At 70.6% G+C, this 55,739-nt stretch carries 57 protein-coding genes (1 of these 57 running past the window's edge); 32 read left to right on the top strand and 25 right to left on the bottom strand.

Annotated features, from left to right (window positions below; all coding sequences use genetic code 11):
• The 6 genes from LJ657_RS36450 to LJ657_RS36425 form a co-directional block, all read left to right on the top strand.
• Positions 1-333: the 3' end of an alpha/beta hydrolase family protein gene (locus LJ657_RS36450; protein WP_232653211.1), read on the top strand. The gene continues 786 nt to the left of window position 1, outside the view; only the last 333 of its 1,119 coding nucleotides appear in the window; its start codon lies off the left edge, out of view; the stop codon is at positions 331-333.
• A 179-nt stretch (positions 334-512) separates the two neighbouring features.
• Positions 513-1,913 (top strand): hypothetical protein, encoded by a 1,401-nt coding sequence (locus LJ657_RS36445; RefSeq protein WP_232653210.1) that lies wholly within the window; start codon positions 513-515, stop codon positions 1,911-1,913.
• Between the two features lie 341 nt (positions 1,914-2,254).
• Complete coding sequence (locus tag LJ657_RS36440; protein WP_232653209.1) at positions 2,255-2,920, top strand: hypothetical protein; 666 nt, start codon at positions 2,255-2,257, stop codon at positions 2,918-2,920.
• A 90-nt stretch (positions 2,921-3,010) separates the two neighbouring features.
• Positions 3,011-4,609 (top strand): ABC-F family ATP-binding cassette domain-containing protein, encoded by a 1,599-nt coding sequence (locus tag LJ657_RS36435; RefSeq protein ID WP_232653208.1) that lies wholly within the window; start codon positions 3,011-3,013, stop codon positions 4,607-4,609.
• 394 nt (positions 4,610-5,003) lie between these two features.
• The gene (locus LJ657_RS36430) at positions 5,004-5,225 is read left to right on the top strand and encodes a helix-turn-helix domain-containing protein (RefSeq protein ID WP_004002281.1); all 222 of its coding nucleotides are present in this window, start codon (positions 5,004-5,006) and stop codon (positions 5,223-5,225) included.
• 129 nt (positions 5,226-5,354) lie between these two features.
• Complete coding sequence (locus LJ657_RS36425; protein ID WP_232653207.1) at positions 5,355-6,158, top strand: enoyl-CoA hydratase/isomerase family protein; 804 nt, start codon at positions 5,355-5,357, stop codon at positions 6,156-6,158.
• A 102-nt stretch (positions 6,159-6,260) separates the two neighbouring features.
• Here the strand turns inward: LJ657_RS36425 and LJ657_RS36420 are convergent, their stop codons facing one another.
• A complete protein-coding gene (locus LJ657_RS36420) occupies positions 6,261-6,974 on the bottom strand; it encodes a nucleopolyhedrovirus P10 family protein (protein ID WP_232653206.1) in 714 nt (237 codons plus the stop codon).
• A gap of 86 nt (positions 6,975-7,060) precedes the next feature.
• On the opposite strand from LJ657_RS36420, the gene LJ657_RS36415 reads away from it, so the two are divergent.
• The 5 genes from LJ657_RS36415 (at position 7,061) to amaP (ending at position 9,429) form a co-directional block, all read left to right on the top strand.
• Positions 7,061-7,558: an Asp23/Gls24 family envelope stress response protein gene (locus LJ657_RS36415; protein WP_232653205.1), complete on the top strand. Its 498-nt coding sequence runs from the start codon at positions 7,061-7,063 to the stop codon at positions 7,556-7,558.
• Between the two features lie 65 nt (positions 7,559-7,623).
• Positions 7,624-7,809, top strand: a complete 186-nt coding sequence (locus LJ657_RS36410; protein ID WP_232653204.1) for a hypothetical protein — start codon at positions 7,624-7,626, stop codon at positions 7,807-7,809.
• Between the two features lie 5 nt (positions 7,810-7,814).
• Complete coding sequence (locus tag LJ657_RS36405) at positions 7,815-8,198, top strand: Asp23/Gls24 family envelope stress response protein (RefSeq protein WP_232653203.1); 384 nt, start codon at positions 7,815-7,817, stop codon at positions 8,196-8,198.
• On the top strand, positions 8,195-8,845 hold the full coding sequence (locus tag LJ657_RS36400) for a DUF6286 domain-containing protein (RefSeq protein WP_232653202.1): 651 nt from the start codon (positions 8,195-8,197) through the stop codon (positions 8,843-8,845). Before LJ657_RS36405 ends, LJ657_RS36400 begins: the two co-directional genes overlap by 4 nt.
• Positions 8,846-8,850: 5 nt before the next feature.
• Positions 8,851-9,429: an alkaline shock response membrane anchor protein AmaP gene (gene amaP / locus LJ657_RS36395; RefSeq protein WP_232653201.1), complete on the top strand. Its 579-nt coding sequence runs from the start codon at positions 8,851-8,853 to the stop codon at positions 9,427-9,429.
• Between the two features lie 19 nt (positions 9,430-9,448).
• On the opposite strand, the gene LJ657_RS36390 is transcribed toward amaP, so the two are convergent.
• The 5 genes from LJ657_RS36390 to LJ657_RS36370 all read right to left on the bottom strand — a co-directional run bounded on the left by LJ657_RS36390 (position 9,449) and on the right by LJ657_RS36370 (position 14,220).
• Positions 9,449-10,204, bottom strand: coding sequence for an SDR family oxidoreductase (locus LJ657_RS36390; protein WP_232653200.1), 756 nt, complete (start codon positions 10,202-10,204; stop codon positions 9,449-9,451).
• Between the two features lie 5 nt (positions 10,205-10,209).
• On the bottom strand, positions 10,210-11,997 hold the full coding sequence (locus LJ657_RS36385) for a glycoside hydrolase family 15 protein (RefSeq protein WP_232653280.1): 1,788 nt from the start codon (positions 11,995-11,997) through the stop codon (positions 10,210-10,212).
• Between the two features lie 69 nt (positions 11,998-12,066).
• Positions 12,067-12,858: an SURF1 family cytochrome oxidase biogenesis protein gene (locus LJ657_RS36380; protein WP_308117108.1), complete on the bottom strand. Its 792-nt coding sequence runs from the start codon at positions 12,856-12,858 to the stop codon at positions 12,067-12,069.
• A gap of 49 nt (positions 12,859-12,907) precedes the next feature.
• Positions 12,908-13,141, bottom strand: a complete 234-nt coding sequence (locus tag LJ657_RS36375) for a metallothionein (RefSeq protein ID WP_099934050.1) — start codon at positions 13,139-13,141, stop codon at positions 12,908-12,910.
• Positions 13,142-13,221: 80 nt separating this feature from the next.
• Positions 13,222-14,220 (bottom strand): DEDDh family exonuclease, encoded by a 999-nt coding sequence (locus tag LJ657_RS36370; protein WP_232653198.1) that lies wholly within the window; start codon positions 14,218-14,220, stop codon positions 13,222-13,224.
• A gap of 390 nt (positions 14,221-14,610) precedes the next feature.
• Between LJ657_RS36370 and LJ657_RS36365 the strand changes: the two genes are divergently transcribed.
• A complete protein-coding gene (locus LJ657_RS36365; protein WP_232653197.1) occupies positions 14,611-15,324 on the top strand; it encodes a VIT1/CCC1 transporter family protein in 714 nt (237 codons plus the stop codon).
• Between the two features lie 120 nt (positions 15,325-15,444).
• Complete coding sequence (locus LJ657_RS36360) at positions 15,445-16,491, top strand: zinc-dependent alcohol dehydrogenase family protein (protein WP_232653196.1); 1,047 nt, start codon at positions 15,445-15,447, stop codon at positions 16,489-16,491.
• A gap of 3 nt (positions 16,492-16,494) precedes the next feature.
• On the opposite strand, the gene LJ657_RS36355 is transcribed toward LJ657_RS36360, so the two are convergent.
• The 4 genes from LJ657_RS36355 to LJ657_RS36340 form a co-directional block, all read right to left on the bottom strand.
• Positions 16,495-17,505, bottom strand: a complete 1,011-nt coding sequence (locus tag LJ657_RS36355) for a CopD family protein (RefSeq protein WP_232653195.1) — start codon at positions 17,503-17,505, stop codon at positions 16,495-16,497.
• 100 nt (positions 17,506-17,605) lie between these two features.
• On the bottom strand, positions 17,606-18,970 hold the full coding sequence (locus LJ657_RS36350; RefSeq protein WP_232653194.1) for a CoA transferase: 1,365 nt from the start codon (positions 18,968-18,970) through the stop codon (positions 17,606-17,608).
• Positions 18,971-19,038: 68 nt separating this feature from the next.
• Entirely contained in the window at positions 19,039-20,562 is a 1,524-nt protein-coding gene (locus LJ657_RS36345) for a S8 family peptidase (RefSeq protein ID WP_232653193.1), read from the bottom strand.
• Between the two features lie 108 nt (positions 20,563-20,670).
• Positions 20,671-22,197 (bottom strand): S8 family serine peptidase, encoded by a 1,527-nt coding sequence (locus LJ657_RS36340; protein ID WP_232653192.1) that lies wholly within the window; start codon positions 22,195-22,197, stop codon positions 20,671-20,673.
• 253 nt (positions 22,198-22,450) lie between these two features.
• On the opposite strand from LJ657_RS36340, the gene LJ657_RS36335 reads away from it, so the two are divergent.
• The 3 genes from LJ657_RS36335 (at position 22,451) to moaA (ending at position 25,607) form a co-directional block, all read left to right on the top strand.
• The gene (locus LJ657_RS36335) at positions 22,451-22,807 is read left to right on the top strand and encodes a DUF485 domain-containing protein (RefSeq protein WP_232653191.1); all 357 of its coding nucleotides are present in this window, start codon (positions 22,451-22,453) and stop codon (positions 22,805-22,807) included.
• Positions 22,804-24,429 (top strand): monocarboxylic acid transporter, encoded by a 1,626-nt coding sequence (locus LJ657_RS36330; RefSeq protein ID WP_232653190.1) that lies wholly within the window; start codon positions 22,804-22,806, stop codon positions 24,427-24,429. The genes LJ657_RS36335 and LJ657_RS36330 overlap by 4 nt, the downstream gene beginning before the upstream one ends.
• Positions 24,430-24,617: 188 nt before the next feature.
• Entirely contained in the window at positions 24,618-25,607 is a 990-nt protein-coding gene (moaA, locus tag LJ657_RS36325; protein WP_232653189.1) for a GTP 3',8-cyclase MoaA, read from the top strand.
• Between the two features lie 16 nt (positions 25,608-25,623).
• Here the strand turns inward: moaA and LJ657_RS36320 are convergent, their stop codons facing one another.
• The gene (locus LJ657_RS36320; protein WP_232653188.1) at positions 25,624-25,842 is read right to left on the bottom strand and encodes a hypothetical protein; all 219 of its coding nucleotides are present in this window, start codon (positions 25,840-25,842) and stop codon (positions 25,624-25,626) included.
• A gap of 238 nt (positions 25,843-26,080) precedes the next feature.
• The gene (locus LJ657_RS36315; protein WP_232653187.1) at positions 26,081-26,479 is read right to left on the bottom strand and encodes a DUF3099 domain-containing protein; all 399 of its coding nucleotides are present in this window, start codon (positions 26,477-26,479) and stop codon (positions 26,081-26,083) included.
• 246 nt (positions 26,480-26,725) lie between these two features.
• On the opposite strand from LJ657_RS36315, the gene LJ657_RS36310 reads away from it, so the two are divergent.
• Positions 26,726-27,004 (top strand): GlsB/YeaQ/YmgE family stress response membrane protein, encoded by a 279-nt coding sequence (locus tag LJ657_RS36310; protein WP_232653186.1) that lies wholly within the window; start codon positions 26,726-26,728, stop codon positions 27,002-27,004.
• Positions 27,005-27,118: 114 nt separating this feature from the next.
• Here the strand turns inward: LJ657_RS36310 and tyrS are convergent, their stop codons facing one another.
• From tyrS to LJ657_RS36295, 3 genes are read right to left on the bottom strand one after another with little or no spacing between them, the layout of a single operon-like run.
• Entirely contained in the window at positions 27,119-28,387 is a 1,269-nt protein-coding gene (gene tyrS / locus LJ657_RS36305; protein ID WP_232653185.1) for a tyrosine--tRNA ligase, read from the bottom strand.
• A gap of 56 nt (positions 28,388-28,443) precedes the next feature.
• Positions 28,444-29,838 (bottom strand): metallopeptidase TldD-related protein, encoded by a 1,395-nt coding sequence (locus LJ657_RS36300; protein ID WP_232653184.1) that lies wholly within the window; start codon positions 29,836-29,838, stop codon positions 28,444-28,446.
• Positions 29,835-31,391, bottom strand: a complete 1,557-nt coding sequence (locus LJ657_RS36295) for a TldD/PmbA family protein (RefSeq protein ID WP_232653183.1) — start codon at positions 31,389-31,391, stop codon at positions 29,835-29,837. Before LJ657_RS36295 ends, LJ657_RS36300 begins: the two co-directional genes overlap by 4 nt.
• A gap of 256 nt (positions 31,392-31,647) precedes the next feature.
• Between LJ657_RS36295 and fabG the strand changes: the two genes are divergently transcribed.
• The 3 genes from fabG to LJ657_RS36280 all read left to right on the top strand — a co-directional run bounded on the left by fabG (position 31,648) and on the right by LJ657_RS36280 (position 33,660).
• The gene (gene fabG, locus LJ657_RS36290) at positions 31,648-32,367 is read left to right on the top strand and encodes a 3-oxoacyl-[acyl-carrier-protein] reductase (RefSeq protein WP_232653182.1); all 720 of its coding nucleotides are present in this window, start codon (positions 31,648-31,650) and stop codon (positions 32,365-32,367) included.
• A gap of 5 nt (positions 32,368-32,372) precedes the next feature.
• Positions 32,373-33,140: an enoyl-ACP reductase FabI gene (fabI, locus tag LJ657_RS36285; RefSeq protein ID WP_232653181.1), complete on the top strand. Its 768-nt coding sequence runs from the start codon at positions 32,373-32,375 to the stop codon at positions 33,138-33,140.
• Positions 33,141-33,312: 172 nt separating this feature from the next.
• Positions 33,313-33,660 carry a hypothetical protein gene (locus tag LJ657_RS36280; RefSeq protein ID WP_232653180.1) on the top strand — a complete coding sequence of 116 codons (348 nt, stop codon included), beginning with the start codon at positions 33,313-33,315 and terminating at the stop codon, positions 33,658-33,660.
• On the opposite strand, the gene LJ657_RS36275 is transcribed toward LJ657_RS36280, so the two are convergent.
• Positions 33,641-34,330, bottom strand: coding sequence for a FadR/GntR family transcriptional regulator (locus LJ657_RS36275; protein WP_232653179.1), 690 nt, complete (start codon positions 34,328-34,330; stop codon positions 33,641-33,643). The genes LJ657_RS36280 and LJ657_RS36275 overlap by 20 nt on opposite strands.
• A 70-nt stretch (positions 34,331-34,400) precedes the next feature.
• Between LJ657_RS36275 and LJ657_RS36270 the strand changes: the two genes are divergently transcribed.
• The 4 genes from LJ657_RS36270 (at position 34,401) to LJ657_RS36260 (ending at position 36,822) form a co-directional block, all read left to right on the top strand.
• On the top strand, positions 34,401-35,699 hold the full coding sequence (locus LJ657_RS36270; RefSeq protein ID WP_232653178.1) for a CynX/NimT family MFS transporter: 1,299 nt from the start codon (positions 34,401-34,403) through the stop codon (positions 35,697-35,699).
• A 44-nt stretch (positions 35,700-35,743) separates the two neighbouring features.
• On the top strand, positions 35,744-35,860 hold the full coding sequence (locus tag LJ657_RS48345; protein WP_269787331.1) for an SGM_5486 family transporter-associated protein: 117 nt from the start codon (positions 35,744-35,746) through the stop codon (positions 35,858-35,860).
• A gap of 171 nt (positions 35,861-36,031) precedes the next feature.
• Positions 36,032-36,238 (top strand): hypothetical protein, encoded by a 207-nt coding sequence (locus LJ657_RS36265; protein ID WP_232653177.1) that lies wholly within the window; start codon positions 36,032-36,034, stop codon positions 36,236-36,238.
• A gap of 65 nt (positions 36,239-36,303) precedes the next feature.
• Entirely contained in the window at positions 36,304-36,822 is a 519-nt protein-coding gene (locus tag LJ657_RS36260) for a SixA phosphatase family protein (RefSeq protein WP_232653176.1), read from the top strand.
• Between the two features lie 108 nt (positions 36,823-36,930).
• Here the strand turns inward: LJ657_RS36260 and serB are convergent, their stop codons facing one another.
• Both serB and LJ657_RS36250 read right to left on the bottom strand, forming a co-directional pair.
• Positions 36,931-38,145, bottom strand: a complete 1,215-nt coding sequence (gene serB / locus LJ657_RS36255; protein WP_232653175.1) for a phosphoserine phosphatase SerB — start codon at positions 38,143-38,145, stop codon at positions 36,931-36,933.
• 752 nt (positions 38,146-38,897) lie between these two features.
• Positions 38,898-40,763: a streptophobe family protein gene (locus tag LJ657_RS36250; protein WP_232653174.1), complete on the bottom strand. Its 1,866-nt coding sequence runs from the start codon at positions 40,761-40,763 to the stop codon at positions 38,898-38,900.
• 253 nt (positions 40,764-41,016) lie between these two features.
• On the opposite strand from LJ657_RS36250, the gene LJ657_RS36245 reads away from it, so the two are divergent.
• A complete protein-coding gene (locus LJ657_RS36245) occupies positions 41,017-43,533 on the top strand; it encodes an ABC transporter ATP-binding protein/permease (RefSeq protein ID WP_232653173.1) in 2,517 nt (838 codons plus the stop codon).
• 107 nt (positions 43,534-43,640) lie between these two features.
• Here LJ657_RS36245 and LJ657_RS36240 read toward each other — a convergent pair whose 3' ends face one another.
• The 3 genes from LJ657_RS36240 to LJ657_RS36230 all read right to left on the bottom strand — a co-directional run bounded on the left by LJ657_RS36240 (position 43,641) and on the right by LJ657_RS36230 (position 46,464).
• Positions 43,641-44,384: a transglycosylase SLT domain-containing protein gene (locus LJ657_RS36240; protein WP_232653172.1), complete on the bottom strand. Its 744-nt coding sequence runs from the start codon at positions 44,382-44,384 to the stop codon at positions 43,641-43,643.
• Positions 44,385-44,683: 299 nt separating this feature from the next.
• Positions 44,684-45,769 (bottom strand): S-adenosylmethionine:tRNA ribosyltransferase-isomerase, encoded by a 1,086-nt coding sequence (locus LJ657_RS36235; RefSeq protein ID WP_232653171.1) that lies wholly within the window; start codon positions 45,767-45,769, stop codon positions 44,684-44,686.
• Positions 45,766-46,464, bottom strand: coding sequence for an SDR family NAD(P)-dependent oxidoreductase (locus LJ657_RS36230; RefSeq protein WP_232653170.1), 699 nt, complete (start codon positions 46,462-46,464; stop codon positions 45,766-45,768). The genes LJ657_RS36235 and LJ657_RS36230 overlap by 4 nt, the downstream gene beginning before the upstream one ends.
• Before the next feature lie 224 nt (positions 46,465-46,688).
• Between LJ657_RS36230 and LJ657_RS36225 the strand changes: the two genes are divergently transcribed.
• The 3 genes from LJ657_RS36225 (at position 46,689) to LJ657_RS36215 (ending at position 48,883) form a co-directional block, all read left to right on the top strand.
• Positions 46,689-47,834, top strand: a complete 1,146-nt coding sequence (locus LJ657_RS36225; RefSeq protein WP_232653169.1) for a GAF domain-containing sensor histidine kinase — start codon at positions 46,689-46,691, stop codon at positions 47,832-47,834.
• Positions 47,827-48,468 carry a response regulator gene (locus LJ657_RS36220; protein ID WP_232653168.1) on the top strand — a complete coding sequence of 214 codons (642 nt, stop codon included), beginning with the start codon at positions 47,827-47,829 and terminating at the stop codon, positions 48,466-48,468. Before LJ657_RS36225 ends, LJ657_RS36220 begins: the two co-directional genes overlap by 8 nt.
• 169 nt (positions 48,469-48,637) lie before the next feature.
• Positions 48,638-48,883 carry a chaplin gene (locus LJ657_RS36215; RefSeq protein ID WP_232653167.1) on the top strand — a complete coding sequence of 82 codons (246 nt, stop codon included), beginning with the start codon at positions 48,638-48,640 and terminating at the stop codon, positions 48,881-48,883.
• Positions 48,884-49,131: 248 nt separating this feature from the next.
• On the opposite strand, the gene LJ657_RS36210 is transcribed toward LJ657_RS36215, so the two are convergent.
• The gene (locus LJ657_RS36210) at positions 49,132-49,920 is read right to left on the bottom strand and encodes an Rv1486c family protein (RefSeq protein ID WP_232653166.1); all 789 of its coding nucleotides are present in this window, start codon (positions 49,918-49,920) and stop codon (positions 49,132-49,134) included.
• A gap of 140 nt (positions 49,921-50,060) precedes the next feature.
• On the opposite strand from LJ657_RS36210, the gene LJ657_RS36205 reads away from it, so the two are divergent.
• From LJ657_RS36205 to LJ657_RS36195, 3 genes are all read left to right on the top strand, one after another.
• Entirely contained in the window at positions 50,061-50,852 is a 792-nt protein-coding gene (locus LJ657_RS36205) for an ABC transporter ATP-binding protein (RefSeq protein WP_232653165.1), read from the top strand.
• A gap of 94 nt (positions 50,853-50,946) precedes the next feature.
• Positions 50,947-51,378 (top strand): NfeD family protein, encoded by a 432-nt coding sequence (locus tag LJ657_RS36200; protein ID WP_115908976.1) that lies wholly within the window; start codon positions 50,947-50,949, stop codon positions 51,376-51,378.
• Between the two features lie 133 nt (positions 51,379-51,511).
• A complete protein-coding gene (locus LJ657_RS36195; RefSeq protein ID WP_232653164.1) occupies positions 51,512-52,456 on the top strand; it encodes an SPFH domain-containing protein in 945 nt (314 codons plus the stop codon).
• 109 nt (positions 52,457-52,565) lie between these two features.
• Here LJ657_RS36195 and LJ657_RS36190 read toward each other — a convergent pair whose 3' ends face one another.
• The 3 genes from LJ657_RS36190 to LJ657_RS36180 all read right to left on the bottom strand — a co-directional run bounded on the left by LJ657_RS36190 (position 52,566) and on the right by LJ657_RS36180 (position 54,581).
• Entirely contained in the window at positions 52,566-53,072 is a 507-nt protein-coding gene (locus LJ657_RS36190; protein ID WP_232653163.1) for an HNH endonuclease, read from the bottom strand.
• A gap of 144 nt (positions 53,073-53,216) precedes the next feature.
• Complete coding sequence (locus tag LJ657_RS36185; protein WP_232653162.1) at positions 53,217-53,756, bottom strand: YbhB/YbcL family Raf kinase inhibitor-like protein; 540 nt, start codon at positions 53,754-53,756, stop codon at positions 53,217-53,219.
• Positions 53,757-53,798: 42 nt separating this feature from the next.
• Positions 53,799-54,581 (bottom strand): sporulation protein, encoded by a 783-nt coding sequence (locus LJ657_RS36180; RefSeq protein ID WP_232653161.1) that lies wholly within the window; start codon positions 54,579-54,581, stop codon positions 53,799-53,801.
• A 137-nt stretch (positions 54,582-54,718) separates the two neighbouring features.
• Here LJ657_RS36180 and LJ657_RS36175 point away from each other — a divergent pair, with 137 nt between their 5' ends.
• Entirely contained in the window at positions 54,719-55,360 is a 642-nt protein-coding gene (locus LJ657_RS36175) for a DNA-3-methyladenine glycosylase (protein ID WP_232653160.1), read from the top strand.
• The last annotated feature ends 379 nt before the right edge of the window (positions 55,361-55,739 follow it).

Genomic DNA, 55,739 nt, shown 5'->3' with positions numbered 1-55,739 from the left:
GTGCTCAGCTGGGCCACGACGCTGCGCGCCCTCGCCGCCGCCCGCCGCACACCGGGCGCACTGCTGCCGCTCGCCGTCCGGGCCGCCCAGGGACGCACCGGCATGGAGCGCGAGCGCACCGCCGACGCCGCGCAGCTCACCGTGCCGACGCTGATCTTCCACGGCCCGGAGGACATCCTGGCCCCCTGGGAGTACTCCCGCCGTCTCGCGCACGCCCGCCCCAACCTGATCGCTCTGCGCACGGTCCCGAACGCTCCGCACTCGGCGATGTGGAACGCCGACCCGAAGGCCTACGAGGAGGCGTTGCGCCGCTTCCTCACCCCCCTCATGTGACCCCCTCGCCGGCTTCGGCCGCAGCGGAGCTGAACAGTCGGCACCATTCCGTTTAAGGCCGAACCACTGGCCTGTTCCCGTCCCCGAGCCGCTCGCCGGACCCCGTGCGTTGGCCAGTCCCGTCGCCCGCCGTGACATTCCGTTTGGGTTTTCGGACCGTCAACCGGAAGACTGCACCCGTGACGTCCCGTATCCCGCGCGACTCCAGGCTTCGACTCGTCGGCCCGCGATCCCTGTCCGCCGCCCCCAGAGCCGTGAACCAGCGCCGCCCGCGCCGCTCCGCACCCCGCCCCCCGGAGGGCACACCGGCACCCGCGGAGCTGGCCAGAATGGCTCGCTCCCAACTGGCCGCCGCCGCCCGTGTCGCCCGCTGGGCCGACGCCGCGCTCGGCCCGGGGAGCGACGGGGCGACCGCCGACGGCAAGGCCACCCTCGCCGACGCGACCGCCGAACGAGCCGCCCGCGACCTCGGCCTGACCGTGGCTCAGGTCCGCGCCGACTGGGACACCGCCCGCCTCGCCGGCCTCGTCGAGGTGCACGGCGACAGCGCCCGCCCCGGCTGGCGGCTGCGCGCCTGGAACCGGGACGACAGCGCCGTCCTGCGCGGCTGGGTCGCCCTCTTCGACGCCTGGTCCCTCGCCCACGCGGAACCCGCGGACCACGAGCCCGCCACCGTCGCCGAGGTCGTCTCGGCCATGCCCCAGGTGCTCTCCTTCCTCCAGCTGTCCGCCGGATCCGTCCCGGTCGACCAGCTCCTCGACCTCCTGGAGCAGCGGGTCACCGAACTGCGCACCGAGCGCTGCGAGATCCCCTACGGTCCGCAGCCGGAGCCCACCGAGCAGCCGCAGGCCCTCGACGCCCCGCTCGCCCCCCTCCTCGACTGGGCCCTGCACGCCCTCGCCTCCGTCGGCGCCCTCACCTGCGGCGGCGGACAGGCCACCCTCACCCCGCTCGGCAACTGGGCCGTCTGGGTCAAGCTGGAGCAGATCTGCGTCGCCGCGCAGAGCCCCGCCGGGAACATCGAGGTCGCCGCCGACGAGATGCTCCGCGGCTGCGCCCAGCTGCGCCCCAACGCCGCCCGCGCCGAGTACCGTGCCTGGCTCGCCGCCCGGCCTGTCGGCAGCGCCGTCACCGAACTCATCGCCGCCGCCCGCGGCGACGACGCCCTGCTGCGCGGCCTCGCCTTCGAGGCGCTGCGCGTGGTCGGCGCCCCCGCCGAGCCGGACGTCAGCGCCGTCGCCGACGAGCCGACCCTGCGGCCCTACGCCCTGCTGTGGCTGGCCGAGCACGACGGCGTCGACCCCGAGGACGCCCACGAGGTCCTCACCCGCGAAGAGGCCACCTGGCTGTGGGTCGACACCGCCGCCGCGGTCGCCGACCACGGCGAGGCCCCGATGCTCGTACGCCACCTGGAGTCGGCCGTGCAGCCGACCGTCCCGATGCTCCTGGACGAGGTACGCGCCGTCGGCCACCCCCGCACCGTCCAGGTCCTCGTGGCCCTCGCCGCGGCCCACCCGGACCCCGCCCTGGCGAAGGCGGTCCGCCGGGCTGCCTTCCAGGTACACACGGGCGGCAGCTGACCACGGGGCGAAATCCTCGACGTTCCGGTAGCGGCTTTCTGACCGGACGGTCCGGCGGCGGCTCTCAGACCGCCGGTCGGTCAGCGCTTTCAGGTCGGCGGTCGGGCGGCGGCTTTCAGGTCGGCGGAAGGGCAGCGGCTTTTCAGGGGCGCGGGGAACTGCGCGCCCAGCCACGACGGCGCCGCAGCCAATCGACGGCATCACGTACGTCCCGCGGAGCGACCCGCAGGGCCGAACGGGGGACACGCCCCGCTGGCCCACCGCCGTATCCCCCGCACCCGCCCGCGCACGCGACTACGCTCTGCGCCGAACCCGATACAAAGGCCGCTGAAGGGGGCAAGGTGGTCGTTCTGCCGGTCGAGGCGACGGAGCCGAACCCCGCCGCCCCAGAGCGCCCCGGGCGCCCGGCCCTCCGCCGCCGACTGCCGGCCGCCCTCGCCCTCCTCGTGGCCGCGCCCGTCCTGGCGGCCGTCCATGCGGCCCGTCCCACCCCGTACGGGGACCACTTCACCGCCGACGCCCACTACGCCCGCGAGGGCCACCATCCCCTCGCCGTGCTCCCGGCGCGCGGGAACGCCGTCACGCTCTGGGACGACGGGCTGGTGACAGCGCACGAGGGCACCTCCGTCCGCTGGCACCGCGCCCTGCCCGCGGCCGACGCCTGGCTGCCCGCCCAGGGCGGCACCGGAGTGCTGCGCCCACTGGGCCGCGGGATCCTCGCCGTCGTCACCCCGCCCCGCATCGCCGGCTACCGGATCGCCGACGGCAACCTGCGCTGGGTGCTGCCCGCGCGCGATGGATGCGCCTTCGCGCCCGAGCGTGCCGTACGTCACGCCGGAGCGCTGATCGTCGCCCAGCCCTGCCCGGCGGCGGCGTGGACGTCCCAGCTCATCGCCGTCGACGACCTGGGACGGATCACCCCGCACCGCACCCCTCTCGGCAACGACGTCCCCGGCAGGCGGCCCGAACACCCGAGCACAGAAAAAGTGCTTGCACGGCCCCGTTAGACTTGGCCCATGGCCATTCTCCTCGCGCATTAGACGGCGGGAACGCCTCAGCCGCCCACCCGTCAACCCTTTCTGCCCTGGAGTCTGTCCGTGATCTCCGCCTCCGGTATCGAGCTGCGCGCCGGTGCCCGCGTCCTCATCGAGTCCGCCTCCTTCCGTATCGCCAAGGGGGACCGCATCGGCCTGGTCGGCCGCAACGGCGCCGGCAAGACCACCCTCACCAAGGTCCTGGCAGGCGAGGGCATCCCGGCCGGCGGCACGGTCACCCGCTCCGGCGAGGTCGGCTACCTCCCGCAGGACCCCCGCACCGGCGACCTCGACATCCTCGCCCGTGACCGCGTCCTCTCGGCGCGCGGTCTCGACGTACTGATCCGCAAGATGCGCGACAACGAACAGCGCATCGCCAACGGGCAGGGCGCGACCCGCGAGAAGGCGCTGAAGCAGTACGAGCGCCAGGAGACGGAGTTCCTCACCAAGGGCGGGTACGCCGCCGAGGCCGAGGCCGCCACCATCGCCGCCGCGCTCAACCTGCCCGACCGGGTGCTCGGCCAGCCGCTGCACACGCTCTCCGGCGGTCAGCGCCGCCGTATCGAGCTCGCCCGCATCCTGTTCTCCGACGCGGACACGCTGCTGCTCGACGAGCCCACCAACCACCTCGACGCGGACTCGATCATCTGGCTGCGGGACTACCTGAAGACGTACCGCGGCGGCTTCATCGTGATCTCCCACGACGTCGACCTGGTCGAGACGGTCGTCAACAAGGTGTTCTACCTGGATGCCAACCGCGCCCAGATCGACATCTACAACATGGGCTGGAAGCTCTACCAGCAGCAGCGCGAGGCCGACGAGAAGCGCCGCAAGCGCGAGCGGGCCAACGCCGAGAAGAAGGCCGCCGCCCTGCATACGCAGGCCGACAAGATGCGCGCCAAGGCCACCAAGACGGTCGCCGCGCAGAACATGGCCCGGCGTGCGGACAAGCTGCTCTCCGGCCTGGAGGCGGTCCGCCAGAGCGACAAGGTCGCCAAGCTGCGCTTCCCGGAGCCCGCGCCGTGCGGCAAGACGCCGCTCACCGCTGAGGGACTGTCGAAGTCGTACGGCTCGCTGGAGATCTTCACCGACGTCGACCTGGCGATCGACAAGGGCTCCCGCGTCGTCATCCTCGGCCTCAACGGCGCCGGCAAGACGACCCTGCTCCGCCTCCTCGGCGGCGTCGAGAAGCCCGACACCGGCGAGGTCATCGAGGGCCACGGCCTCAAGCTCGGCTACTACGCGCAGGAGCACGAGACCCTCGACCCGGAGCGCACGGTCCTGGAGAACATGCGCTCCTCCGCACCCGACCTGGACCTCGTGGAGGTCCGCAAGACGCTCGGCTCGTTCCTGTTCTCCGGCGACGACGTCGACAAGCCGGCCGGCGTGCTGTCCGGCGGCGAGAAGACCCGTCTGGCCCTGGCGACCCTGGTCGTCTCCTCGGCCAACGTCCTGCTGCTCGACGAGCCGACCAACAACCTCGACCCCGCCAGCCGTGAGGAGATCCTCGGCGCCCTGCGCACCTACAAGGGCGCGGTCGTCCTGGTCACCCACGACGAGGGCGCCGTCGAGGCGCTGCAGCCCGAGCGGATCATCCTGCTGCCGGACGGCGTCGAGGACCTGTGGGGCGCCGACTACGCGGACCTCGTCGCCCTCGCCTGAGAGTCATGAAGAGCCGTTGAGGACCGTCGGGAGCCGGCCGACCCGTCAGCACAGCTTGATCGAAGGCGTGATCCACGGCGTATGGATCATTCGGCCGATCCGTGATCCATCATCTGTGTGAGATCTCCTCGTACCGAGGTGTGTCCTACATCCATTTCGCGGCCGAGCCCTTTATCGACAAGGGCTCGGCCGTCGTACGTCTCTGACCTGGCGTTTCGCAAAAGAACCCGTTCGGCGGTACGAACGCGAGCGGGGGGAATTACAGATTCCGCTTGTGGGGATGCGCTCCTGTCGTCAAAACCCTGTCTCACGGACCTTGCCGAATGGGTGGCCATGAAAGCCCGGAGGGGTGATCATGAGGGGACCAGAGCGCACTTCCCATGAGGAGGCACGGGTGGCCGAGACTCTGAAGAAGGGCAGCCGGGTAACCGGCGCCGCGCGCGACAAGCTCGCGGCAGACCTGAAGAAGAAGTACGACTCCGGTGCGAGCATTCGGGCACTGGCCGAGGAAACCGGCCGCTCGTATGGCTTCGTGCACCGGATGCTCAGTGAGTCGGGCGTCACGCTGCGTGGGCGTGGCGGGGCGACGCGGGGCAAGAAGGCCGCCTCGTCCTGATCCCGGGCGGCCCATCGGCTTCGATGGTGGCCACCCGGTCGGTCGGCAGATCGGCCGGGTGGTTACTGTGCAGTCACTTAGCTTTGCGCTTTAGCTTGCTCTGCTGACCGCACTCATCGGAGGCACTCCATGGCTTCGCCTGCCCAGGACCTCGGTCCGGTACTCGACAAGGACGGCGTACGGCTCACCGTCGACGACGCGATCGCCACGGTGACGCTGACCAACCCGGCCAAGCGCAACGCGCAGAGCCCCGCCATGTGGCGTGCGCTCGCCGAGGCCGGGCGGGTCCTGCCGGGGTCCGTCCGTGTCGTCGTGCTGCGCGCCGAGGGGCAGTCCTTCTCGGCCGGGCTCGACCGGCAGATGTTCACGCCCGAGGGAATCGAGGGCGAGCCGACGTTCATCGACCTTGCGCGCAGCAGCGACGGTGAACTCGACGCGAGCATCGCCGAGTTCCAGGCCGGCTTCACCTGGTGGCGACGGAGCGACCTCGTGTCCATCGCCGCCGTCCAGGGCCATGCCATCGGCGCGGGTTTCCAGCTCGCGCTCGCCTGTGATCTGCGCGTCGTCGCCGACGACGTGCAGTTCGCCATGCGCGAGACCAGCCTCGGGCTGGTGCCGGACCTGACGGGGACGCATCCGCTGGTGGGGCTGGTCGGCTACGCCCGCGCGCTGGAGATCTGCGTCACCGGTCGCTTTGTGTCGGCCGAGGAGGCTGTCAGCACGGGCCTCGCCAGCATTGCGGTGCCGGGCGATCAGCTCGACGGTGCGGTGCGGGATCTGGCTTCGGCGATCCTGGCTGCGCCGCGGGACGCTGTGATCGAGACCAAGGCGCTGATTCGGGGGGCGCACGGTCGTTCCTACGACGATCAGCGTGCCGCTGAGCGGGCTGCGCAGGCGCGGCGGCTGCGGGATCTTGCCGGTCTCGGCGAATGAGCCTCCGGCGGTGCTGCGTCTTTGGTCTGCGGCGCCGTCGTGGCTGGTCGCGCCCCGCGGCGGAGCCGCTGATATCACAGCCCCGCGCCCCTTTGGGGCGCGTCAGCTGACCCTTGTGACCAGTACCGCCACCGTCGGGTGATCCGGTAGCACCCCGGCGACGGCGGCACGGACCTCGCGGGCCACGTCCACGGCCCGGTGGTTTGCGCTCACCGCGAGCTCGACGCGCACGTGGCGGCGCGGGAGGCTGCCCTCCTCCTGGAGCTCAGTGATGTGTACCGCCGCCCGGCCCAGGCCCCCCGTCAGGTGGGCGACCCCCGGGACCATCAGGGCGGCGGTCGCCACGCGCAGCTCGTCCGCGTCCTCGGGTTCCGCGGCGCGTGGCGGCTCCGGCGCCCGTACGGGGGCGGGGTCCGGTGCCTCGTCCAGCAAAGCCGTGACCCGGAGGTCCACCTCGGCCAGCGCCAGGCCGAGCAGTTCTGTCGCCGCGGCCGCCAGCGTCGTACGTACAAGGGCGGCCGTGGTGGGCAGTGGCTCGGACGCCGTCGCGGCGAGGTCCGCCGTCACGCGCAGTGGTCCGGGCGGCAGGGCGCTCGGCGGCGGCGGTACGGCGGGGTCGTGAGCGGTGTCCGGGTCGGCGAGCGCGATGCGGAGCGCGTCCAGCCGTACCCCGCGCAGCGCCTCGGCCGCGCGCCGGAGTACTGCCTCGGCCGCCTCCTCCGAGATCCACGCGCCGTCGCGCGGTCCGCCCAGGGGCAGGAATCTGCCCAGGCTCAGCTGATGCCGTACCGCGTGCGCCCACCGTTCCGCTGTCATTCCTCCAGCCTGCCGCATCCCCGGCGCGCGGTGACGGAACCCCGCTTACCGTGGTCGTAGGACGTCGAACCGGAAGGGACGCGGCGATGACCGACATGACGGAGCAGAACCGGACGCAGGCTCCCGGAGGAGCGAGCGAGGTGACGGACCCCCCGACGATGCGCAAGGCGCAGCCGACGCGGCGCGGCGGCGGAGACCCCGCCACCCGGGGGCGGACGACCATCGCCGACGGGGTCGTGGAGAAGATCGCCGGGCTGGCCGCGCGGGACGTGGTCGGCGTGCACGCCCTGGGCAGCGGGCTCAGCCGTACCTTCGGGGCCGTGCGCGACCGGGTACCGGGTGGCACGAAGTCCGTGACACGGGGTGTGAAGGTCGAGGTCGGCGAGGTGCAGACGGCGCTGGACCTGGAGATCGTCGTCGAATACGGCGTCTCGATCTCCGACGTCGCCCACGCCGTGCGCGAGAACGTCATCGCGGCGGTGGAGCGGATGGCGGGCCTCGAAGTCGTCGAGGTCAACATCGCGGTGAGTGATGTGAAGCTGCCGGAGGAAGAGGACGAGGAGCCGGAGCAGCGGCTCCAGTGACCGGCCGGCGACCGGACACACCGCACCACCGGACCGGACAACCGCACCACTGAGGGGAGCGCACGATGAGCAGGGCCGTGGTCGGCATGATCGCCGGAATGGCGCTGGGCTTCGCCGGATACTTCGGCGGCTTCGGCGCCTTCGTGCTGGTGGCCGCCCTGGGCGCCATCGGTTTCGTCGTCGGCCGGTTCCTGGAGGGGGATCTGGAGATCGGCGAGCTCTTCCGTACGCGTGACGACCGCCGGCGGTGAGCCAGGTGAGCCAGGTGAGCGACGGTGTCGGTGAGCTGCGCAGACCCACGGACACCGTCGCACCGGGGGAGCGCGGGGCCACCAGAGTCGCCGACCGGGTGGTCTCGAAGATCGCCGCCCAGGCGGCCCGGGAGACCCTCAGCGACCAGTCCGAGGACACCTCACCCCCGCGCGCCACCGTGGTCATCCACCACGGAGCCGCTCACATCCGCCTCCACGTCGAACTCGACTACCCGTGCGACATCGGCGTCCGCTGCGCGGATGTGCGTCGACATGTCGCTTCGCGGGTAGGCGCGTTGGTGAGCATGGAGGTGCCGGAGGTCGCCGTCCACGTGGAGCGGCTGCATCTGACCCCGGCGCACGGCGTGGCACAGGGGAGGACGCGATGAGCGAGCCCCAGGGCTCCGAGGGCACCACACAGCGGCTGCCGGTCATCGAGAAGGCACCCGCACAGGAACCGGCGTACGGGCCTCCGCCGTCCGGTCACGACGGCGATCAGGGCCGCTTCTGGTCGGCGCGCCGCATCCCCGCGGGCATCGTGGCGCTGCTGGTCCTGGCGGTCGCGGGCGTGTTCCTGTACGACATCGCGGCCGTACGGGCGCACCGGCCCGCGATGGCCTGGCGGCGCGAACTCGCCCGCGGGCTCGCCGAGCGCCACCTCGACGACACGTGGGTGCTCGTCGGTGCCGGGGGCGCCGCCGTCCTCGGCCTCTGGTTGCTCGTGCTGGCGGTCACCCCCGGCCTGCGCGGGATCCTGCCGATGCGGCGCACCCAGGCCGACGTGCGCGCCGGACTGCACCGCGAGGCGGCCGCCTTCGTGCTGCGCGACCGAGCCATGGAGGTCGCCGGCGTCCAGTCGGTACGGGTCCGGATGCGCCGCGCCCATGCCGACGTGTACGCCGTCTCGCACTTCCGCGAACTGGGCGACGTACGCGCCGACCTGAACGCCACGCTCGACGACGCGATCACAGGCCTGGGGCTCACCCATCCGCCCGCGCTGTCCGTGCACGTACGGCGGCCCGGACGGAAGGGGTGAGGGCGATGCTCAGGATCGTCAACCGCGTACTGATCGGGTTCGTCGGTCTCGTGCTGCTCCTGCTGGGCGGTTCCGTCCTGGCCGTCGGACTCGGCGCTCCGCCACCGTCCTGGTGGATCCACGACGGCCGGCACGACGTCCTGCTCAGCGACGCCGAACGCACCCGCTGGCAGGGCTCCGGCTGGTGGTGGCCGACCGTCATCGCCGCACTGGCCGTCCTGGTCCTGCTCGCCCTGTGGTGGCTGACCGCGGTCCTGCGCCGGCGCCGCCTCGCCGAGGTCCTGGTGGACACCGGCGACGGCGAGGGCGCGCTGCTGCGGGGCCGGGCCCTGGAAGGCGTACTCGCGAGCGAGGCGGGGGAGTTGGAGGGCGTGGCGCACGCCCACGCCCATCTGACCGGCCGCCGCACCGCCCCCGAGGCGCGCGTGCGACTCCACCTGGAACCGCATGTGGACCCGGCGACGGTCCTGCACGACCTCACGGCCCGGGCCCTGACGCACGCACGCAATTCCGCGGGTCTCGCCCGGTTTCCCGCCGAAGTGCGGATGAAGGGCGTCAGGCACCGTGCGGAAAGGGTGAGTTGACCCCCACCACAACCCGCAGTCAGAATCCGTGCCGCATGCCCCCGTCAACGGGCACCATGATCCCGGTCAGATACGACGCAGCCGGCGACAACAAGAAGGCAGCCGTACGGCCGAACTCCTCCGGCTTGCCGTAACGCCGCAGCGGAATACGGGACTCGTGGGCGGCACGTGTGGCCTCCGGATCCGCGGACAGTCCGTCCAGCTCGCGCACGCGGTCCGTGTCGATACGAGCGGGCAGCAGACCCACGACACGAATTCCGCGCGGGCCCAGCTCATCGGCGATCGACTTCGCGAAACCGGCCAGCCCGGGCCGCAGTCCGTTGGAAATCGTCAGCGCCGGAATGGGCTCGTACACCGACCCGGACAGCACGAGCCCGATGACACCTCCGGCGTCGAGCTCGGCGGCCGCCGCCCGCGCGAGCCGGACCGCCCCCAGGAACACCGATTCGAACGCCGCCTGCCACTGCTCGTCCGTGTTGTCCGCGACGAACCCGGGCGCCGGACCGCCGACGCTGACCAGGATGCCGTCGAAGCCGCCGAACCGTTCACGCGCCGCCGCGATCAGCCGCGCCGGTGCCTGCGGGTCGGCGTTGTCGACGGCCACCCCATGGGCCTGGGGCCCCAGCTCGGCCGCCGCGTCGGCGACCCGCTTCTCGTCCCGCCCCGTCACGACCACCTTCGCGCCGTCCGCGACGAGCTCACGCGCGGCGGCGTTGCCGAGGCCTCGCGTGGCCCCGGTGACGACGTACACCCGGTCCTTCAGTCCAAGATCCATGGCCCCTATCCTGCCTCGTCGTCCCCGAACAGGGCGAGGGCGGTGTTCACCAGGCCGACGTGGCTGAAGGCCTGCGGGAAGTTGCCGAGCTGGCGGCCGGCCACGGGGTCGTACTCCTCGGACAGCAGACCCACGTCGTTGGTGAGCCCCACCAGCCGTTCGAACAGCTCCCGTGCCTCCTTCTTGCGGCCCGTCATGTGCAGTGCGTCCGCGAGCCAGAACGAGCACACCAGGAACGTGCCCTCCTCACCGGGCAGTCCGTCGACCGTCGTCTCGTCGGTGCTGTAGCGGCGCAGGAAGCCGCCGTGGCCCAGCTCCTCGCGGATCGCGTCGACGGTGCCGGTCACCCGGGGGTCGTCCGGCGGCAGGAAGCCCACGCGCGGGATGAGCAGCAGCGCGGCGTCGAGTTCGCGGGAGCCGTAGGACTGCGTGAACGTGTTCCGCTCGGCGTCGAAGCCCTTCTCGCACACCTCGCGGTGCACCTTGTCGCGCAGTGCGCGCCAGCCGTCCGCATCGCCGCTCAGTTGCGGGTTCTCCTCCAGCGCGCGCACGGCACGGTCGGCGGCCACCCACACCATGACCTTGGAGTGGACGAAGTGGCGCCGGCCGCCGCGTACCTCCCACAGCCCCTCGTCGGGCTGTCGCCACTCCGCCTGCAACCAGTCCATCAGTGAGGTCTGGATGGCCCACGTGTGCGGCTTGGCGGACAGGCCCGAACTCCGGGCCAGCGACAGCGAGTCCAGGACCTCGCCGTACACGTCCAGCTGCAGCTGGTTCACCGCCTCGTTGCCGATCCGTACCGGTGTCGAATCCGCGAAGCCCGACAGCCAGGACAGCTCGGACTCGGGCAGCCGTCGCTCGCCCGCCAGCCCGTACATGATCTGCAGGTCGGCCGGGTCGCCCGCGACCGCGCGCAGCAGCCAGTTCCGCCACGCCTCGGCCTCCTCGTGGTAGCCGCAGGCCAGGAGCGCGCCGAGGGTGAGGGTGGAGTCGCGGAGCCAGCAGTAGCGGTAGTCCCAGTTGCGCACCCCGCCCAGCTCCTCGGGCAGGGAGGTGGTGGGGGCGGCGACGATGCCGCCGGTGGGCGCGTAGGTGAGGGCCTTGAGAGTGATCAGGGACCGCATCACGGCGTCGCGGTGGGGACCCTCGTAGCGGCATGCCGCGGACCACTTCTGCCAGTCCTTCACGCTGGCGTGCAGCGCCTTGTAGGGGTCGGTCCGGGGCGGACGCGGTTGGTGCGAGGGGTGCCAGGTGAGGACGAACGCGACCTTCTCCCCCTTCTCGACGGTGAACTCCGAGCGCGTGCCGTTGTCCTCGCCCCAGGTGCGCACCTGGGGTTCGGTGCTCAGCCACACCGAGTCCGGGCCTGCGATCGCCACCCGGTGGCCGTCGGACTTGCGCATCCACGGCACGATCGAGCCGTAGTCGAAGCGCAGGCGCAGCGTGCTGCGGACGGTCACCTTGCCGTGCAGGCCCTCGACGACGCGTACGAGGTCGGGGGCGCGGTCGCGCTGCGGCATCAGGTCGGTGACGCGCACGGCGCCCTCGTCGGTCTCCCACTCGGTGTCCAGGACGAGGCTGTCGGGGCGGTAGGCGCGGCGGGTGCAGGGGCCCTTGACGCCTTTGGGTGCGATGCGCCAGTGGCCGTTCTCCTTGTCGCCGAGCAGCCTGGCGAAGCAGGCCGCCGAGTCGAAGCGGGGCAGGCACAGCCAGTCGACGGAGCCGTCCCGGCCGACCAGGGCCGCCGTCTGTTCGTCGCCGATCAGGGCGTAATCCTCGATATGGGGGTGCACGGAGTTGCGGGTTCCCTCAAGGGCCACAAGGCAATCAGGGGTGGAGCCGGGGGAGTGACCGCCGCGTGGCTACACCGGTGCCGGCTCCGCTTCCTCCGTCTGCTCCCTGGCGGCTGCTTCCTCCCGGTCGCGGCGCTCGCGTCGCACCAGCACCCACCAGCCCACCGGCACGCCGGCGGCGAACAGCCACCACTGGATCATGTACGCGTAGTTCAGCGGGGCGTCCTCGCTGCCGGGGTCGGAGATCTGCTCGGGGCTGTCGCCCTTCGCCTCGGGCGCCGTCTGCTCGATGTAGCCGCCGAGGACCGTGGCCCCGAGCCGCCGGGCCTGCTCCTCGCTGTTGATCAGCATGACCTGCCGGTCCGGCAGCCCCTTGATCTCCTTGATGCCGCTCGCCGCGGTCGTCTCGTCGGCCTTCAGCCGCCCCTTGATGGTGACCTTGCCGGCGGGCGGTGCGGGGATCTTGGGGAAGGTGGTCTGCGCCCCGTTCGCCGGGATCCAGCCGCGGTTGACCAGCACCACCTTGCCGTCCGTCAGGACGAACGGGGTGAGGACGTGGAAGCCGACCTCGTCGTCGGAGTTGGTGCGGCGCCTGACGACTTCCTCGCGGGCGGTGTCGAAGGTGCCCGTCGCGGTGACGGTCCGGTACTTCTCGGTGCTGGTGACCGCGTGCCCGGGGGAGGCCAGCCGCTCCACGGGGACCGGCTCGGCATGCAGCGCCGAGGAGACCAGGTCGTTGCGGGCGGTGCGCATCTCGTAGCGGTGCTTCTGCCAGATGCCCAGCCTGATCATCGTGGGGATCAGGAGGAGGGCGATCAGGGTGAGGATCACCCACTGCCGGGACAACAGGAAGCGGTACACCCCACGACCGTACAACTCGGTCGTGGGGTGCATTCGGGCGGGTGGCGGGTTACACCTTGTCGACGATGCCCACCTTGCCCTCCTCGCGGGCGCAGTGCGCTCCGCAGAACCACTGGCCGTCGACCTCGACTCCCTGCCCGATGATCTGCACACGACAGTGCTCGCACACGGGGGCCATGCGGTGGATCGCACAGGAGAAGCAGTCGAAGACGTGCACCGCTCCCTGCGCATGCACCTCGAAGGTCATTCCGTAGTCATTGCCACATACTTCACAGGTCGCCATGCGCCACAGGGTGAGCCGTCGCCGCCGCGCGGGCGAGCGGGCAGCGGGCGAGTCGCACGGCAATCACCCGTCCGTACGGGTCACCCGTCCGCGGGCTCCACGTCCCTGAGCAGCTGACCGAACGCCGCCTCGTCCACCACCGGTGTGCCGTACTGCCGGGCCTTGACCACCTTCGACGTACCCGAGTCCGGGTCGTTGGTGACGAGCAGGCTGGTCAGCCGGGACAGGCTCGTCGCGACATGCAGCCCCGCCTCGACCGCGCGGTCCTCCAGCAGTTCCCGCTCGATGGAGGTGTCCCCGGAGAACGCGACCCGCATGCCCTGCTTGAGTGGTTTGCCGTCTTCGTAACGGCCTGGGTTGGGATACGGGCATGCGGGCCTTTTGCGGGAGGGGCGCCAACCGCTCGGCTGGAAGCTTCGATAGCCGCCGTATCCACCGGCCTGCTGTCCGATGTGCGGCGCCGGACGGTCAGCCCACTCCGTCAGCGGCCGGCACTCGTGCAGCGGCAGCCGCACGCCCCCGGCCGCCGCGGCCGCGAGGCTCGGCCGGAACGCCTCCGCCAGCACGCGCGCGTCGTCGAGCGCGTGGTGCGCACGCTGCTGTACGACGCCGAAGTGGGCGGCCAGCGACTCCAGCTTGTGGTTGGGCAGCGGCAGGCCCAGTTCCTTGGAGAGCGCGATGGTGCACAGCCGCTGCCGCACCGGCGCCTCGCGCTCCGCGCGCGCGTACTCCCGCGCGATCATCTGCCAGTCGAAGACCGCGTTGTGCGCGACGAGCACCCGGCCCTCCAGCCGGGTCGCGAACTCCTCGGCGATGTCCTGGAAATGGGGCGCACCCTCGAGCACCTCGCTCGTCAGACCGTGGATCCACACCGGCCCCGGGTCCCGCTCCGGGTTGACCATCGTGTACCAGTGGTCCTCGACCTCGCCGTGCGCGTCCAGCCGGTAGACGGCCGCGGAGATTATCCGGTCGTCCCGGGCCAGGCCGGTGGTCTCCACGTCAACAACCGCGTATCCCTGCGGATACGCGGCCGGCCACGCTGTGGGGGAGGACGCTGCGGTCGTCCGGTCTTCGAGCATGGTCCCTGAGGATACGGGCCCGCACTGACAGTCCTGTCCGTCAGGTGGCCTTCCACGCCGGTCTGTTCGAGTGCCGCGAATGGCGCGAATGTCCGTGGCCCCGGCTGCGGACCTTGTCGACGGCCGGACCCGCTCGGCGCGGGCTCGTTCGCGGTCGGCCCTGCACGGCATCGCCTTCGTCGAGGTGTGCGGCGCCCTGTGCGGACAGCTGACGCTGCCGGAACCGAGCAGGAAGACCGGTTTCTCCCTCAAGTTCCTTCCCGCGGTGGACGGTTCGGGCTTCGATGCCGCCCCGGGGCCGACCGCGTCGTCACGGACGCGACGAGCCCGGCGTTGGCCCGGGGAGCGTCGGTACGGGTCTGGTGAGGCCCGGAGTGGGATCCTCCCGGTGTGACGGAACCAACGCATGCCGGCGAGGCCCACGGGGGCGCACTGGGTGAGCGGCTGAACTGGCTGCGCGCCGCCGTGCTGGGCGCGAACGACGGCATCGTCTCCACCGCGGGTCTCGTCGTCGGTGTGGCCGGCGCGACGGACCACCGCTCGGCCCTCCTCACCGCCGGGCTGGCGGGCCTGCTGGCCGGGTCGATGTCGATGGCCGCCGGGGAGTACGTGTCCGTCTCCACCCAGCGGGACTCCGAGATGGCCGCACTCGCCCTGGAGCGGCGGGAGTTGCGCGAACAGCCGGAGGCCGAGCTGGAGGAACTCACCGCGCTGCTGCAGGAGCGGGGCATGTCCCACGAGGTGGCCAGGGAGGCGGCTCAGCAGCTGACCGAACGGGACGCGCTCAGGGCGCACGCGCGCGTGGAGCTCGGCATCGACCCCGACGAGCTGACCAATCCCTGGCACGCTGCGTGGGCGAGCTTCCTCGCGTTCACCGTCGGCGCGCTGCTGCCACTGCTGGCGATCGTGCTGCCGCCCCCGGCCTGGCGACTCCCGGTCACCGTGGTCTGCGTACTCGGCGCCCTTGTCCTCACCGGCTGGACCAGTGCGCGCCTCGGCGGCGCCCGGCCCGGCCCGGCCGTGCTGCGGAACGTGGCGGGCGGAGCCCTCGCCATGGGGGTCACCTACGCTGCGGGGACCCTGCTCGGGGCGGCCGGGGTCTAGCGATTCCCGCTGGTCCGCGCGCCCCTCGGCGAGCGGCGGGCGTCCGCGACGGCGTACCGTGAAGTGCGCTCGACCACCCCCTGAGCGCGCCCACGCCACCGCACGAGAAGGACCCTCGCCATGCGCGCCACCACCATCCACGCCCCGTACGACATGCGGGTGGAGGACGTGCCCGAGCCCGTGGTGCAGCTGCCCACCGACGCCGTGGTGCGGGTGCTGCGCGCCTGCATCTGCGGCAGCGACCTGTGGGCGTACCGCGGCGAGGCGGCGCGGCAGCCGGGGCAGCGGATCGGGCACGAGTTCCTCGGTGTCGTGGAGGAGGCCGGGAGTGAGGTCTCGAACCTCAGGCGGGGTGACCTCGTCGTCGCGCCCTTCATGTGGTCCGACGGCATCTGCGACTACTGCCGCGAGGGCCTCACCACCTCCTGCGAGCACGGCGGCTTCTGGGGCTCCGTCGGGCACGACGGCGGCCAGGGCGAGGCCGTGCGTGTGCCGTTCGCCGACGGCACCCTGGTCCAGCTCCCCAAGGACGCGGCTTCCGACGACCATCTGCTGTCCGCGCTGCTGACCCTCTCCGACGTCCTCGGCACCGGTCACCACGCGGCCCTCGGCGCGGGCGCCCGCCCGGGAGCCACCGTCGCCGTCGTCGGCGACGGGGCCGTCGGCCTGTGCGCGGTGCTCGCCGCCAAGCGGCTCGGCGCGGAGCGCATCATCGCCCTCGGCCGCCACCAGGTCCGTACGGACATCGCGCGCCGCTTCGGCGCCACCGACGTGGTCGCCGAACGCGGCGACGCGGCCGTCGAGGCCGTACGTGAACTCACCCGCGGACAGGACGCACACGCCGTCGTCGAGGCCGTCGGTACGGAACAGTCCATGCGTACGGCGGTCGACATCACGCGCGACGGCGGCGCGATCGGCTTCGTGGGCGTGCCGCACGGCAGCGGCACCGGACTCGACCTCGGCGTCCTGTTCGACCGGAACATCGCACTGCGCGGCGGCGTCGCACCGGTCCGGGCCTACATCCCGGAGCTGCTGCCCGACGTCCTCGACGGCACCGTCGACGCCTCACCGGTCTTCGACCTGACGGTCGGTCTGGAGGGCGTCCCCGACGGCTACAAGGCGATGGACGAACGCACGGCCCTCAAGGTGCTCGTCACCAACGACTGACCGTCACGACCACCGGATCGGCAGCGGCAGCGCCGTCAGCAGCCCCGACACCAGGACCACCACCCCCAGGGCCGCGACCTCCACGCGCGCGGGGGAGCAGGCGGTCAGCGGGTCGGCGGCGCGGCGCAGCCGGATCCGTGCCCACAGGGCGAGCAGGGCGACCGTTCCCACCAGGACCACCTTGGCGAGCAGGGTGCGCCCGTATGCCGTTGTGGTCAGCTGATCCAGGATCGTGTGCGCCGGCATGCGGCGCAGCGAACTCCACACCCCGGTCGTGGTGATGGCGGCGAGCAGAACGGCCGCCACGCGCGCGTAGAGCCCCAACAGGGCCGAACCCGTCTCGGAGGGGCCCCACCGGCGCAGCGTCCGCAGTGTGTGCAGCAGACTGCCGGTCCACAGCGTCGCGCACGTCAGATGGACGAACGTCAGCCCCGACCCCAGCAGCGGGCTGTGTTCGGTCGTGGGGTGCGCGCGCAGGGCCTCCGCGGCCACGATCGCGGCCAGCGGCCAGACCTGGGTGACCGGGCGGCGCGACAGGGCACAGAGGCCGGCCACGAGAAAGGCGTTGACCTCGACCAGCGCGAGTTTGCCGTCCCGGGAGTCGTAGAGACCGCCGACGTTGATGTCGGCAAGGCTGTGCGGCACCAGGTTGCCGGTGGACACGACCGAGGCGAGGCCCAGCGCGGCGACGAAACCGGCGGCGGCCGCATACGGCGCCAGGCTGCGGGGCCCGGCTTCCGGAGCGCCGGGCAGCGAACGGGCCAGACGGTTCACGAACAGCTCGCCCACCGGCACGCACAACGCGGCGAACAACACCGCCCGCAGCAGCGCGATACCGCTGACCCCGGGTGCGGCGGCCTCCCCCGTGCCGCGCAGCGCGGCGGACGGGCCGAGCAGGGGTATCAGCGTGGCCAGGGCCAACAGGACGAGCACGGCGACGGCTCGGCCGACACCGGGGCGCCGCGCGGGCTCACCGGCCTCGGTCTCCCCGGCCGTGGGTTTTATCAAAGTCACCTCACGATGTTCGCCATCCGTCGCAGAACCGGGCAAGTGGAGTAAGACAACTGGGGTACGGCATTCTGCTCATGGGTACGTTTTCGGACGCTTCCCTGACTCAGCTCCACCGCGCGGGATCCGTCCCCCACGGCACCGGCGACCGCGCCCAGTCAGCCGGCCCGCCCGCGAAGGACACCGGCGGCAGGGCGTAACGCAGCCGCCCCAGCGAGCTGTCCGTCTCGACGAGCCAGGGTCCGGGCCCGTCGTACGAGTCGTCGCCCGTAGCACCGGCCCCGATGCCGTTCACCAGCCATTCGGCCGTACGCGCCAGCGCCAGCCGGACGAACCGGCTGCCGCCCTCGTACGACTGCTCGGTCAGCGCCCGCAGCACCGCCGCCGCCAGCAGATAGCCCGTCCCGTGGTCGAGGGCCTGCGCGGGCAGGGCGCCCGGCCGCTCCAGGGAGCCCTCGACGACGGCGATCCCCGACGCCACCTGCACCAGGCTGTCGAAGCCCCGCCGCCCGCTCCACGGCCCGCCGGCGCCCCAGGCCGACACCTGTGCCACCACCACCCCGGGCCGCCGTTCCGCCAGCGCGTGCGGTGACAGCCCGAAGCGGTCCAGGGCGCCCGGCCGGTAGCCGGTGACGACCACGTCCGCCGCTGCGAGCAGCTCCTCGAAGGTGCGCCGGTCGGCCGCCAGGTCCAGCGTCGTCGAGCGCTTCCCGAAGCCCGTGTCGGCGTGCTGGTCGGGCAGTTCGGGCAGTTGCGGGGGATCTACGCGCAGTACGTCCGCGCCCAGCAGGGCGAGTGTGCGGGTGGCGACCGGTCCGGCCAGCACCCGGGTCAGGTCCAGGACCCGCAGTCCGGCCGCGGGCAGCAGGCGAGCCCCGTCGACCGGGGCGAGCACGCGCGCGTGCGCGGAGTCGATCCGTTCGCGCTCCACCAGGGGCCGGGCGGCCACCGCGGCGGCCTGCTCGTGCGCGGCCCACTCCGTGGGGGTCCGCAGCGCCACGGCCAGGCCCCCGGCCGCGTACACCGCCTCCTCGACCTCCAGAGAGGTCCGCTCGGCCAACGCGGCCTCGACGGCGGCCACGTCGTCCGGCACCCCCAGCGCGTCCAGCAGCTGCGCCCGGTGGTGCGGATAGTTCGCGTGTGTCCGCACCCACCCGTCCGCCGTCCGCCAGAACCGCGACAACGGCGCGAAGCTGACCGGCGCCCGCCCGTCGACGAGCAGATGCCGCTCACTGTGGAAGGCCGCGGCGACGGCACCGTCGTCCACCCGCACCCGAGGCACCTCCACCAGTTCGCCCCGCCGCGCCCCCAGCTCCGCGCCGGCCAGCGCGCACGCGGCGACGCAGGCTCGTGCCAACTCCCTTACGGGAAGGCGCCCGTGGAGAGCGCCTTCCCGTACCACGGTCGACACCCGCGGGAGAAGGGCGGCATCGCCGCCCAGTCCGGACCATGCGAACTTGATTCCAGTCATGACTGCACTATGCATCATTGACTGAATCAATATATGGACGGAACCCGGGAGGCCGGTCCTGCTTCCTTCTACTTCGTCACAGCGGCCAGCGCGTCCACCGTGCCCCAGCCGTAGAAGCCGTTGTAGTTCTTCGGCCCCTCGCACACCGCGTCGACCTTGCCGTCCCCGTCGATGTCGTACGGGTCCGTGCATGCCGTGCCGTCTGCCTCGGCGTACAGCAGGGCCTTCACCAGGGCCGGCGAGGCGTGCGGATGAGTTGACTTGATCAATGCGGCGACCGCCGCCACATGCGGCGAGGCCATCGACGTACCGGCCATGTAGCCCCACTTGCCGCCGGGCAGTGTGCCCAGGATCAGGCCGCTGGTCGCCGGCGGGGCCGGGGCCTGGTAGCGGGTCGAGTCGCCGCCCGGCGCGGCCACGTCGATGGTGCCCGGACCGTAGTTGGAGAAGGACGACTTGATGCCCTTCGCACCGGTCGCCGCGACGGTCACCACACCGGGCAACTGGGTCGGTATGTCAAGGCACTTGGACGGATCGACCACCCGGTCGGAGGGCGTGCCGTCGTTCGGTGAGGACGGGTCCGTGATCGAGTCGGACGCCAGGTCGAAGTTCTCGTTGCCGGCGGCCGCGACGTTGACCGTGCCCTTCTTCTCGGCGAACCGGGCGGCACGGGTGACGGCGTCCACGAGCGCCTTCTGGTCCGGGTCGTCGGTGCAGTTGAAGTACCAGGGGTCGGTGTAATAGCTGTTGTTGGTGACGTCGACGCCGTGCTCGGCCGCCCACACGAAGCCGCAGACCACGGCCTCGGTGTAGAAGTAGCCCTTCGGGTCGGCCACCTTGATGCCGGCCACCTTCACGCCCGGCGCGACGCCGGTCATGCCGATGCCGTTCCTCGCGGCCGCGATCTCGCCCGCCACGTGCGTGCCGTGTGGGCTCTCCGAGGCGCTTGGGCGCCAGGCCCCGTCGGTCGTGTCCGGCTTGCCCGACACACAGTTGACCGAGGCGTCCCGGTTGAAGTTCGGCGCGATGTCGGGGTGCGTGTCGTCGACGCCCGTGTCGATCACGCCGACCGTGACCTTCGGGCTGCCCAGCGACTTCTCGTGCGCCTTGTCCGCCTTGATGGCCGCGAGATCCCACTGCAGGGGCTCCAGCGGGTCCTGCCCGTCAGCGGCCTGAACGCCCTTCAGCTCCTCGACGGTGAGCGCCTTCGGTGTGCCCATGTCGGTCGTCGACTGGGCGGGCAGCGGCGCGTTGCGGGTGTTGCCGGCCGACTCCACCCCGTGCACCGTGCGGATGGTCCTGGCGAAGCCGGGATTCGCCGAGTGGACGACGATCACGCCGATCTCGTCGTACGAGGTCACGATCGTGCCGCCGGCCTGGGCTATCGCCGTCTTCACGTACGCCGAGGTGCCGTGCCCGGGGCGGACGTTGACGACGTAGCTGAGCGAGCTCGCGTCGGCGGCGGTCGTGGCCGTCGGCGCGCCGTCCGCCGCCGCGGCCGTGCCGTTCGGCAGGAACGCGAGGGCTGTCGCCATCGCCATCCCGAGCGGGATCGCGATCGCGCGGCGGTAGCGCGGGTGAGGCGCTGTCATGTGTCGGTGTCTCCAGTTCGTTCGCGGTGCGAGCGGGGTACGGACCGTGAGCGGGAGGTCCGGGGCGGCGCGGTCCCTGTCTCCGCGCCGCCCGTGCGGGCACTGGATCTACTTCACCGCGCGCAGCGCGTTGACGATACCGAAACCGTAGAATCCGTTGATCCGTTTGCCGCCCACGCACGTGGCGTCGACGACGCCGTCGCCGTCCCCGTCGTACGGGCCGGTCGGGCAGCCCGGGTTGTCGGCCTGCGCCTTGAGGAGGGCCTGCAGCTGGGCCGGAGTCGCCCACGGATGCGTCGACTTCAGCAGCGCGGCGACGGCCGCGACGTGCGGTGTGGCCATCGACGTGCCCTGCAGGAAGCCGTACGAGTCGTTCGGCAGCGTGGAGAGGATGCGGCCGTTCTTCGACGGCGTGTCGGGGATCTTGTACTTGTCGCCGCCCGGCGCCGCGACGTCGATGACACCGTCGCCGTAGCTGGAGTAGTACGACTTGGCGGCCGTGACACCCGTCGCGCTGACCGTGACCACACCCGGGAGCTGGGTCGGCACGTCGAAGCACCTGTGCGGGTCGACCGTCCGGGTGACCGGCGTCGAGTCGTCGGGGCTGGAGGCGTCGACGAGGGCGTTCGAGTCGAGGTCGTCGTTGGAGTTGCCCGCAGCGGCGACATTGAGCGTGCCCTTGCGCTGTGCGTACAGCTGGGCCCTGTTGACCGAATCAACAATGGCACGTTGATCGGGGTCGTCCATGCAGTTGTACTGCCACGGATCAACGTAGTAACTGTTGTTGGTGACCTCGACGCCGTGGTCGGCGGCGAACACGAAGGCGCACACGACGCTCTCGGGGAAGAACAGCTGGTTCGCGTCCGGCTGGGCCACCGTGATGCCGGCGACCTTCACGCCGGGCGCGACCCCGGCGACACCGATGCCGTTGCGTGCCGCGGCGATCTCGCCCGCCACATGGGTGCCGTGGTAGTGGTCGGCATCCACCGGCCGCCAGGAGCCGTACGTCGTGTCCGCCTTGCCGCTCACACAGTTCGCGGACTGCGCGGCGGAGAAGTTCGGGGCGATGTCGGGATGGGTGTCGTCGACGCCGACGTCGATCACGGCGACGGTCACCTTCTTGCTGCCCGGGTCGATCTGCGCGGCCTTGTCGGCGCCGATCGCCCTCAGGTCCCACTGGTCGGCCTCGAGCGGCTCCTCCCCGGCCGTCGACCTCCCCGCGATCTTCGCGGCCTCGGCCTTGGAGAGGTACTGGACCGCCCCCTCGTCCGTCGTTCCCGCCGCGGTCACCGGCGAGGTGCGCGAGGCCCCCGCGGACTGCACGCCCGGCACCTTGCGTATCTGCTGGGCGAAGGCGGGGTTCGCGGAGTGGACGACGATCACGCCGATCTTGTCGTACGCGACGACGACGGTGCCGCCGGCCTTGGCTATCGCCTTCTCGACCGACTCGATCGTGCGATGGTCCGTCCTGGTGTTGACGAGATACGCGAAGTTCTCCGCGTCGGCCGCCTGTGCCGCGGACTCCGCGCGCGGGGCGGCCTGAGCGGCCGCAGGCAGGAAGCCGAGTGAGGCGGTCAGCGACAGCGCGACCGGTACGGCGAGGGCGAGCCGACGTCTGGAACGCAGATGAGCCATGGGGTCTCCACATCATCCGGAAACGAAACCGCCCGAGACGCAGGGTGCTGCTCGGGCAGGTACATGACGGGTGGTGCAGGCCGAAGCTATCTCCCGAAGTCACCGGCCAGCAATGAGTTGCCCAAGACGAGTTCGGAAACAGGTCAAGGGAGTTGAACCTGTCCTCGCGTGGCGCCGTGACCTTGGGCAGGGAGCACGAGGACACTCGCCCCCGATCCCCGTCACGACCGCATCCGCAACGCGAGGAGACTCCGTGGCCACCGAGACACCGCCCCCCTCGAAAACCCAAGCCCGACTTCCCTCCACCGAGGAGTTCGTCGCGGAGCAGGAGAGCGCGGAGTTCGGTGAACTGCGCCGCTCCCACCGCTCCTTCGCCTTTCCGCTGACCATCGGCTTCATCGCCTGGTACCTGCTCTACGTCCTGCTGTCGAACTTCGCGGACGACTTCATGGGCACCAAGCTGTTCGGCAACATCAACGTCGCCCTGGTGCTGGGCCTCGCCCAGTTCCTCACCACGTTCCTCATCGCCTGGTGGTACTCGCGGCACGCCGCCACCAAGCTCGACCCCAAGGCCGAGGCGATCAAGTCCCGTATGGAGGGCGACGCATGAGCATCGCGCAGCAGACCGTGCTGGCCGCGGGTGAGGCCAGTCAGCACCGGCCGCTGATCATCACCCTGTTCTCGGTGTTCGTCGCCGCGACCCTCGGCATCACCATCTGGGCGGGCCGCCAGACCAAGGACGCCGCCGACTTCTACGCGGGCGGACGACAGTTCACCGCCTTCCAGAACGGCCTCGCCGTCTCCGGCGACTACATGTCCGCCGCCTCCTTCCTCGGCATCGCGGGCGCGATCTCGCTGGCCGGCTACGACGGCTTCCTGTACTCGATCGGCTTCCTCGTCGCCTGGCTGGTGGCGCTGCTCCTGGTGGCCGAGCCCCTGCGCAACTCGGGCCGGTACACGATGGGTGACGTCCTCGCCTACCGGATGCGCCAGCGCCCCGTCCGTACGGCGGCGGGGACCTCCACCATCGTGGTCTCGATCTTCTACCTGCTGGCCCAGATGGCGGGCGCGGGCGTCCTGGTCTCGCTGCTGCTCGGCATCACCAGCGACGCCGGCAAGATCGGCATCGTGGCGCTCGTCGGTGTCCTGATGATCGTGTACGTCACCATCGGCGGCATGAAGGGCACCACCTGGGTCCAGATGGTCAAGGCCGTGCTGCTCATCGCGGGCGCCCTGCTGCTGACCTTCCTGGTGCTGCTGAAGTTCAACTTCAACATCTCCGACCTGCTGGGCAAGGCCGCCGACAACAGCGGCAAGGGGTCGGCGTTCCTGGAGCCCGGCCTGAAGTACGGCCTCACCCCGACGTCCAAGCTGGACTTCATCTCCCTGGGCATCGCCCTGGTGCTGGGCACCGCGGGGCTGCCGCACATCCTGATCCGCTTCTACACGGTGCCCACGGCCAAGGCCGCCCGAAAGTCGGTGAACTGGGCGATCGGCCTCATCGGCGCCTTCTACCTGATGACGCTCGCCCTGGGCTTCGGCGCCGCGGCACTCATCAAGCCGGACGAGATCATCGCCTCCAACAAGGCGGGCAACACGGCCGCGCCACTGCTGGCGCTGCATCTCGGCGGCGTCGACTCCAACTGGGGCGCCATCCTGCTCGCCTCCATCTCGGCGGTCGCCTTCGCCACGATCCTCGCGGTCGTCGCGGGCCTGACCCTGGCCTCGTCCTCGTCGTTCGCCCACGACATCTACGCCAATGTCATCAAGAGGGGCGAGGCCACCGAGAAGCAGGAACTGCGCGCGGCCCGCTGGGCCACAGTCGGCATCGGCGCCGTCTCCATCGTCCTCGGCGCCCTGGCCCGCGACCTGAACGTGGCCGGCCTGGTCGCCCTCGCCTTCGCGGTCGCCGCCTCCGCCAACCTGCCGACCATCCTCTACAGCCTCTTCTGGAAGCGGTTCACCACCTCCGGAGCCCTGTGGTCGATCTACGGCGGCCTGATCACCGCGGTCGGCCTGGTGCTGTTCTCGCCGGTGGTCTCCGGCAAGGAGTCGTCGATGTTCCCCCACGCCGACTTCCACTGGTTCCCGCTGGAGAACCCGGGCATCATCTCGATCCCGGTCGGCTTCCTGCTCGGCGTCCTCGGCACCTACCTGTCCAAGGAGGAGCCCGACAAGGGCAAGTACGCGGAGCTGGAGGTACGGTCCCTGACCGGCACCGGCGCCCACTGAAAACCCGGTGAACCCACCGAAAACCAACTGAGCACGCCCCCTGAGCGGCCGCGTCGTAGGGACCTACGACGCGGCCGCGCCGTTCCTCGTGGGATCGGGCCGCTGTCGTTGTCGGTGGCGTCACGTAGGCTCGCAGGTGACGGGAAATGATGGAGCCGTACTGATCCGTTACGAGGGAGGGGGCCCACGTGCTCATCGACACCTACGGCCGAGTGGCCACCGACCTGAGGGTCTCGCTGACCGACCGGTGCAATCTGCGATGTACGTACTGCATGCCCGAAGAGGGCCTGCAGTGGCTGGCCAAGCCCGACCTGCTCACGGACGACGAGATCGTCCGCCTGATCGACATCGCCGTCACCTCCCTGGGCATCAAGGAGGTCCGCTTCACCGGCGGCGAACCCCTGCTGCGCCCGGGCCTGGTCGGCATCGTCGAGCGGGTCGCCGCCCTGGACCCCCGCCCCCAGATGTCCCTGACCACGAACGGCATCGGACTCAGGCGCACGGCGACGGCCCTGAAGGCAGCGGGCCTGGACCGGGTGAACGTCTCCCTCGACACCCTCCGCCCCGAGACCTTCAAGACCCTCACCCGCCGGGACCGGCACAAGGACGTCATCGAGGGCCTTCAGGCCGCCCGCGACGCAGGGCTGACCCCGGTCAAGGTCAACACCGTCCTGATGCCGGGACTGAACGAGGACGAGGCCCCGGACCTGCTCGCCTGGGCGGTGGAGCACGACTACGAACTGCGCTTCATCGAGCAGATGCCCCTGGACGCCCAGCACGGCTGGAAGCGCGACGGCATGGTCACCGCGGGCGACATCCTGGCCTCGCTGCGCACCCGCTTCGACCTGACTCCGGAGGCCACGGACGAGCGCGGCTCGGCCCCCGCCGAACGCTGGGTCGTGGACGGCGGCCCGCACCGCGTCGGCGTCATCGCCTCCGTCACCCGCCCCTTCTGCGCGGCCTGCGACCGCACCCGCCTCACGGCCGACGGCCAGATACGCACCTGCCTGTTCGCGCAGGAGGAGACCGACCTGCGTGCAGCGCTGCGCTCCGACGCCCCCGACGAGGAGATCGCCCGCATCTGGCGACTGGCCATGTGGGGCAAGAAGGCAGGAGCCGGCCTGGACGACCCGTCGTTCGTCCAGCCGGACCGCCCGATGTCGGCGATCGGCGGCTAGGAACCGTAAAGGGAACCTAGGCGCCTTCGGAGGACTCCCATTCCTTCAGCAGGACCACGTCCTTGAGAAAACCCCGTACACCGAGGAACTGGGAGAGATGCTCCCGGTGCTCCTCACAGGCCAGCCATGTCTTGCGCCGCTCCGGCGTGTGGATCTTCGGGTTGTTCCACGCGAGCACCCACACGGCATCGGCACGGCAGCCCTTGGCGGAGCAGATCGGGTTCTCGTCACTCACAGGTTCGTCTCACAGCCGGGCTGAACAAGGCGCCGAAAACGGCACAGAACAAGGCGACGCCGAGCAGCCACGGGGGGAGCTGCCCGGCGTCGGTCTGTCGCTCCGACGGGGGATGCGGAGCGCCTACGAAGTATGTCACGGGTAACCCGTCGCCCGGCACCGGAACAACATGATTGATCTGAGCTTTTCTTGAGCTTTGTGCGGAGCCGCATTCCGTTTTGCGGCCCTTCCGCCGCGATCACGCCCGGTCGTGCGGTTCGCTTCGCGCGTCCGGTGTGGGCTCGGCCGCCACATCTTCCGGGACCGGTTCCGCGAAACCGTCATTCGTCCGCGGCGGCGTGATCATCGGACGCATCGGCGCGCTCACAAACGTCGACGGAAGCGACGGCGCGTTCTCCCGCCCCGCGTTCGCGATCACCACGGCGATGTAGGGGAGAACCGCTCCGAGGACCAACGCCACGATCGCGACGTGCCGTTCGACGTTCCACAGCGAGACCGCGAGGATCACCGACACCGTACGGATCGACATCGAGATGACGTACCGGCGCTGCCGGCCGCGCACGTCCTCGTCGAGACTCGTCCGAGCCCCGGTGATCCGGAACACCTGGCTGTTGCCGCCGCCATGCTGCTTCCGCATCACATTCCACCATCCGCCTGCATCGGACCGTCCCCGTCCCCGTGCCCGGTCCGCCCCCGGTCGGAGGACGGCACCCGGACACCTCCAACGTTACGCCGCGCCTGCGCCGCCTACGAGACCGGGGCGCCTCCCGCCTGGCCGAACGGCCTCAGCCGTAGCGCGTACAGCCCCACCCGGCATGCGCCGTACGGTGCACGGGCCGAGACTGGGCGCAAGGGGCACATCGAGCCGTACGAGGAGGCAGCCATGGGCTGGTTGTGGGCCGTCATCGTGGGATTCGTGCTGGGCCTGATCGCCAAGGCGGTCATCCCCGGCAAGCAGCACAGCCCCCTCTGGCTGACCACCATCTGCGGCATGCTCGGCGCGATCGCAGGCAACGCCATCGCACGCGGCTTCGGCGTCGAATCAACCCGAGGCATCGACTGGGGCCGCCACGCCTTCCAACTCGTGGCGGCGATCATCATCGTCTTCGTGGTCGACATGGCGTACATGGCAACACTGGGCAGACACAAACAGCGCGCGTGAGCTGCAGCGCGCCCCAAAGGGGCGCGGGGCTGCGTCGATATGCGGCTCCGCCGCGTGGGCGCGAACAACCACGACGAAGCCGCGGTCCGCAGACCACCCGCACCCCTGTGGCGATTACGCCCCGCCCACCTCAACGGCGGCAAGATTCTTCTTGCCCCGCCGAAGCACAAGCCACCGCCCGTGAATCAGATCCTCCTTGGCGGGAACCGCGTCCTCGGACGCGACCTTCACGTTGTTCACGTACGCCCCGCCCTCCTTCACCGTCCGCCGCGCAGCCGACTTGCTGGCCACCAGCCCGACCTCGGCGAACAGGTCCACCACCAGGCCGGGCTCGGCGACCCGGACATGCGGCAGCTCCGACAGCGCCGCCGCCAGCGTCCGCTCATCCAGCTCCGCCAGCTCACCCTGCCCGAAGAGGGCGCGGGATGCGGCGATCACCGCCGCCGTCTGGTCGGCGCCGTGCACCAGCGTCGTCAGCTCCTCCGCCAGCGCACGCTGGGCGGCCCGGGCCTGCGGGCGCTCCTCGGTCTGCTTCTCCAGCTCTTCGAGTTCCGCACGGGACTTGAAGGACAGGATCCGCATGTACGTCGAGATGTCCCGGTCGTCCACGTTCAGCCAGAACTGGTAGAACGCGTACGGCGTCGTCATCTCGGGGTCGAGCCAGACGGCGCCGCCCTCGGTCTTGCCGAACTTGGTGCCGTCCGCCTTGACCATCAGCGGCGTCGCCAGGCAGTGCGCCTCGGCGTCGGGCTCCAGCCGGTGGATCAGGTCCAGCCCCGCCGTGAGGTTGCCCCACTGGTCGCTGCCGCCCTGCTGGAGCGTGCAGCCGTGCCTCCGGTACAGCTCCAGGAAGTCCATGCCCTGCAGCAGCTGGTAGCTGAACTCCGTGTAGCTGATGCCTTCCTGGGACTCGAGCCGACGCGCTACGGAGTCCTTCGTCAGCATCTTGTTGACGCGGAAGTGCTTGCCGATGTCCCTGAGGAACTCGATGGCCGACAGACCGGCCGTCCAGTCCAGGTTGTTCACCATCACCGCGGCGTTCTCGCCCTCGAAGGACAGGAACGGCTCGATCTGCGCGCGCAGCCGGGTCACCCAGTTCGCGACCGTCTCCGGGTCGTTGAGTGTCCGCTCCGCCGTGGGGCGCGGGTCACCGATCTGGCCGGTCGCGCCGCCCACCAGGGCCAACGGGCGCAGGCCCGCCTGCTGGAGCCGGCGCATGGTGAGGACCTGGACCAGGTGGCCGACGTGCAGACTGGCCGCGGTCGGGTCGAAGCCGCAATAGAACGTGACGGGACCGTCCGCGAGCGCCTTGCGCAAAGCATCCTCGTCAGTGGACAGGGCCCACAGACCCCGCCACTTCAGCTCGTCGACGATGTCCGTCACGGTTCTCGTATCTCCTTGATGATCTTCGGGCAGTCGAGCGACCACCGGCTACGAGGTTATACGCCCTGACTGACAGAGCTCATATTGAAGTCGGGCACCCGCAGCGCAGGCATCGCAGCCCTAGTGAACCAGTCGCTCCACTCCCTCGGCAGCGTCTTTTCCGTGCGCCCGGCCTCGGTGGCCCGCCCGAGCAGGTCGACCGGCGACTCGTTGAACCGGAAGTTGTTGACCTCGCCGCTCACCTCGCCGTTCTCGACGAGGTAGACGCCGTCCCTGGTCAGACCGGTGAGCAGCAGGGTGGCCGGATCGACCTCGCGGATGTACCAGAGGCAGGTCAGCAGCAGCCCGCGCTCGGTGTTCGCGACCATCTCCTCCAGGGAGCGGTCGTCCCCGCCGGTCAGGATGAGGTTGTCGATCGAGGGAGCCACCGGCAGCCCGGTCAGGCCCGCGCTGTGCCGGGTGGTCGTCAGATGGGCCAGCTCGCCCTGCCGTACCCACTCGGTGGTCGTGAGCGGCAGGCCGTTGTCGAACACCGACTGGTCGCCGCCGGAGGAGTGCGCGATCACGAAGGGCGCCGACTCCAGGCCCGGCTCGTTCGGGTCGCTGCGCAGGGTCAGCGGCAGCTCGCTGAGCCTGTCGCCCACGCGCGTACCGCCGCCGGGCTTGGAGAACACCGTGCGGCCCTCGACCGCGTCCCGCCCGGACGCCGACCACATCTGGTAGATCAGCAGGTCCGCGACGGCGGTCGGCGGCAGCAGCGTCTCGTACCGCCCGGCGGGCAGTGCGATCCGCCGCTCGGCCCACCCGAGGCGTACGGCGAGCTCCGCGTCCAGCGCGGCGGGGTCGACGTCCTTGAAGTCGCGTGTGGAGCGGCCCGCCCACGCCGAGCGCGTACGGTCCGGCGACTTGGCGTTCAGCTCCAGCGTCCCGTTGGGCTGGTCGTGACGCAGGCGCAGACCCGTCGACGTACCCACATAGCTCGACACCAGCTCGTGGTTGGCGAAGCCGTACAGCTCCCGGCCGCCCGCACGCGCGCGTGCGAACGCCTCCCCGAGCGCCGGCGCGAAGTCGGCGAAGACGGTCGACGAGGTCTCGGCGGGCGCGTCCACGAAGTCCGGCGACTGCGCCACGCCCGTGACCAGCGGCTGCGCGTCCTCCGCCGGCCCGGCGCCGCGCGCGGCGGCCTCGGCGGCCCGCACCAGCGGCTCCAGCTCGTCGACGGTCACGGCCGAGCGGGAGACGACACCCGAGGCGGTGCCTTCCTTGCCGTCGACGGTGGCGACGACCGTGAGGGTACGCCCGCGCGTGACACCGTTCGTGGTGAGCGCGTTGCCCGCCCAGCGGAGGTTGGCGGTCGAGTGCTCGTCGGCGATGACGACACAGCCGTCGGCGGTGGACAGCTCCAGCGCCCGCTCGACGATCTCGTGCGGCTTGTTGCTGCGGGCGCTCATCGGCCGGCCTCCTGCGTGGTGTTCAGAATGTTGACGCCCTTGAAGAGGGCCGACGGGCAGCCGTGCGAGACGGCGGCGACCTGGCCCGGCTGGGCCTTGCCGCAGTTGAAGGCACCCCCGAGGACATACGTCTGCGGGCCGCCCACCGCGGCCATCGAGCCCCAGAAGTCGGTGGTCGTCGCCTGGTACGCGACATCCCGCAGCTGCCCGGTGATCCGACCGTTCTCGATCTTGAAGAAACGCTGACCCGTGAACTGGAAGTTGTAGCGCTGCATGTCGATCGACCATGAACGGTCACCGACGACGTAGACGCCCCGGTCCACCCCGCCGATGAGGTCCTCCGTAGCCATCCCGGCCGGATCCGGCTGCAGCGAGACATTGGCCATGCGCTGCACCGGCACGTGCCCGGGGGAGTCGGCGAACGCGCACCCGTTGGACCGCTCGAACCCGGTCAGCTTCGCGATCCGCCGGTCGAGCTGGTAGCCGACGAGCGTGCCGTCCTTGACCAGGTTCCAGGACTGGCCCTCGACGCCCTCGTCGTCGTAGCCGACGGTGGCAAGGCCGTGCTCGGCGGTGCGATCACCGGTGACGTTCATCAGCTCGGAGCCGTACCTCAGCTTGCCCAGCTGGTCGAAGGTGGCGAAGGAGGTACCGGCGTAGGCGGCCTCGTAGCCGAGCGCTCGGTCCAGTTCGGTGGCGTGGCCGATGGACTCGTGGATGGTCAGCCACAGGTTGGACGGGTCGACGACCAGGTCGTACAGGCCCGCCCGGACGCTCGGCGCGCGCATCTTCTCGGCGAGCAGCTCCGGGATCTGCTCGAGCTCGCTCTCCCAGTCCCAGCCGGTGCCGGTGAGGTACTCCCAGCCGCGCCCCACGGGCGGCGCGATCGTCCGCATCGAGTCGAACTCGCCGCTCGACTCGTCGACCGACACGGCCGTCAGCTGCGGGTGCAGCCGCACACGCTGCTGTGTGGTCACGGTCCCGGCCGTGTCGGCGTAGAACTTGTTCTCGTGCACGGTGAGCAGTGAGGCGTCGACATGGTTGACACCGTTCGCCGCGAGCAGCTGGGCGCTCCAGTCCGCGAGCAGCGCCGACTTCTCCGCGTCGGGCACCGAGAACGGGTCGATCTCGTACGACGAGATCCAGGTCTTCTCCGCGTGCACGGGCTCCTCGGCGAGCTCCACCCTCCCCCACTGCCCGAAAGGCGTGGGAGGTGCTCCCACGCCCGAACCGGCCGCCTTGATCACCTGGGCGGAGAGCTTCGCCATCGCCACCGCCTGCGAGGCGACCTTGGCGGCGGCGTCCAGGCTCAGGTCCACCCCCGACGCGAAGCCCCATGTCCCGCCGTGCACGACCCGCACCGCGTACCCGAGATCAGTGGTGTCCGACGAACCGGCGGGCTTGGCGTCCCGGAAGCGCCAGGACGCGCTGCGTACCCGCTCGAACCGGAAGTCCGCGTGCTCGGCGCCCAGGGCACGCGCGCGTGCCAGCGCCGCGTCGGCCAGGGGCCGTAGGGGCAGTGCCGTGAAGGCTTCGTCGATGGTATGAGGCACCGAGGTCTCTCCTTGTTGTCGTGACCTGTGATCGGACCGGCGGTTGCTCCGATCATTTCGCGTGACCGGGCCGCGGACCACAGGTTTCGGGCCGCTACCGGCAACTTTCTGTAGGGACCCGACAGTGAGTCCCGTAAGCCACTGTCGGTGCCCGATTGTCCGCGGGAGCACCCGGACAGATAGGTTTTCGAGGAAGCCGCCTGTCATCCAGGTGTTCGGGCGGGGGGTATCAGACCGCTATCGAAAGGGTGATCCGTTGAGCCGCTCGGTTCTCGTCACCGGAGGCAACCGGGGCATCGGCCTCGCCATCGCCCGCGCATTCGCCGACGCCGGCGACAAGGTCGCGATCACGTACCGCTCGGGTGAGCCGCCGGCCGCCCTCACGGAATTGGGCTGCCTGGCCGTCAAGTGCGACATCACCGACACCGAGCAGGTGGAGCAGGCCTACAAGGAGATCGAGGCCGAGCACGGCCCGGTCGAGGTCCTGATCGCCAACGCCGGCATCACCAAGGACCAGCTGCTGATGCGCATGTCCGAGGAGGACTTCACGTCCGTCCTCGACACCAACCTCACCGGCACCTTCCGGGTGGTCAAGCGCGCCAACCGCGGCATGCTGCGCGCCAAGAAGGGCCGCGTCGTCCTGATCTCGTCGGTCGTCGGGCTGTACGGCGGCCCCGGTCAGGCCAACTACGCCGCCTCCAAGGCCGCCCTGGTCGGCTTCGCGCGCTCCCTCGCCCGTGAGCTGGGCTCGCGCAACATCACCTTCAACGTCGTCGCCCCCGGCTTCGTGGACACCGACATGACCAAGGTGCTCACCGACGAGCAGCGTGAGGGCATCGTGAAGCAGGTGCCGCTCGGTCGTTACGCGCAGCCGGAGGAGGTGGCCGCGACGGTGCGGTTCCTCGCCTCCGACGACGCCTCGTACATCACTGGAGCCGTCATCCCTGTTGACGGCGGACTGGGAATGGGTCACTGATCACCATGAGCGGAATCCTCGAGGGCAAGCGCGTCCTGATCACCGGTGTGCTGATGGAGTCCTCCATCGCCTTCCACGCCGCCAAGCTGGCCCAGGAGCAGGGCGCGGAGATCATCCTGACCGCGTTCCCGCGGCCCACGCTGACCGAGCGCATCGCCAAGAAGCTGCCGAAGCCCACCAAGGTCATCGAGCTCGATGTCACCAACGACGAGCACCTGGGCCGCCTGGCCGACCTGGTCGGCGAGGAGCTCGGCGGCCTCGACGGCGTCGTGCACTCCATCGGCTTCGCGCCGCAGGACGCGCTCGGCGGCAACTTCCTGAACACGCCGTTCGAGTCCGTGGCCACGGCCATGCACGTCTCGGCGTACTCCCTGAAGTCGCTGACCACGGCCTGTCTGCCGCTGATGCAGAACGGCGGCTCGGTCGTCGGCCTCACCTTCGACGCGCAGTACGCCTGGCCGCAGTACGACTGGATGGGTCCGGCCAAGGCCGCCCTGGAGGCCACCAGCCGCTACCTCGCCCGTGACCTGGGCAAGCAGAACATCCGCTGCAACCTGATCTCCGCGGGCCCGATCGGCTCCATGGCCGCCAAGTCCATCCCGGGCTTCAGCGACCTGGCCGCCGTGTGGGACGAGCGCTCTCCGCTGGAGTGGGACCTCAAGGACCCGGAGCCGGCCGGCAAGGGCATCGTCGCCCTGCTGAGCGACTGGTTCCCGAAGACAACGGGCGAGATCGTCCACGTGGACGGCGGTCTGCACGCCATCGGCGCGTGATCGCTGCCACTGTCTGAACAGTGATCGAGGGCGCGCGTCCGGACGGACGCGCGCCCTTGCCATGTCACCCGTTCGGCCTATCCGGCCGGGCGGAGCCGGGGCTCAACTGCGCACTCTGGATTACGTGTTCAGCACGTGATTCCCTCCCCAGCGCGGCCGAGGAGGTCCCCTTGTGCGCATCTTCCGCAGCCTGGCCTCAGTGACCGTCGCCGTCGCTCTCGTGATGTCCCTGCCGTACGAGGCGATGCCCCACGCGCGCGTGAAGCCCGGGAAACCACCGGCGCCGCAGCTCTTCGGCGCCTGGTGCCGCACCAGGGTCACCGGCTCCCACGTGACCGCGTACTGCCACAATCCCTATCCGCAGACCGACGGCGTCAGCCTGCATGTCGAGTGCGCGCGCTGGTGGGACCTCGACACCGACGGCACCCCGGTCGACACCGGGCCGGCGATGACCGTACGGCTCTCCGGCCGGTGCTGGAAGGAAGTCGGCTCGGTGTGGATCAGCCACCAGAAGCGGTGAACCGTCCGGGACGGCACAGGAACGGATAGCTCGCCGCCTCCGCACCCGCCGCCTCGGCTTCACCCGCGCGGATCGCGTCGACCAGGCGCGTGTGCTCCATGTACGTCTCCGGGGTGAGCTCCTGGCCGACGTCCTCGCGCAGCCAGTCCCGCAGCACCTCGCCGAGGTCCGCGTACATCGCGGTCATCACGTCGTTGTGCGAGGCCGCCACCACCGCCATGTGGAAGGTCGCGTCCGCCGTCACGAAGGTCTCCGTGTCGCCCGACTGCCAGGCCTCCTCGCGCCGCACGAGCAGCGCGTCCAGCTGCTTGAGGTCCTTCTCGGTGCGCCGCCCGGCGGCGAGCTTCGCGGCTGCCGACTCCAGTGTGGAACGCAGCTCGGCGATGTGCCGCGGGTCGGCCTCGGAGAAACGGCGGTGCATCACGCCCGCCAGCTCGCTGGTCGCCACGACATACGTGCCCGAGCCCTGGCGGATGTCCAGCAGACCGTTGTGCGCGAGCGCGCGGACGGCCTCACGGACCGTGTTCCGGGCCACGCCTAGCTGCTCGACCAGCTCCGGCTCCGTCGGGATGCGGGAGCCGACCGGCCACTCGCCCGAGGTGATCTCGTGCCGCAGCGCGGCGATGACCTGCTCGGACAGCGCGGAACGGCGCGGATGACTCAGGGGCATGGCACACCTTCGCACGAGGTGGGCGGCTCCGGCCGACCCGGGGATGGACAACCAATCATCCAATGATTCTATGATGAGCAGCATGGCAAGTGAGGAAACCCGGACGACGGCGTTCACGAACGTGCGCGTTCCGGCCGCGGACGAGCCCCAGCGACCCGCCACGCGCGCGTGGACGACGAGACTGCTCGTGCTCGGCATCGTCCTGTCGGCCCTCAACCTCCGCCCCGCCATCACCAGCCTGGGCGCGCTCCTCGAAGAGGTCCGCGACGGGCTCGGCATGAGCGGCAGCGTGGCCGGCCTGCTCACCTCCGTGCCCCCGCTCTGCTTCGCCGTCTTCGGAGTCACGGCCCCGCGCCTCGCCCGCCGCTTCGGACCGGGCGCGGTGGTGTGCGCGGGCATGGTGGCCATCACGGCGGGCCTGCTCATACGGCCGTACGTGGGCGGCACGGCCGGCTTCCTGGCCGCCAGCGCGCTCGCCCTCATGGGCATCGCGGTCAGCAACGTCCTGATGCCGGTCATCGTCAAGCGCTGGTTCCCGGACCGCGTCGGCTCCATGACAGGCCTCTACTCGATGGCGCTCGCCCTGGGCACCGCCGCCGCGGCCGCGGTGACGGTGCCCATGACCGAGGCGCTGGGCGGCAGTTGGCAGGCCGGTCTCACGGTGTGGGCGGCCCTCGCGGCGGCGGCCGTACTGCCGTGGATCCCGTTCGTACGCCGGCGGGGTGCGGGGCCCGCCGAGCAGCCGGCCGTGCGGCAGGAGCACGCGCGCGTGGAGGCGCCCGTGCTGCGGATCACCCGGAGCCGCACCGCCTGGGCGCTCGCCGTCTTCTTCGGGCTGCAGGCCACCGCCGCGTACATCACTATGGGCTGGATGGCGCAGATCTTCCGGGACGCGGGCGTGCCCGCGGGCACGGCGGGGCTGCTGCTCGCCGTCACGATGGTGATGGGCGTGCCGCTGGCGTTCGTCATCCCGCGCGTTGCCGCCAGGCTGCCGCACCAGGGGCCGATCGCGATCGCGCTGGGCGCGTGCGGCCTCGCCGGTTACGCCGGCCTGTACCTCGCACCGGCCGCCGGTGCCTGGGCCTGGGCGCTGCTGCTCGGCATCGCCAACTGCGCCTTCCCGCTGGCCCTCACCATGGTCGGCATGCGGGCCAGGACCGGCGCAGGCGTCGCCCAGCTGTCGGCGTTCGCGCAGAGCACCGGCTATCTGATCTCCATCCCCGGCCCGCTCCTGGTGGGCGTCCTCTACCAGCACAGCGGCGGCTGGGGACTGCCGATCGCGCTCATGGCCGCCCTGATGGTCCCGCAGATGGCCGTCGGCGTTCTGGCGGGGCGCAATCGCACGGTGGAGGACGAGGCGGCGCGCTGACCCCCGGCCGATGCGCCGCGGGCGCGGGGTGCGAGACTTGCCGTATGCCAGTGCTCGACCCGAACCCCCAGAACGGCCAGAAGAAGATGCTGCTCGTCTTCGGCTCGTTCCTCGCCATCTTCGTGATCATCGCCATCATCGCGACGATCGCCTCGCCGTGACCGTCCGCCGGGCCGCCCGATGGTGGGGCTAGCACCACCATCCCCTAGGGGGTGAGTGTCAGGGTCAACTGGGTGGATCTCCGGATGGGTTGAGGGCTCCGGATTCCGTAACTTCGAAGTGTGACCGCGTAAGGCGGATCACCGCGGACTCGAAGACCAGCGGAGGCACCCATGTCGGCCCAGTCGCACACCCGGCCCCACCCGGCGACCACGGGTGGCGTCGACATCCGGCTGCCCTGGTGGGCGCTCGCCCTGCCGACGCTCGCGTTCATCGTGCTCCTGGCGCTGATGCTGAACCCGTCGGACGCGCAGGCGGCGGCGGGGGACCCGGCGATCACCCACCTCTTCGAGCGGGCACAGCAGCTCATAGGCCGCTGAGCACCGGTTCGGCCGCCAGTCAACTCCCTGCGCCCCATGGCTTGTTTCATGCGAAGCTGGGTTCCATGAGCGTCGCAGAACCCCGCAGGATCGTCCTCTTCCGGCATGCGAAAGCCGACTGGCCACAGGTGACCGACCACGAACGCCCTCTCGCCGAGCGGGGCCGCACGGACGCCGCAGTCGCCGGACGCAAGCTGGCCGACACCGGTATCCCCTTCGACCTGGCCCTGTGCTCCACCGCGGTCCGGACCCGTGAGACCTGGAAGCTCGCCGTCCATGAGTTCCCCCACCGGCCGAAAACCGTCTATGAGGAGCGGATCTACGAGGCCTCACCCGGCGAGCTGATCGCGCTGCTCAACGAGACCCCCGACGACGCGCAGAGCGCCGTACTGATCGGCCACAATCCGGGCGTGCAGGGCCTCGCCGAGATCCTGGCCGGCTCGTCGGAGGGCGACGTCGGCGAGCGGATGAGCCGCCGCGGCTTCCCGGCCGCCGCCTTCGCCGTCCTGTCCTTCGAGGGCCCCTGGAAGACCCTGGAACCGGGTGTGGCCACGCTGGTGGACTACTGGGCGCCGACCGAGTAGCCGACCCGGCGGCCCCGCAGACGACCGACGAAGCGAGCAGGCGACACCACGGCCGAGGGGCCCGGCACCACCACGGTGCCGGGCCCCTCGACGTACCGATACGGGCGACTACCGCTCGTCGTGGGTGTCCGCCGCCTCGACCTCTTCGCGGGTGACGCCGAGCAGATACAGGACCGTGTCCAGGAAGGGCACGTTCACCGCGGTGTGCGCGGCCTCCCGTACGACCGGCTTGGCGTTGAAGGCGACACCGAGACCGGCCGCGTTGAGCATGTCCAGGTCGTTGGCGCCGTCGCCGATCGCAACGGTCTGGGCGAGCGGTACGCCCGCCTCCGCGGCGAACCGGCGCAGCAGCCGTGCCTTGCCCGCGCGGTCGACGATCTCGCCGGTGACCCTGCCGGTGAGCCTGCCGTCGACGATCTCCAGCGTGTTGGCCTGCGCGAAGTCGAGCCCGAGCCGTTCCTTGAGGTCGTCGGTGACCTGGGTGAAGCCGCCGGAGACGACACCCACTTGGTACCCGAGCCGCTTCAGCGTGCGGATCAGTGTGCGGGCCCCGGGTGTCAGCCGCACCTCACTGCGCACCTTGTCCACCACGGACGCGTCGAGCCCCTCCAGGAGCGCCACGCGCGCGTGCAGCGACTGCTCGAAGTCCAGTTCCCCGCGCATCGCGGCCGCGGTCACCTCGGCGACCTTGTCCTCGCAGCCGGCGTGCGCGGCGAAGAGCTCGATCACCTCGTCCTGGATGAGCGTCGAGTCGACATCCATGACGACCAGCCGCTGCGCCCGCCGGTGCAGCCCCGCCGCGACGACCGCCACATCGACACCCAGTGCCGCGGCGTCCGTCACCAGGGAGGTGCGCAGCAGCTCGGTCTCGACGCCGGACACCGCGAACTCGACCGCCGTGACGGGGTACTTGGCGAGGCGGAAGATACGGTCGATGTTGCCGCCGACAGAGGCGATCTTCGCGGCGATCCGGGCGGTCGCCTCCGCCGTGAGGGGGTGACCGAGGACCGTGACCAATGAGCGTCCGAGGCCGCGCGGGCGGTTGTCGCCCCGCCCGGAGATGATCTCCGCCTGCATCTTCATCGACTCCGCCCAGCTGTGGACGGTGGCCCGCAGATCCCCCTCCAGCCCGTGGGGCGGCGGGGTCACGAGCGCGCACAGCGTGAGCCGGCCACGGGTGACGACCTGCTCGATGTCGACCACGTCGACGGAGTAGGCGGCGAGGGTGTCGAACAGGCCGGCCGTGATGCCCGGCCGGTCCTTGCCGAAGATCTTGACGAGGAGGGTGGGGACGTCAGCGGTCGAGGTCTGCGATGCGCTCATGGTGTACCCACCGTATCCGGCACCCAGTGCCTACCGCCGCCGCGGTCCGCCTGGCGGACACGGAACAGTGGGCGACGAGCAGATGGCGGAAGCCTTAAGCAGGGGCTACGACTGTCCCGGCCGCATCGCCCACACCGGCTCTCGATGCGCGCCCTGGGCGCCGCACGTGCGCCGGAGGATCTGCTTCCGGTCGGAGGATCTGCTTCCGGTCGGAGGGCCTGCTTCCGCCGGGGTGGGTGTGTCCGTCTCAGCGGGTCTGCCTTTGACCGGCGTGAGTGTGTCCCGCCCACCCCGGCCGTGTGGGCGCCTCGACCCTCTGCGGTTGCCTCGGGCGGCGCAGGCGCGCCGGTGGCCGTGCGTCCGTGGCAGCCGTGGCCGCTTGGCGGGCCTCTGAGGCTCCCGTCGGCCGGTGACAGTCCGCTGAGCGGGGCTGCACCGACCCCGACGGAGCCGCGAAGGACAGGCGGTGGACGTCTCAGAGCCGCGTACGCCTGTCGGACGGCCCGGTTTCAGCCAGGAGCCGATGCCTCCGGCTCACCGGCCTCCCTGTGGCCGACGGAGGGCCTTGCACGTCCGTCGGACGGCCCGGTGCGGCCGGGGACCGTTGTCTCCGGCTCAGCGGGCTCCTCGGCGGCTGACGGAGGGCCTTGCGCATGCCCACGACCAGCCCGGCGCGCAGCTGCTCGGCGGACAGCTTGAGCGGCACACGCGCGTTGGGCGGTCCAGCTCCGGCGGCGGGCGGCGCGTCCGGCTCAGTGGCCGTCCTTCGGCCGCCCCGGAGCGGGCGGCGGTTGGGGCGGGGGCGGGCCCTCGCCGGGGCCGGGCTTCGGCCGGTTCCCGTGCCGGGGCCTGGGCGGCTGCCGCGGTGTCGGGGGCGGCGGCGGACTTCCCATCGGCCGGGCCACCGTCGGTGCGCCGTACATGTCGCTGTTGCCCGTACCGGGCGGTGGCGAGCCGCCGGACGGCCGTCCGCGAGCCGGGGCACCGGACGGTCGCGCGCCGTCCCCCGGCGGAGCCTGCCGGCCCCCGTCCGGCGGCCGCGCGTCCTGCGGTTCCCGCAACTCGTCCGGCAGCTGCAGATACGGGTTGGTGGCGGGGTTGGGCGCCCGGTACGGCGTGCCGGGCGTGTACGGCCCCGAGGCACCCCCACGCCCGCCGGGCCCGCCCTCGGCCGCAGGCACACCGGCCGCGGCCTCGTGCCGGTACCGAGCCCCCGCGGACTCGCCCCTCAGTGCCAACGGCGCCGCCCGCCGTCCCGCCGCACCGGTCGCCCACGCCAGCGACGCCCCGGCAGCCCCGGCGCCCGCACCCCACAGAGCGCCGAGGAGCAGCGCCATACCGAGGTGCCCGTGCAGCTCGATCCCGGCGCCGAACGCATCGAAGCCCAGCACCGACAGTGAGGCGTCCACCGACACCTCCGTCAGCCATGCGAGGAGCGGCAACGTCAACGCCGTAACGACGCCCAGCCGCACCGCACAGCGCCCGACAAACCCGAGGGCCGGGCCCCCGGCCCCCACCGGCGTCCGCACCGCTGCCAGCACCCCCGCCAGCAGCATCATCACGGCCGCCGCCACTCCCAGCAGCCACACCCGCCCGTCCAGGTCCGCCAGCCGCCCCAGCGTCACCGACCGGTCGGTCTTCGCGGTGAGCAGACCGTCCAGCGGATGCGGCAGGAACTTGGTCAGTACACCGGTCGCCTTGCCGTCGAACGGCACGAACAGTCCGATCGGGATGCCCAGCCAGGTGCCGTTGGGCGCGCCCAGTAGCGCGGCGCCGATGATCCGCTTGGGATGGCCGTCGCCGATCGCCGCGTACACCCCCGCCGCGAGGCCCGCCGCCACCGCCACCAGCATCACCGTGACGACTGCCGACGCCGCCGGCCGTACGACCCGGTGCACGGCATCCCAGCCATGCGGCAGGGGAGTGCGGCGCGAGGCCAGCAGGGCGATCAGCAGGATGCCGGCCGACCAGCAGAGACCGCCCAGCAGCGTGGGCGCAGTGTCGACGGTGAAGCCGACCGCCGCCTTCGCGTGGATGAGGTTGCCGATGTTGTCGGGCAACAGCCCGCCGATGTTCCCGACGTCGCCCAGCCCGGGGATGCTGACGCCGCCGCCCCCGCCGCCGGGCAGTTTGTCGAGCCCCAGCGAGCCCCCGTCGATGGTGATGACGTCGTGCCCCGCCCAGGCCAGTCCGCCCAGCGTCGCCACGAACAGCGCGACCACCGCGCCCGCCCGCGCGAGGAGTTCGGCCGGTGCGATCACAACTCCCGCCGCCCGCAAGGACCGTAGGAAGAACCACGCCAGCAGCAGCGCGCCGACCAGGCTGACGCCCAGTGGCGTGATCGTGACGGCCGTATGCGCCTGAGCGCCTTTCAGGCCGAACGCGGACACGTCGCCGGACGGTGTGACCGAACCACCCGCCCCGAGCGCCACCGCCGCCGCGGTCATCGGCCCGAGCGAACCCGACGCATCCGCCTCCAGCAGATGCAGGCCGAGCGCCGCGGTGCCCGCCATCCCGATCAACGCCCAGCTCACGGAGGCGATGGCGGACAGCAGGACGTCCCCCCACGGCACCCTCGGGCCGCTCCTGACGGACTCGACACTCGACGACGTGCTCATGGACGCGCTCATGGCAGACCCCCCGATCCGCATTGCGGCACGGTGGCCGCGCATGTCCCCCTCGCGTGGATTACCACTCTCCGGGGCGGTTTCAACCCCGTCAACGGAACCAGCCGATGCGTATGCGCGTGGTGGTTCACAAGGCCCGACTTTCGGTCAGGGGGGCGAGCCTGAAATAGTTCCCGACGATGTTCGACATCCCTAGACTCCCTGTGTTGGGGGTAACTCGGGGGACTACTCAGTGGGGCATGGAGTGCCGGAACTCGTACTGGAATTGAATGGACGTACCTGGACGCTCGACCCGTCCAGGCCGTACACCCTCGGACGTGATCCGCAGGGGGACATCGTGCTCGACGACGCCAGGGTGTCCTGGCGCCACGCCACGATCAGCTGGAGCGGCCGCAGTTGGGTCATCGACGACCAGGGCTCCACCAACGGCACGTTCGTGCAGGGGCAGCGGATCCATCACATGGAGATCGGGCCCGGCTCCGCGGTGCACCTCGGCAACGCGACCGACGGCCCGCAGGTCAACGTCAGCGGTGCGGCGGCCGCCGTCGCCCAGCCCCAGCAGCAGCCGTACGCCGCCCAGGGCGCGGGCCCCGGCTGGGCCCAGCAGACACCGCAGCAGCAGGCCCCGCAGCCCGGCTGGCAACAGCCGCAGCAGGCCGCACCACAGCAGGCCGCCGCGCCGATTCCGCAGCAGCAGGGCCCCGGTGGTGGCGCGGGGGCGCCGCCGGTCTACGGCGACCGCAGCCCGACCACGTTCCACCAGTTCTCCATCGGCCGCGTGATGCGCATCGGCCGTGCCCTGGAGAACGAGCTGGTCGTCTCCGACCTGCAGGTCTCCCGGCACCACGCCGAGTTCCACTCGACGCCCGACGGCCATATGGAGATCCGCGACCTCGGCTCGCACAACGGCACGTACGTCAACGGCCAGCCGATCGCCAAGGGCGGCTCGGCGCTGCTCGGCCCGACCGACATCGTCGGCGTCGGCCACTCCACGTTCCGGATCGTCGGCGACCACCTCGAGGAGTTCGTCGACACCGGTGAGGTCTCCTTCTCCGCACGCCACTTGACCGTCACGGTCGACGGCGGCAAGCAGATCCTCAAGGACGTCTCCTTCGGCGTTCCGGAGAAGTCCCTGATCGCGGTCATCGGTCCGTCCGGCTCGGGCAAGTCGACCCTGCTCAAGGCGCTCACCGGCTACCGCCCCGCCAACCAGGGCGATGTCCTCTACGACAATCGCAACCTCTACAAGCAGTTCGCCGAACTGCGCCAGCGCATCGGTCTGGTCCCGCAGGACGACATCCTGCACAAGGAACTGACCGTCAAGAAGGCCCTCAAGTACGCGGCCAAGCTCCGCTTCCCGTCCGACACCACGGGCGCCGAGCGCGAGGCCCGTATCGACGAGGTGCTGCGCGAGCTGAAGCTGGACATCCACAAGGAGAAGAAGGTCACCTCCCTCTCCGGCGGCCAGCGCAAGCGCGTCTCGGTGGCCCTGGAGCTGCTCACCAAGCCGTCTCTGATCTTCCTGGACGAGCCCACCTCCGGCCTCGACCCGGGCATGGACCGCGACGTCATGCAGCTGCTGCGCGGGCTCGCCGACGACGGCCGTACGGTCCTCGTCGTCACCCACTCCGTGGCCGAGCTGGCGCTGTGCGACAAGCTCCTGGTGATGGCCCCGGGCGGCGCTGTCGCCTACTTCGGCCCGCCCGAGGAGGCACTGAACTTCTTCGGCTACGACACCTGGGCCGACGTCTTCTCCGCCTTCGAGAACTACCGCGACTACGACTGGGCGGGACGCTGGAAGGGCTCGCAGCACTACCAGATGTACGCCGCGGACATCGACGCCGTTGCGCCGCAGTCCGTACAGATGCCACCGATGCAGGCGATGAAGCCGCCGAAGCCGCAGGGCTGGATGAGCCAGTTCGTCACCCTGGTGCGCCGCTATGTCTCGGTCATCGCCTCCGACAAGGGCTTCCTCGCCCTGACGGTGATCCTGCCGCTCGTCCTCGGCTCGGTGAGCCTGCTCATCGACTCCGGCAAGGACCTGCTGGTCAACACCGAGATCAACCCGACGACCCAGCAGCCCGTCCCGAACGGCACCGCAACCACGGTCCTGCTGATCCTCGCGGTCGGCGCGTGCTTCGCCGGCGCCGCGAACTCGGTCCGTGAGCTGATCAAGGAACGGGTCATCTACGAGCGGGAGCGCGCCACCGGCCTGTCCCGCTCCGCGTACCTGATGTCCAAGGTCTTCGTGCTCGGCTTCATCACGGTGCTGCAGGGCCTGATGGTCGGCATGATCGGCTTCGCCAGCCGGACGATCCCGGCGGAGGGCCTGGTTCTCAAGAGTCTCCCGCTCATCGAGCTCACCATCCCGGTCATGGCCCTGGGCTTCACCTCGATGATGTTCGGCCTGATCATCTCCGCGCTGGTGAAGACGTCCGAGAAGACCATGCCGCTGCTGGTCATGTTCGCGATCATCCAGGTCGTGTTCACGGGCTGTCTCTTCGCGTTGAACGGCGCGATCGGCGTCAACCAGTTCTCGTACCTGATGCCGTCGCGCTGGGCCGTCGCCGCCGCGGGCGCCACGCTCGACTTCAACAGGATCAGCCCGCCCGGCAAGGGCAAGCCCAACGACCCGCTCTGGGAGCACACCGTGGGCGCCTGGAGCATGGACATGATCGCCCTGATCGCACTCGGCGTGATCTGCGCCTTCTTCGTGGCCCGCTTCCTGCGCCGCCACGAGCCGGAGGTCATGCGCAAGTAGTCGCAGTCCTGCGACGCTCTCGTACGGCGTTCTGTACGGCGCGAAGGGCGGCACCCGTCACGGGGTGCCGCCCTTCGGCGTTCGCGTGTCAGAGGTCCGCGCCGACCTCAGTACGCGCTGTTGACGTTGTCGATCGAGCCGTACTTGTCGGCCGCGTAGTTGGCGGCGGCGGTGATGTTGGCGACCGGGTCGTAGATGTTCCAGGACGTGCCGTTGACGTGGTACGCGCTGAAGGTCGGCGGGATCACCTGCAGCAGGCCCTTGGACGGGATGCCGTTGATGGCGTTGATGTCCCAGTCGTTGATGGCCATCGGGTTGCCCGAGGACTCCCGCATGATGTTGCGGTAGAGGCCGTTGTAGCTGCCCGGTATGCCCTTGGACTGCATGATGTCGAGCGCGTTCTTGATCCAGCCGTCGAGGTTGTTCGCGTAGGTCTTCGCGGCCACCGGCTTGATCGCGGCACGCTGGGCGGACCGGCTGGCGGCCTCCTTCGCCTTGCGCGCGGCTTCGGCCTTCTGCTTGGCCACGGCGGCTGCAGCCGCCTTCTGCTTCGCGGCGGCCGCGGCGGCGGCCTTCTGCTTGGCCTCGGCCTTGGCCTTGATGGCCTCGGCCTTCAGGCTGGCACCGGCGAGCTGGTCGGTGACGCTGGCCTTGACGTCCTTGATCTGGTCGGAGCCGTACTCCACCTTGGCCGTCGTGACGGTGGCCTCGTTCGTGGTCGTCTCGGCGTTGCTGGGCACCGCGGAGAACGCGAGAGCGGCGGCACCGAGGGTGGCGACACCCGCCATCGCGACCTTCTGGTGACGGGTCAGCGAACGACTGAGACGGCGAATGTTGGTGTTCTTGAGCATGGCAGACGGACCTCTTCGAATAGCGCGGAGGTCGCTCTACGTCCGGCGGGGGACACGGGTCCTTCCCGCACAAACGCCGCGGGGGGAACCCGCGGCGCTGAGCGACGAGAGCCATTCTTAGCGGCCGCAAAATGTCGTGGCAAAGGTGTGACGTACGATCCCCGATAGTGGATCGGGGAAGGGCAAAAACGGACAGACTGGACCGTTCGCCCCGCTCATGAGGGGAGGGTCTGTCTCCTATCGCCCTTCGTACGTGATGTGCGCCCTATGCGCGGGCTCACATCGGCGTCGTGACAGTCTCACCATGAGTTGCTTGAGCAATGCACTGTGTGAGGGTCCTCCTGCGGGAGGATGAGGTGGACGTCCCCGAACTCGTGCCACAGGTAGAGGCCGCGCAGCGCCTCCTCGTAGCTGCGGCCGACCGCGGCCCGCCCGGCGATCGCCTCCAGCATCAGCAGATGCGAGGCCTCGGGCTCGTGCAGCCCGGTCAGCAGCCCGTCCACGACCCGCACCCCGCGCTCCGGGGTGACCACGAGATCCGTCCACCCTTCACGCGCGCGTACGACGCCGTCCGGCCCGGCCGCCGACTCCACGGCCCGCACGGCCGTCGTTCCGACCGCCACGATCCGCCCGTCCGCGGCCTGTGCCTCGTTGATCAGCCGAGCGGATGCCTCGGGCACCGAGAACCGCTCCGGATACGGCGGCTCGTGCGCCTCCGTCGAGGCCACCCCGGTGTGCAGCGTGATCGGCGCGAACTGCACACCCCGGCTCACCAGCTCCGCCACCAGCCGCGCCGTGAAGGGCCGCGCCGCACTCGGCATCTCCGCACTGCCCGTACCGTCGGCGGACGGCAGCGCGAACACCGTCTGGTACACGGACAGCGGCTGGTCCCGCTCCGTATAGGAGTAGCGAATGGGGCGCCCGTGCTCCCGCAGCAGCCCGAGCACCCCGGCCCCCGACGCGCGCGCCCACCACAACCGGTCGCCGCGCGCGCTCAGCGGCTCCTCCAGGACCAGTCGTACGCCCCCGGGCAGCAGCACCTCCAAGCCCGCGGGCCCGCCCGCACGCGCGCGCGTGGTGCCCTTCCCGTCCGGTTCCCGCAGCTCGACCGCCCACCGCCCGTCGTCCCCGCGCGTGGAGAAGTGCACCACCACGCGCGCGTCCCCGGCCCGCCCGTCCACGGCGGCGGCCAGCGTGGGCGAGGTGTTCACGACCAGCAGATCCCCGGCCCGCAGCAGCCGCGGCAGCTCCACGAACGCGTGGTGCGACACCTCGCACCCGCGCGACACGAGCAGCCGTACCGCATCCCGGTCGAGGCCCGCCCCGTGCTGCTCGACCGGGATCCGGGCCGACAGCTCCTCCGGTACGTGCACCGCCACCGTCATCGCTGCCCCTCCAGCAGCGCCGGAGCCGCATAGCGGCCGCTCGCCGGGCGGTCGTGCAGCAGCCGCAGAAACGCCGGCACCACACTCGCCGGGGCCGGCCGCGGATCACCGTCGTCCGGTACGGCCGCCGCATACAGCTCCGTGGCCATGTCCCCGGGGTCGACCGCCCAGACCCGCAGTCCCGGCTCCTCCGCGCCGAGAACCGCCGCGAGATGGTCGAGGGCCGCCTTCGACGCCCCGTAGCCGCCCCACGTCTCATAGGCCTCGGCGGCCGCGTCCGAACTGACCGCGATCACCGTGCCGGCCTCGGACGCCCGCAGCAGCGGCAGCGCCTGCTGGACGAGGCCCAGCGCGGCCACCACGTTCACCTCCAGCGCCCGCCTGAGCCCCTCCAGAGACAGCTCCTCCAGGCGTACGAGCGGCTCGGCGCCCAGTGCGCTCGCGTTGTTCACCAGCAGATCGACGCCGCCCAGCTCCCCCGCGGCCGCCACCAGCTCGACCCGGTGACCCGCGTCCGTGACGTCCCCCGGCACGGCGGTCACCCGCGTGCCGTACGCGGACACGGCCTCCGCCGCCTCGGTGAGAGCCGCTTCCGTCCTTGCGTCGAGCACCAGATCCCAGCCCCGCGCGGCCAGTGCCTCCGCGAGTGCCCGGCCCAGCCCCTTCGAAGCCCCTGTGATGATCGCTACCGGCATGACACGTCCCCTCGTTCCGTCCGCCCGTCGACCGGCGGTGGCCTCAACGTAGGAACGGCGCCGCCCGCCCCGCCTCGGACGCGGGCCGCAAGAAGCCAGGGCCCTTCGGCCTAGGCCGCCGGTCCGGGCCCGGGGCCTAGTCCGCCCGGCCTAGGCCCACCGGCGCAGTCCATGCCTTCACAGGTCCGATCCGCGTTGTCACACCCCGCCGGTACCTTGAGGGCATGAGTCACGGCCCCCGGTCCGGCCTCACCGCGGTGAGTTCCGCGCTGCTGGCCATGAGCAGGCATCTCGAGGTGCGCGACGTCCTCAAGACGATCGTCGCCTCGGCCCGCGAGCTGCTCGACGCGCAGTACGCCGCCCTCGGCGTCCCCGACGACCACGGCGGCTTCGCCCAGTTCGTGGTCGACGGCGTGAGCGACGCGCAGTGGAAGGCCATCGGCCCGCTCCCGCGCCAGCACGGCATCCTCGCCGCGATGCTGCAGGAAGCGAAGATCGAGCGCCTCGCCGACGTCCGCAACGACCCCCGCTTCGAGGGCTGGCCGTCCGCTCACCCCGACATGTCCGACTTTCTGGGCCTGCCCGTCAGGGACGGCGAGGAGGTCATCGGCGCCCTGTTCCTCGCAAACAAGAACTGTCCGAAGGCGGAAGGCAGCTGCGGCTTCACCGAGGAGGACGAGGACCTGCTTTCCATCCTCGCCCAGCACGCCGCGATCGCCCTCACCAACGCCCGTCTGTACGAGCGCAGCCGCGAACTGACCATCGCCGAGGAGCGCTCCCGCCTGGCCCACGAACTGCACGACGCGGTCAGCCAGAAACTCTTCTCCCTGCGCCTGACCGCCCAGGCCGCCGCTGCCCTCGTCGACCGCGACCCGTCCCGCGCCAAGGGCGAGCTGCAGCAGGTGGCAGTGCTCGCCGCCGAGGCCGCCGACGAACTGCGCGCCGCCGTGGTGGAGCTGCGTCCCGCCGCCCTCGACGAGGACGGCCTGGTCGCCACCCTGCGCACCCAGATCCAGGTCCTCGACCGCGCCCACACCGCGCGGGTGACCTTCGACAGCCGCGGCGTGCGCGCACTGCCCGCCGCACAGGAGGAGGCCGTCCTGCGCGTCGCCCAGGAGGCCCTGCACAACGCCCTGCGGCACTCCGGGGCGCAGCACGTGGACGTGGCCCTGGCCCGGCGTGACGGCGGAGCGGTCCTCCGTGTCACGGACGACGGCAGCGGCTTCGACCCCAGGTCGATACGCCGCGCGGGACGCCACCTGGGCCTGGTGTCGATGCGTGACCGCGCAAGCGGGGTCGGCGGCGTGCTGACCGTGGAATCGGCGCCCGGAAAGGGCACCACGATCGAGATGGAGGTCCCCGGTGGCTGACGCAATCAAGGTGCTGCTCGTCGACGACCACCAGGTGGTCCGCCGCGGCCTGCGTACGTTCCTCGAAGTGCAGGACGACATCGAGGTCGTGGGCGAAGCGGCCGACGGCGCCGAAGGAGTCGCCCGCGCCGAGGAACTGCAGCCCGACGTCGTCCTGATGGACGTCAAGATGCCCGGTATGGACGGCGTCGACGCCCTGCGCAAACTCCGCGATCTGAACAATCCCGCGCGCGTGCTGATCGTCACCAGCTTCACCGAACAGCGCACGGTGGTCCCGGCCCTGCGCGCGGGCGCCGCCGGATACGTCTACAAGGACGTGGACCCGGACGCCCTGGCAGGCGCCATCCGCTCCGTGCACGCCGGGCACATCCTGCTCCAGCCCGAGGTCGCCGACGCCCTGCTGTCCCAGGAGGAGGCCAACTCGGGCCAGGGCAGGGGCGGTTCGCTCACGGAACGGGAGCGAGAGGTGCTGGGCCTGATAGCGGACGGCCGCTCGAACCGTGAGATCGCGCGCGCTCTCGTCCTGTCCGAGAAGACCGTGAAGACCCACGTCTCGAACATCCTGATGAAGCTCGACCTGGCAGACCGCACCCAGGCGGCGCTGTGGGCCGTACGCCACGGCGTGACCGGCTGAAACACACCGCGCGCCGGGACGCCGCGGCAATACGGAGGGTTCCCTTCCGGACTGAGATTCATACCGTCGTGGGAATGTCCCCCAGATGGCGCATCCTCCGTGGATCTCCGCCGTTCTTCAGTGCGTGCTGCGGCGATTGCCGCGGCAACCGCTAGGGAGGGCTTGGAAAGTGAAGAACCTGAAGAAGGCAGCGGCTGTGACGATGGTGACCGGCGGTCTGCTCGCCGCTGGAGCCGGCATGGCCTCCGCCACCTGCGGTGCGCACGCCGACGGGACTGCCGTGGGCTCGCCCGGCATCGTCTCGGGCAACGTGGTCCAGGCCCCGGTGCACATCCCGGTGAACGTCTCGGGCAACAGCGTGAACGTCGTCGGCGTGCTGAACCCCGCCTTCGGCAACCTGGCCGTCAACCACTGACCCAGGCCACACGGCACGCAGTGACTCCGGCCTCCCGGGCATCCCGGGAGGCCGGTCAGTTTTTTGAGGGCAGTCGCTTTTTTGAAGGCAGCGGCTTTACAGCTCTTCGAGGGCAGCCGCTCTACAGCGCCGGTCGGCCCTCTCAGCCCGTCCGGCGTTTGAGGACGAGGCCGTCCAGGCCGACACGGGGGCTTGGGGCGGAGCCCCCAGACCGGGTCACAACCGCCGGCCACAAAACACACCGACGCTCACCGCACCCCCCGCTCCCGCTCCTCCACAACGGAGTTGTACGCAGCGACCTGCGCCCGCCGAGCCGTCCGCTCCACCGGCCGCAGAGCCTCAGCCCGCGCCCCCATCTCACCGGCGCTCACCGCACCCCCGTGCCCGTTGCCCTGGGCGAGGCCGATCAGCAGTCCCACCCGCTGCGCCAGCTCCAGCACCCGCACCGCCCGCGGCGGATACCCCGGCGCCAGCACCTCCCGCCCCCGCTCGGCCCGCGCCCGATACGCATCGATCGCCGCCTCCGCCACCGGCCCCGACCCGGCGACGTCCAGCCGCGACAGCACCTCCGTCGCCTCCCGCAACGCCTCGGCCAGCTCCCGCTCGGCCTCACCCAGCGAGGGCACGTCGGCCGGCGGAGCCTCCCGCACCGGCAGGCAGTGCCACACGACCTCCACGTGCACATCGCCGTGCGGTCCGGCCTCGTACACCTCCGGCACCAGCCCGAGCGCGGCGCCGTGACAGACCACCGCCTCCTCGGCCTCCATCGCCCGCGCATTGAACTCCGGCGGCCCGCTCAGCCCCAGCGGATGCCCCGGCGCGGGCAGCGCGACCCGCAGCCCCGTGACGCCGAGCGCCCGCAGCCGGCCCAGGGCGAGCGTGAGCCCGACAGGTGCCGACTCGCCGGGCAGCCCCTCCATGCGATGCACGGCATCGTCCCCGACGATCGTGAGCACAGCATCGTCTGGTGAGACAAGTCCGGCCAAAAGGGCATTTCCCCAAGCCGCAAAGCGTCCTGAACGCGGTTCCGAGAGCATGCCCCCACCCTAAGGACCGGACCGATGGAATGGGCCGGGCGGCCGGTGGCGTAGATTTCATCGAGGGCTGCGCCCGAAAGCGCGCACGCGACAGCCGAGATGCCGAGACCGGCCACACTGCAAGGGGAGACAACGCGCTCATGAGCGATGTTCTGGAGCTTCAGGACGTATCCGTGGTCCGGGAGGGCCGGGCTCTGGTGGACCAGGTCTCCTGGTCGGTCAAGGAAGGCGAGCGCTGGGTCATCCTCGGCCCCAACGGCGCCGGCAAGACGACCCTCCTGAACGTCGCCTCCAGCTACCTCTTCCCCAGCAACGGCAGCGCCACCATCCTCGGCGAGACCCTCGGCAAGGTCGACGTCTTCGAGCTGCGCCCCCGCATCGGCATGGCCGGCATCGCCATGGCCGACAAGCTCCCCAAGCGCCAGACCGTCCTGCAGACCGTGCTCACCGCCGCCTACGGCATGACCGCCGGCTGGCACGAGGACTACGAGGACATCGACGAGCAGCGCGCCCGAGCCTTCCTCGACCGCCTCGGCATGACCGAGTACGCGGACCGAAAGTTCGGCACCCTCTCCGAGGGCGAGCGCAAGCGCACCCTCATCGCCCGCGCCCTGATGACCGACCCCGAACTCCTGCTCCTCGACGAGCCCGCCGCCGGCCTCGACCTCGGCGGCCGCGAGGACCTGGTCCGCCGCCTCGGCCGTCTCGCCCGCGATCCGATCGCCCCCTCGATGATCATGGTCACCCACCATGTCGAGGAGATCGCCCCCGGCTTCACCCACGTCCTGATGATCCGCCAGGGCAAGGTCCTCGCCGCCGGCCCGCTGGAGCTCGAACTCACCTCCCGCAACCTCTCCCTCTGCTTCGGCCTCCCGCTCGTCGTCGAACAGGTCGGCGACCGCTGGACCGCCCAGGGCCTGCCACTGTCCTGACCGTGTGAAGCCCGCGCGAAAACACGGGTAAGAAGCGCGTCCCGGCCGCATCGCGCCCTGTCGGAGGCAGGACCCGCGGTCCTACCATGACCATGTGAACGACATCGACGCATGGGTGTGGTGGCTCGTCGGCGCGGCTGCGCTCGGAATCCCGCTCGTGGTCACCGCGATGCCGGAGTTCGGCATGCTCGCGGTGGGCGCCGTCGCCGCCGCCGTCATGGCCGGAGTGGGCTTCGGTTCCGTGGCCCAGGTACTCACCTTCGTCGTGGTCTCGGTCGCCCTTATCGCCGTCGTACGCCCCATCGCGGTCCGGCACAGCGCGCAACGTCCCCAACTCGCCACCGGAGTCGAGGCGTTGAAGGGCAAGCAGGCCGTGGTACTCGAGCGCGTCGACGGCTCCGGGGGCCGGATCAAGCTGGCCGGCGAGGTCTGGTCGGCGCGCTCGCTCGACGCCGCCAGCGCCTACGAAGTGGGGCAGGAAGTGGATGTCGTGGAGATCGAAGGGGCCACCGCGATCGTCATCTGACCTCGTAGGACTCAACTGAAGCGAACAGCCCACGAGTTGTGCGAGGGTCTGTCAGACTCGACCAGCAAGATCTTCAACAACCATAAGATCTTCCGAAAGCGCCGAGGCGGAGAAGGGTACGGGGAACGACGCGATGGAACCGGTCATCATCGTCCTGGTCATTCTGGTGGTGTTGGTCTTCATCGCCCTGATCAGGACAATCCAAGTCATCCCACAGGCCAGCGCCGCAATCGTCGAGCGCTTCGGCCGCTACACGCGGACACTCAACGCGGGCCTCAACATCGTGGTCCCGTTCATCGACACGATCCGCAACCGCATCGACCTCCGCGAGCAGGTCGTGCCGTTCCCGCCGCAACCGGTGATCACCCAGGACAACCTGGTCGTCAACATCGACACGGTCATCTATTACCAGGTCACCGACGCCCGGGCCGCGACCTACGAAGTCGCCAGCTACATCCAGGCGATCGAGCAGCTGACGGTCACCACGCTCCGCAACATCATCGGTGGCATGGACCTCGAGCGGACCCTGACCTCCCGCGAGGAGATCAACGCGGCCCTGCGCGGCGTCCTCGACGAGGCCACCGGCAAGTGGGGAATCCGCGTCAACCGCGTCGAGCTCAAGGCCATCGAACCGCCCACCTCCATCCAGGACTCGATGGAGAAGCAGATGCGCGCCGACCGTGACAAGCGCGCCGCGATCCTCACCGCCGAAGGTACCCGCCAGGCCGCGATCCTCACCGCCGAAGGTGAGAAGCAGTCCCAGATCCTGCGCGCCGAGGGTGAGGCCAAGGCCGCCGCCCTGCGCGCGGAGGGCGAGGCCCAGGCCGTCCGTACGGTCTTCGAGGCCATCCACGCCGGCGACCCGGACCAGAAGCTCCTCAGCTACCAGTACCTCCAGATGCTCCCGAAGATCGCCGAGGGCGACGCCAACAAGCTCTGGATCGTCCCCAGCGAAATCGGCGACGCCCTCAAGGGCCTGTCCGGCGCGATGGGCAACTTCGGCCCGTTCGGCGGCAACTCGGGCGGCGGAGGATCGGAGAAGGCTCCGGAACGCCGAGAGAAGCCGTCGATCGACTGACGTCACCTGCATACGAAGGTTCCCCGCACCCTCCCTGAGGGGCGCGGGGAACTGCGCGACAAGCCACATCCGACCGGAAGCCGCAAGACGACCGGAACCCGGCAGACGCCTAGGCGGCCTCCCGTGCCAACCAACCAGGCAGCGCCTCGAAGTCATCACTCCCCAGGGCAAGCAACATCGCGTCGGCCGGCGTCGGCTCGAACGGCTGCCGAAGCAACGGCATACCCGCCTGCTCCGGAGTCCGGTCCGCCTTGCGGTGGTTGTCCTCCGCGCACGAGGCCACCGTGTTCAGCCACGAGTCCTGACCACCCTGCGCCCTCGGCACCACATGGTCCACCGTGGTCGCCCGGCGACCGCAGTACGCGCACCGGTGCCGGTCCCTGACCAGCACACCCCGCCTCGACCACGGAGCTTGTCTTCGGAACGGCACCCTCACGTACCGGCACAGCCGGATCACCCGGGGCGCGGGTATGTCGACCGCGGCTCCACGCATGCGCAGCTCGGGGTGGGCCTGCTCGACAACGGCCTTGTCCTGCAGCACCAGAACGACGGCTCGATTCAAAGTCACCGTCGACAGCGGCTCAAAGCTCGCGTTCAGTACCAGCGTGTCCCGCATCCAGCCCACCTCCCATGCGCTCCGGCCCACCACCTGGCGGGCGTGGATCAACTCTGGCCGGGCACGCCGAGATGGACAACGCAATAAAAACTGCCCGCCCCTGATCAATTCCAAGACCAGAGGCGGGCAAACGTTCCATGAACGTCAGTCTTCGGCGGGCACCTCGTACTCGCCGATCAGCTGGGCACGCGCGATCGCGTGGAAGCGCAGATTGAAGCCGACGACGGCGGGCGAGACATCGGAATCCGGTCCCAACTTCTCCTGATCCACGGCGTACACCGTGAACACATACCGGTGCGGGCCGTCCCCGGGAGGCGGAGCGGCCCCGCCGAATTCCTTGCTCCCGTAGTCGTTGCGCACCTGCACGGCACCCTCGGGCAGCCCCTCGAACTTGCCGCTGCCCGCACCGGCCGGCAGCTCGGTCACCGAGGCCGGGATGTCGAACACGGACCAGTGCCAGAACCCACTCCCCGTAGGGGCGTCCGGGTCGTAGCAGGTCACGGCGAAGCTCTTGGTCTCGGCGGGGAAGCCCTCCCACCGCAGCTGCGGCGAGGTGTTGCCGGCCGCGTAGACCTGAGCGTCCTTGAGCGTGGCGCCCTCCTGGACGTCCTCGCTCGTGACCGTGAACGACGGCACGGGCGGATGGAAGTCATGGGGGAGCGGCCGTCGCTTGAGCTCGGTCACCTCGGTACCTCCTGATCGATGACGGAATCAGCAGTTCCGAGCCTAGAACCAGTTGCGCTTGCTGCCGACCTCGGACAGCCACTGGTTGAGGTACGCAGCCCAGTCGGTCCCATGGAAGTCGTGCAGACCCACCTGGAACGAGCGGAACGTGTCACTGCCCTCGCTGAACAGACCGGGTTTCTTGTCCATCTCCAGGATGACGTCCATGGCGTGCTCGTCGGCCACGAAGCTCAACTCGACCTGGTTCAGCCCGCGGTACTGCGACGGCGGGTAGAACTCGATCTCCTGGTAGAACGGCAGCTTCTGCCGGGTACCCCGGATGTGTCCACGCTCCATGTCCGCGTTCTTGAAGCGGAAGCCCAGCTGGATGAACGCGTCCAGGATCGCCTTCTGCGCCGGCAGCGGATGCACATTGATCGGGTCCAGGTCACCGGAGTCGATGGCCCGCGCGATCGCCAGCTCCGTGGTCACCCCGATGTTCATCCCGCGCAGCGCCTGCCCGTCGATCATCGTGACCGGCGTCTCCCACGGGATCTCGAGCCCGAAAGGCACCGCGTGCACGGCTCCGGCCTGCAGCTCGAAGGCGCCACCGAGCCGCACCTTGGTGAACTCGATGTTCTGCTTGTACTCCTCGTCGCCGCTCTCCACCTCGACCCGCGCCTGCAGACCGACGGACAGGCCCTCGATGTCCTGGTTCACGGACCCGCCCTGGATCCGCACCTCCCCCTGGACGACGCCGCCCGGAACGACGTTGACCTCGGTCAGCACCGTCTCGACCGAAGCCCCGCCGGCCCCCAGGCTCGCGAGCAGCTTCTTGAACGCCATGTCTCTCCCTATACGTGTGGACCCTTGATCCCTACAAACGCGATCCGGGTACGGCCGGTTCCGCCCCACACCCTGGCAAGGAGGGGGAACCTTGACCACCCCTTGGCCTCCACCCGTCTGGACTAGGCTCGTGCCCCATGATCGCGCCACCGGACCGTACGCCACTGCCCAGGAAGTTCTTCGACCGCCCGGTCCTGGAAGTCGCCCCCGACCTCCTGGGCCGCATCCTCGTGCGTACGACGCCGGACGGTCCGATCGCACTGCGCCTCACAGAGGTGGAGGCCTACGACGGCCCGAACGACCCCGGCTCCCACGCCTATCGCGGTCCCACGGCCCGAAACGGAGTGATGTTCGGTCCGCCCGGGCACGTATACGTCTACTTCACCTACGGCATGTGGTTCTGCATGAACCTGGTGTGCGGCCCCGAAGGGAAGGCGAGCGCGGTCCTGCTCCGGGCCGGCGAGATCATCGAGGGCGCCGAGCTCGCTCGTAAACGTCGACTCTCGGCCCGAAACGACAAGGAACTGGCCAAAGGGCCCGCACGCCTGGCCACAGCCCTGGACGTGGGCCGCGATCTCGACGGCACGGACGCGTGTGCCCCGGGGGACACGCCCTTGCGGATCCTGACGGGCACCGCTGTCGCCCCCGACCAGGTACGCAACGGTCCCCGCACCGGCGTGGCCGGTGACGGGGGCGTACACCCGTGGCGCTTCTGGACCGCCAACGACCCGACGGTGAGCCCTTATCGGGCCCACGTCCCGAGGCGCCGTTCAAGTTGACGCGTCTCTGGAAGGTGCGTAATGTAGCCCGAGCCGCTGAACCGGGTACGGCAATCGCCTGCAGCCGGAAGCGGCCAAACCACTACCTACGATCACCCCTCAGCGGGGGCGAATTCGGCGTGTCTGCATGCCTGAATTCGGACTCACGGGACTCGATTATGAGTTGCCGGGAGAATCGGTTAACGTAGTGAATGTCGAAAGGCCCCGCCGACAGGGAATCAGGCCCGAAAGGATCTGATAGAGTCGGAAACGCAAGACCGAAGGGAAGCGCCTGGAGGAAAGCCCGAGAGGGTGAGTACAAAGGAAGCGTCCGTTCCTTGAGAACTCAACAGCGTGCCAAAAATCAACGCCAGATATGTTGATACCCCGTTCTCGGCCG

The sequence above is a fragment of the Streptomyces guryensis genome (genome assembly GCF_021261325.1).
Classification (GTDB): domain Bacteria; phylum Actinomycetota; class Actinomycetes; order Streptomycetales; family Streptomycetaceae; genus Streptomyces; species Streptomyces guryensis.
This window is presented reverse-complemented; position numbering and strand designations above follow the sequence as displayed.

What these genes read in the sequence shown, in the direction of transcription:
- LJ657_RS36425 (WP_232653207.1), top strand. Translation starts at nt 5,355, where the DNA reads ATGGCTTCGCCTGCCCAGGACCTCGGTCCGGTACTCGACAAGGACGGC.
- LJ657_RS36420 (WP_232653206.1), bottom strand. Translation starts at nt 6,974, where the DNA reads ATGACAGCGGAACGGTGGGCGCACGCGGTACGGCATCAGCTGAGCCTG.
- LJ657_RS36415 (WP_232653205.1), top strand. Translation starts at nt 7,061, where the DNA reads ATGACCGACATGACGGAGCAGAACCGGACGCAGGCTCCCGGAGGAGCG.
- LJ657_RS36410 (WP_232653204.1), top strand. Translation starts at nt 7,624, where the DNA reads ATGAGCAGGGCCGTGGTCGGCATGATCGCCGGAATGGCGCTGGGCTTC.
- LJ657_RS36400 (WP_232653202.1), top strand. Translation starts at nt 8,195, where the DNA reads ATGAGCGAGCCCCAGGGCTCCGAGGGCACCACACAGCGGCTGCCGGTC.
- amaP (WP_232653201.1), top strand. Translation starts at nt 8,851, where the DNA reads ATGCTCAGGATCGTCAACCGCGTACTGATCGGGTTCGTCGGTCTCGTG.
- LJ657_RS36390 (WP_232653200.1), bottom strand. Translation starts at nt 10,204, where the DNA reads ATGGATCTTGGACTGAAGGACCGGGTGTACGTCGTCACCGGGGCCACG.
- LJ657_RS36375 (WP_099934050.1), bottom strand. Translation starts at nt 13,141, where the DNA reads ATGGCGACCTGTGAAGTATGTGGCAATGACTACGGAATGACCTTCGAG.
- LJ657_RS36370 (WP_232653198.1), bottom strand. Translation starts at nt 14,220, where the DNA reads ATGCTCGAAGACCGGACGACCGCAGCGTCCTCCCCCACAGCGTGGCCG.
- LJ657_RS36360 (WP_232653196.1), top strand. Translation starts at nt 15,445, where the DNA reads ATGCGCGCCACCACCATCCACGCCCCGTACGACATGCGGGTGGAGGAC.
- LJ657_RS36350 (WP_232653194.1), bottom strand. Translation starts at nt 18,970, where the DNA reads ATGACTGGAATCAAGTTCGCATGGTCCGGACTGGGCGGCGATGCCGCC.
- LJ657_RS36345 (WP_232653193.1), bottom strand. Translation starts at nt 20,562, where the DNA reads ATGACAGCGCCTCACCCGCGCTACCGCCGCGCGATCGCGATCCCGCTC.
- LJ657_RS36340 (WP_232653192.1), bottom strand. Translation starts at nt 22,197, where the DNA reads ATGGCTCATCTGCGTTCCAGACGTCGGCTCGCCCTCGCCGTACCGGTC.
- LJ657_RS36330 (WP_232653190.1), top strand. Translation starts at nt 22,804, where the DNA reads ATGAGCATCGCGCAGCAGACCGTGCTGGCCGCGGGTGAGGCCAGTCAG.
- LJ657_RS36315 (WP_232653187.1), bottom strand. Translation starts at nt 26,479, where the DNA reads ATGCGGAAGCAGCATGGCGGCGGCAACAGCCAGGTGTTCCGGATCACC.
- LJ657_RS36310 (WP_232653186.1), top strand. Translation starts at nt 26,726, where the DNA reads ATGGGCTGGTTGTGGGCCGTCATCGTGGGATTCGTGCTGGGCCTGATC.
- LJ657_RS36300 (WP_232653184.1), bottom strand. Translation starts at nt 29,838, where the DNA reads ATGAGCGCCCGCAGCAACAAGCCGCACGAGATCGTCGAGCGGGCGCTG.
- fabI (WP_232653181.1), top strand. Translation starts at nt 32,373, where the DNA reads ATGAGCGGAATCCTCGAGGGCAAGCGCGTCCTGATCACCGGTGTGCTG.
- LJ657_RS36275 (WP_232653179.1), bottom strand. Translation starts at nt 34,330, where the DNA reads ATGCCCCTGAGTCATCCGCGCCGTTCCGCGCTGTCCGAGCAGGTCATC.
- LJ657_RS36270 (WP_232653178.1), top strand. Translation starts at nt 34,401, where the DNA reads ATGATGAGCAGCATGGCAAGTGAGGAAACCCGGACGACGGCGTTCACG.
- LJ657_RS48345 (WP_269787331.1), top strand. Translation starts at nt 35,744, where the DNA reads ATGCCAGTGCTCGACCCGAACCCCCAGAACGGCCAGAAGAAGATGCTG.
- LJ657_RS36265 (WP_232653177.1), top strand. Translation starts at nt 36,032, where the DNA reads ATGTCGGCCCAGTCGCACACCCGGCCCCACCCGGCGACCACGGGTGGC.
- LJ657_RS36260 (WP_232653176.1), top strand. Translation starts at nt 36,304, where the DNA reads ATGAGCGTCGCAGAACCCCGCAGGATCGTCCTCTTCCGGCATGCGAAA.
- serB (WP_232653175.1), bottom strand. Translation starts at nt 38,145, where the DNA reads ATGAGCGCATCGCAGACCTCGACCGCTGACGTCCCCACCCTCCTCGTC.
- LJ657_RS36250 (WP_232653174.1), bottom strand. Translation starts at nt 40,763, where the DNA reads ATGAGCACGTCGTCGAGTGTCGAGTCCGTCAGGAGCGGCCCGAGGGTG.
- LJ657_RS36240 (WP_232653172.1), bottom strand. Translation starts at nt 44,384, where the DNA reads ATGCTCAAGAACACCAACATTCGCCGTCTCAGTCGTTCGCTGACCCGT.
- LJ657_RS36235 (WP_232653171.1), bottom strand. Translation starts at nt 45,769, where the DNA reads ATGACGGTGGCGGTGCACGTACCGGAGGAGCTGTCGGCCCGGATCCCG.
- LJ657_RS36230 (WP_232653170.1), bottom strand. Translation starts at nt 46,464, where the DNA reads ATGCCGGTAGCGATCATCACAGGGGCTTCGAAGGGGCTGGGCCGGGCA.
- LJ657_RS36225 (WP_232653169.1), top strand. Translation starts at nt 46,689, where the DNA reads ATGAGTCACGGCCCCCGGTCCGGCCTCACCGCGGTGAGTTCCGCGCTG.
- LJ657_RS36210 (WP_232653166.1), bottom strand. Translation starts at nt 49,920, where the DNA reads ATGCTCTCGGAACCGCGTTCAGGACGCTTTGCGGCTTGGGGAAATGCC.
- LJ657_RS36205 (WP_232653165.1), top strand. Translation starts at nt 50,061, where the DNA reads ATGAGCGATGTTCTGGAGCTTCAGGACGTATCCGTGGTCCGGGAGGGC.
- LJ657_RS36195 (WP_232653164.1), top strand. Translation starts at nt 51,512, where the DNA reads ATGGAACCGGTCATCATCGTCCTGGTCATTCTGGTGGTGTTGGTCTTC.
- LJ657_RS36190 (WP_232653163.1), bottom strand. Translation starts at nt 53,072, where the DNA reads ATGCGGGACACGCTGGTACTGAACGCGAGCTTTGAGCCGCTGTCGACG.
- LJ657_RS36180 (WP_232653161.1), bottom strand. Translation starts at nt 54,581, where the DNA reads ATGGCGTTCAAGAAGCTGCTCGCGAGCCTGGGGGCCGGCGGGGCTTCG.
- LJ657_RS36175 (WP_232653160.1), top strand. Translation starts at nt 54,719, where the DNA reads ATGATCGCGCCACCGGACCGTACGCCACTGCCCAGGAAGTTCTTCGAC.